General features: G+C 36.9%; 55 protein-coding genes and 1 tRNA gene (1 of these 56 running past the window's edge). 39 read left to right on the top strand and 17 right to left on the bottom strand.

Features of this window, described 5'->3' with window-relative positions; all coding sequences use genetic code 11:
• Together ACE3RB_RS01220 and ACE3RB_RS01215 are read left to right on the top strand one after the other, a co-directional pair.
• A protein-coding gene (locus ACE3RB_RS01220; protein ID WP_374462513.1) for an aldehyde dehydrogenase family protein crosses the window boundary here: on the top strand, positions 1-1,254 show its 3' portion. It extends 108 nt beyond the left edge of the window; the window shows 1,254 of its 1,362 coding nt (coding positions 109-1,362); its start codon lies off the left edge, out of view; the stop codon is at positions 1,252-1,254.
• A 222-nt stretch (positions 1,255-1,476) separates the two neighbouring features.
• The gene (locus tag ACE3RB_RS01215; RefSeq protein WP_374462512.1) at positions 1,477-2,463 is read left to right on the top strand and encodes an alpha/beta hydrolase; all 987 of its coding nucleotides are present in this window, start codon (positions 1,477-1,479) and stop codon (positions 2,461-2,463) included.
• Positions 2,464-2,619: 156 nt separating this feature from the next.
• Here ACE3RB_RS01215 and ACE3RB_RS01210 read toward each other — a convergent pair whose 3' ends face one another.
• The 5 genes from ACE3RB_RS01210 to ACE3RB_RS01190 form a co-directional block, all read right to left on the bottom strand.
• Positions 2,620-2,793, bottom strand: coding sequence for a hypothetical protein (locus tag ACE3RB_RS01210; RefSeq protein WP_374462511.1), 174 nt, complete (start codon positions 2,791-2,793; stop codon positions 2,620-2,622).
• Positions 2,794-3,206: 413 nt separating this feature from the next.
• Positions 3,207-3,545 carry a hypothetical protein gene (locus ACE3RB_RS01205; protein ID WP_374462510.1) on the bottom strand — a complete coding sequence of 113 codons (339 nt, stop codon included), beginning with the start codon at positions 3,543-3,545 and terminating at the stop codon, positions 3,207-3,209.
• Positions 3,546-3,834: 289 nt separating this feature from the next.
• The gene (locus ACE3RB_RS01200; protein ID WP_374462509.1) at positions 3,835-4,506 is read right to left on the bottom strand and encodes a hypothetical protein; all 672 of its coding nucleotides are present in this window, start codon (positions 4,504-4,506) and stop codon (positions 3,835-3,837) included.
• 2 nt (positions 4,507-4,508) lie between these two features.
• On the bottom strand, positions 4,509-4,877 hold the full coding sequence (locus tag ACE3RB_RS01195) for a hypothetical protein (protein ID WP_374462508.1): 369 nt from the start codon (positions 4,875-4,877) through the stop codon (positions 4,509-4,511).
• On the bottom strand, positions 4,867-5,187 hold the full coding sequence (locus ACE3RB_RS01190; protein WP_374462507.1) for a hypothetical protein: 321 nt from the start codon (positions 5,185-5,187) through the stop codon (positions 4,867-4,869). Before ACE3RB_RS01190 ends, ACE3RB_RS01195 begins: the two co-directional genes overlap by 11 nt.
• Before the next feature lie 262 nt (positions 5,188-5,449).
• Here ACE3RB_RS01190 and ACE3RB_RS01185 point away from each other — a divergent pair, with 262 nt between their 5' ends.
• The 4 genes from ACE3RB_RS01185 to ACE3RB_RS01170 all read left to right on the top strand — a co-directional run bounded on the left by ACE3RB_RS01185 (position 5,450) and on the right by ACE3RB_RS01170 (position 6,981).
• Positions 5,450-5,590 carry a hypothetical protein gene (locus ACE3RB_RS01185; RefSeq protein WP_374462506.1) on the top strand — a complete coding sequence of 47 codons (141 nt, stop codon included), beginning with the start codon at positions 5,450-5,452 and terminating at the stop codon, positions 5,588-5,590.
• Between the two features lie 135 nt (positions 5,591-5,725).
• Positions 5,726-6,193, top strand: a complete 468-nt coding sequence (locus ACE3RB_RS01180) for a MaoC family dehydratase (protein ID WP_374462505.1) — start codon at positions 5,726-5,728, stop codon at positions 6,191-6,193.
• A 136-nt stretch (positions 6,194-6,329) separates the two neighbouring features.
• Positions 6,330-6,403: transfer RNA gene (locus ACE3RB_RS01175), tRNA-Ala, on the top strand.
• Positions 6,404-6,795: 392 nt separating this feature from the next.
• Positions 6,796-6,981 (top strand): hypothetical protein, encoded by a 186-nt coding sequence (locus ACE3RB_RS01170; RefSeq protein ID WP_213279291.1) that lies wholly within the window; start codon positions 6,796-6,798, stop codon positions 6,979-6,981.
• 94 nt (positions 6,982-7,075) lie between these two features.
• On the opposite strand, the gene ACE3RB_RS01165 is transcribed toward ACE3RB_RS01170, so the two are convergent.
• On the bottom strand, positions 7,076-7,825 hold the full coding sequence (locus ACE3RB_RS01165; RefSeq protein ID WP_374462504.1) for an NUDIX domain-containing protein: 750 nt from the start codon (positions 7,823-7,825) through the stop codon (positions 7,076-7,078).
• Between the two features lie 398 nt (positions 7,826-8,223).
• Here ACE3RB_RS01165 and ACE3RB_RS01160 point away from each other — a divergent pair, with 398 nt between their 5' ends.
• The 7 genes from ACE3RB_RS01160 (at position 8,224) to ACE3RB_RS01130 (ending at position 19,246) form a co-directional block, all read left to right on the top strand.
• On the top strand, positions 8,224-10,449 hold the full coding sequence (locus ACE3RB_RS01160; protein WP_374462503.1) for a TonB-dependent receptor: 2,226 nt from the start codon (positions 8,224-8,226) through the stop codon (positions 10,447-10,449).
• A gap of 10 nt (positions 10,450-10,459) precedes the next feature.
• Positions 10,460-12,751 (top strand): glycoside hydrolase family 3 protein, encoded by a 2,292-nt coding sequence (locus ACE3RB_RS01155; RefSeq protein WP_374462502.1) that lies wholly within the window; start codon positions 10,460-10,462, stop codon positions 12,749-12,751.
• 240 nt (positions 12,752-12,991) lie between these two features.
• On the top strand, positions 12,992-14,158 hold the full coding sequence (locus ACE3RB_RS01150) for an esterase (protein WP_374462500.1): 1,167 nt from the start codon (positions 12,992-12,994) through the stop codon (positions 14,156-14,158).
• An 11-nt stretch (positions 14,159-14,169) separates the two neighbouring features.
• Entirely contained in the window at positions 14,170-15,048 is an 879-nt protein-coding gene (locus ACE3RB_RS01145) for an alpha/beta hydrolase (RefSeq protein ID WP_374462499.1), read from the top strand.
• A gap of 129 nt (positions 15,049-15,177) precedes the next feature.
• Entirely contained in the window at positions 15,178-16,020 is an 843-nt protein-coding gene (locus ACE3RB_RS01140) for a glycoside hydrolase family 3 protein (RefSeq protein ID WP_374462497.1), read from the top strand.
• Between the two features lie 13 nt (positions 16,021-16,033).
• On the top strand, positions 16,034-17,632 hold the full coding sequence (locus ACE3RB_RS01135) for a glycoside hydrolase family 3 C-terminal domain-containing protein (protein ID WP_374462496.1): 1,599 nt from the start codon (positions 16,034-16,036) through the stop codon (positions 17,630-17,632).
• Between the two features lie 294 nt (positions 17,633-17,926).
• Positions 17,927-19,246, top strand: a complete 1,320-nt coding sequence (locus ACE3RB_RS01130) for an aspartate kinase (protein ID WP_374462495.1) — start codon at positions 17,927-17,929, stop codon at positions 19,244-19,246.
• A gap of 104 nt (positions 19,247-19,350) precedes the next feature.
• Here the strand turns inward: ACE3RB_RS01130 and ACE3RB_RS01125 are convergent, their stop codons facing one another.
• The gene (locus tag ACE3RB_RS01125; RefSeq protein WP_374462494.1) at positions 19,351-20,172 is read right to left on the bottom strand and encodes an alpha/beta fold hydrolase; all 822 of its coding nucleotides are present in this window, start codon (positions 20,170-20,172) and stop codon (positions 19,351-19,353) included.
• A gap of 683 nt (positions 20,173-20,855) precedes the next feature.
• Between ACE3RB_RS01125 and arr the strand changes: the two genes are divergently transcribed.
• Complete coding sequence (gene arr, locus ACE3RB_RS01120; RefSeq protein ID WP_374462638.1) at positions 20,856-21,269, top strand: NAD(+)--rifampin ADP-ribosyltransferase; 414 nt, start codon at positions 20,856-20,858, stop codon at positions 21,267-21,269.
• On the opposite strand, the gene ACE3RB_RS01115 is transcribed toward arr, so the two are convergent.
• Complete coding sequence (locus ACE3RB_RS01115; protein ID WP_374462493.1) at positions 21,262-22,644, bottom strand: S41 family peptidase; 1,383 nt, start codon at positions 22,642-22,644, stop codon at positions 21,262-21,264. The two genes, arr and ACE3RB_RS01115, sit on opposite strands and share 8 nt — an antisense overlap.
• A gap of 276 nt (positions 22,645-22,920) precedes the next feature.
• Here ACE3RB_RS01115 and ACE3RB_RS01110 point away from each other — a divergent pair, with 276 nt between their 5' ends.
• From ACE3RB_RS01110 to ACE3RB_RS01100, 3 genes are all read left to right on the top strand, one after another.
• Positions 22,921-25,938 carry a sensor histidine kinase gene (locus ACE3RB_RS01110; protein ID WP_374462492.1) on the top strand — a complete coding sequence of 1,006 codons (3,018 nt, stop codon included), beginning with the start codon at positions 22,921-22,923 and terminating at the stop codon, positions 25,936-25,938.
• On the top strand, positions 25,935-26,549 hold the full coding sequence (locus tag ACE3RB_RS01105; protein ID WP_374462491.1) for a response regulator: 615 nt from the start codon (positions 25,935-25,937) through the stop codon (positions 26,547-26,549). The genes ACE3RB_RS01110 and ACE3RB_RS01105 overlap by 4 nt, the downstream gene beginning before the upstream one ends.
• A gap of 195 nt (positions 26,550-26,744) precedes the next feature.
• Positions 26,745-28,298 (top strand): hypothetical protein, encoded by a 1,554-nt coding sequence (locus ACE3RB_RS01100; protein WP_374462490.1) that lies wholly within the window; start codon positions 26,745-26,747, stop codon positions 28,296-28,298.
• Between the two features lie 104 nt (positions 28,299-28,402).
• On the opposite strand, the gene ACE3RB_RS01095 is transcribed toward ACE3RB_RS01100, so the two are convergent.
• The gene (locus tag ACE3RB_RS01095) at positions 28,403-29,377 is read right to left on the bottom strand and encodes a helix-turn-helix domain-containing protein (RefSeq protein ID WP_374462489.1); all 975 of its coding nucleotides are present in this window, start codon (positions 29,375-29,377) and stop codon (positions 28,403-28,405) included.
• A 163-nt stretch (positions 29,378-29,540) separates the two neighbouring features.
• Between ACE3RB_RS01095 and ACE3RB_RS01090 the strand changes: the two genes are divergently transcribed.
• Positions 29,541-30,728 carry an FAD-dependent oxidoreductase gene (locus tag ACE3RB_RS01090; RefSeq protein WP_374462488.1) on the top strand — a complete coding sequence of 396 codons (1,188 nt, stop codon included), beginning with the start codon at positions 29,541-29,543 and terminating at the stop codon, positions 30,726-30,728.
• Between the two features lie 243 nt (positions 30,729-30,971).
• Here ACE3RB_RS01090 and ACE3RB_RS01085 read toward each other — a convergent pair whose 3' ends face one another.
• Positions 30,972-31,655, bottom strand: a complete 684-nt coding sequence (locus ACE3RB_RS01085) for a hypothetical protein (protein ID WP_374462487.1) — start codon at positions 31,653-31,655, stop codon at positions 30,972-30,974.
• A gap of 384 nt (positions 31,656-32,039) precedes the next feature.
• Here ACE3RB_RS01085 and ACE3RB_RS01080 point away from each other — a divergent pair, with 384 nt between their 5' ends.
• A complete protein-coding gene (locus tag ACE3RB_RS01080) occupies positions 32,040-32,408 on the top strand; it encodes a hypothetical protein (RefSeq protein ID WP_374462486.1) in 369 nt (122 codons plus the stop codon).
• A gap of 37 nt (positions 32,409-32,445) precedes the next feature.
• On the opposite strand, the gene ACE3RB_RS01075 is transcribed toward ACE3RB_RS01080, so the two are convergent.
• Positions 32,446-33,084 (bottom strand): hypothetical protein, encoded by a 639-nt coding sequence (locus ACE3RB_RS01075; RefSeq protein ID WP_374462485.1) that lies wholly within the window; start codon positions 33,082-33,084, stop codon positions 32,446-32,448.
• A 152-nt stretch (positions 33,085-33,236) separates the two neighbouring features.
• Between ACE3RB_RS01075 and ACE3RB_RS01070 the strand changes: the two genes are divergently transcribed.
• The 16 genes from ACE3RB_RS01070 (at position 33,237) to ACE3RB_RS00995 (ending at position 48,168) form a co-directional block, all read left to right on the top strand.
• Positions 33,237-33,809: a C40 family peptidase gene (locus ACE3RB_RS01070; RefSeq protein WP_374462484.1), complete on the top strand. Its 573-nt coding sequence runs from the start codon at positions 33,237-33,239 to the stop codon at positions 33,807-33,809.
• A gap of 208 nt (positions 33,810-34,017) precedes the next feature.
• Positions 34,018-34,629: an isoprenylcysteine carboxylmethyltransferase family protein gene (locus tag ACE3RB_RS01065; protein ID WP_374462483.1), complete on the top strand. Its 612-nt coding sequence runs from the start codon at positions 34,018-34,020 to the stop codon at positions 34,627-34,629.
• A 70-nt stretch (positions 34,630-34,699) separates the two neighbouring features.
• A complete protein-coding gene (locus ACE3RB_RS01060; protein WP_002979694.1) occupies positions 34,700-35,512 on the top strand; it encodes a 2,3,4,5-tetrahydropyridine-2,6-dicarboxylate N-succinyltransferase in 813 nt (270 codons plus the stop codon).
• 29 nt (positions 35,513-35,541) lie between these two features.
• Positions 35,542-36,711 carry a glycosyltransferase family 87 protein gene (locus ACE3RB_RS01055; RefSeq protein WP_374462482.1) on the top strand — a complete coding sequence of 390 codons (1,170 nt, stop codon included), beginning with the start codon at positions 35,542-35,544 and terminating at the stop codon, positions 36,709-36,711.
• A 5-nt stretch (positions 36,712-36,716) separates the two neighbouring features.
• A complete protein-coding gene (locus ACE3RB_RS01050; protein WP_374462481.1) occupies positions 36,717-37,646 on the top strand; it encodes a glycosyltransferase family 2 protein in 930 nt (309 codons plus the stop codon).
• Between the two features lies 1 nt (position 37,647).
• Entirely contained in the window at positions 37,648-38,424 is a 777-nt protein-coding gene (locus tag ACE3RB_RS01045; RefSeq protein ID WP_374462480.1) for a polysaccharide deacetylase family protein, read from the top strand.
• The gene (locus ACE3RB_RS01040; protein WP_374462479.1) at positions 38,421-39,518 is read left to right on the top strand and encodes a glycosyltransferase family 4 protein; all 1,098 of its coding nucleotides are present in this window, start codon (positions 38,421-38,423) and stop codon (positions 39,516-39,518) included. The genes ACE3RB_RS01045 and ACE3RB_RS01040 overlap by 4 nt, the downstream gene beginning before the upstream one ends.
• 247 nt (positions 39,519-39,765) lie before the next feature.
• On the top strand, positions 39,766-40,623 hold the full coding sequence (hisG, locus tag ACE3RB_RS01035; RefSeq protein ID WP_374462478.1) for an ATP phosphoribosyltransferase: 858 nt from the start codon (positions 39,766-39,768) through the stop codon (positions 40,621-40,623).
• Between the two features lie 160 nt (positions 40,624-40,783).
• Positions 40,784-42,058, top strand: a complete 1,275-nt coding sequence (hisD, locus tag ACE3RB_RS01030; RefSeq protein WP_374462477.1) for a histidinol dehydrogenase — start codon at positions 40,784-40,786, stop codon at positions 42,056-42,058.
• A gap of 89 nt (positions 42,059-42,147) precedes the next feature.
• Complete coding sequence (gene hisC / locus ACE3RB_RS01025) at positions 42,148-43,173, top strand: histidinol-phosphate transaminase (RefSeq protein WP_374462476.1); 1,026 nt, start codon at positions 42,148-42,150, stop codon at positions 43,171-43,173.
• Positions 43,174-43,341: 168 nt separating this feature from the next.
• A complete protein-coding gene (hisB, locus tag ACE3RB_RS01020; protein WP_374462475.1) occupies positions 43,342-44,436 on the top strand; it encodes a bifunctional histidinol-phosphatase/imidazoleglycerol-phosphate dehydratase HisB in 1,095 nt (364 codons plus the stop codon).
• A gap of 2 nt (positions 44,437-44,438) precedes the next feature.
• Positions 44,439-45,017 (top strand): imidazole glycerol phosphate synthase subunit HisH, encoded by a 579-nt coding sequence (hisH, locus tag ACE3RB_RS01015; protein WP_374462474.1) that lies wholly within the window; start codon positions 44,439-44,441, stop codon positions 45,015-45,017.
• A gap of 2 nt (positions 45,018-45,019) precedes the next feature.
• Positions 45,020-45,742, top strand: coding sequence for a 1-(5-phosphoribosyl)-5-[(5-phosphoribosylamino)methylideneamino]imidazole-4-carboxamide isomerase (hisA, locus tag ACE3RB_RS01010; RefSeq protein ID WP_374462637.1), 723 nt, complete (start codon positions 45,020-45,022; stop codon positions 45,740-45,742).
• Entirely contained in the window at positions 45,735-46,487 is a 753-nt protein-coding gene (hisF, locus tag ACE3RB_RS01005; protein ID WP_374462472.1) for an imidazole glycerol phosphate synthase subunit HisF, read from the top strand. Before hisA ends, hisF begins: the two co-directional genes overlap by 8 nt.
• On the top strand, positions 46,484-47,071 hold the full coding sequence (gene hisIE, locus ACE3RB_RS01000) for a bifunctional phosphoribosyl-AMP cyclohydrolase/phosphoribosyl-ATP diphosphatase HisIE (RefSeq protein ID WP_374462471.1): 588 nt from the start codon (positions 46,484-46,486) through the stop codon (positions 47,069-47,071). Before hisF ends, hisIE begins: the two co-directional genes overlap by 4 nt.
• A 44-nt stretch (positions 47,072-47,115) precedes the next feature.
• On the top strand, positions 47,116-48,168 hold the full coding sequence (locus ACE3RB_RS00995; RefSeq protein ID WP_374462470.1) for an RNA ligase family protein: 1,053 nt from the start codon (positions 47,116-47,118) through the stop codon (positions 48,166-48,168).
• Positions 48,169-48,220: 52 nt separating this feature from the next.
• Here the strand turns inward: ACE3RB_RS00995 and ACE3RB_RS00990 are convergent, their stop codons facing one another.
• From ACE3RB_RS00990 to rpmI, 4 genes are all read right to left on the bottom strand, one after another.
• Positions 48,221-49,390: a M28 family peptidase gene (locus ACE3RB_RS00990; protein ID WP_374462469.1), complete on the bottom strand. Its 1,170-nt coding sequence runs from the start codon at positions 49,388-49,390 to the stop codon at positions 48,221-48,223.
• 297 nt (positions 49,391-49,687) lie between these two features.
• Positions 49,688-50,869 carry a M28 family peptidase gene (locus ACE3RB_RS00985; RefSeq protein WP_374462468.1) on the bottom strand — a complete coding sequence of 394 codons (1,182 nt, stop codon included), beginning with the start codon at positions 50,867-50,869 and terminating at the stop codon, positions 49,688-49,690.
• 367 nt (positions 50,870-51,236) lie between these two features.
• The gene (rplT, locus tag ACE3RB_RS00980) at positions 51,237-51,581 is read right to left on the bottom strand and encodes a 50S ribosomal protein L20 (RefSeq protein ID WP_034694451.1); all 345 of its coding nucleotides are present in this window, start codon (positions 51,579-51,581) and stop codon (positions 51,237-51,239) included.
• A 119-nt stretch (positions 51,582-51,700) separates the two neighbouring features.
• Positions 51,701-51,898: a 50S ribosomal protein L35 gene (rpmI, locus tag ACE3RB_RS00975; protein WP_002979658.1), complete on the bottom strand. Its 198-nt coding sequence runs from the start codon at positions 51,896-51,898 to the stop codon at positions 51,701-51,703.
• A gap of 286 nt (positions 51,899-52,184) precedes the next feature.
• On the opposite strand from rpmI, the gene ACE3RB_RS00970 reads away from it, so the two are divergent.
• From ACE3RB_RS00970 to ACE3RB_RS00960, 3 genes are all read left to right on the top strand, one after another.
• Positions 52,185-52,427: a hypothetical protein gene (locus ACE3RB_RS00970; RefSeq protein WP_374462467.1), complete on the top strand. Its 243-nt coding sequence runs from the start codon at positions 52,185-52,187 to the stop codon at positions 52,425-52,427.
• A gap of 412 nt (positions 52,428-52,839) precedes the next feature.
• Positions 52,840-55,047, top strand: a complete 2,208-nt coding sequence (locus ACE3RB_RS00965) for a histidine kinase (protein WP_374462466.1) — start codon at positions 52,840-52,842, stop codon at positions 55,045-55,047.
• Positions 55,048-55,049: 2 nt separating this feature from the next.
• On the top strand, positions 55,050-55,679 hold the full coding sequence (locus ACE3RB_RS00960) for a response regulator (RefSeq protein ID WP_374462465.1): 630 nt from the start codon (positions 55,050-55,052) through the stop codon (positions 55,677-55,679).
• 81 nt (positions 55,680-55,760) lie between these two features.
• Here ACE3RB_RS00960 and ACE3RB_RS00955 read toward each other — a convergent pair whose 3' ends face one another.
• A complete protein-coding gene (locus ACE3RB_RS00955; RefSeq protein ID WP_343687118.1) occupies positions 55,761-56,327 on the bottom strand; it encodes a hypothetical protein in 567 nt (188 codons plus the stop codon).
• A 365-nt stretch (positions 56,328-56,692) separates the two neighbouring features.
• Between ACE3RB_RS00955 and ACE3RB_RS00950 the strand changes: the two genes are divergently transcribed.
• Positions 56,693-57,256: a hypothetical protein gene (locus ACE3RB_RS00950; protein ID WP_374462464.1), complete on the top strand. Its 564-nt coding sequence runs from the start codon at positions 56,693-56,695 to the stop codon at positions 57,254-57,256.
• A gap of 125 nt (positions 57,257-57,381) precedes the next feature.
• Here ACE3RB_RS00950 and infC read toward each other — a convergent pair.
• Positions 57,382-57,671 (bottom strand): translation initiation factor IF-3 (gene infC / locus ACE3RB_RS00945; RefSeq protein ID WP_374462463.1); only part of this gene is annotated, 290 nt, incomplete at its 5' end.

Raw genomic sequence — 57,671 nt, 5'->3', positions numbered from 1 at the left:
AAAAAGAATGAGAATAGTATGTATGACGCTATTTATAAAGATTTTCGCAAAGGAAAATTCGATACCTTTTTAACGGAATTGAATCTCATCTACAACGAAATCGACTTTTTCCTGAAAAATCTTGATAAGCTCAGCAAGTCTAAAAAAGTAAAAACACCACTGAATCTACAACCTGGAAACAGTCATATTTATTATGACGCCTTGGGGGTAACGCTGGTCATTGGGGCATGGAATTATCCTTTGCAACTCACATTGCTGCCCATGGTTACAGCTATTGCGGCAGGAAATACCTGCGTACTGAAACCCAGTGAGCTGCCGGAAAATACAATGCACCTGTTATCAGATTTAATCAACAATAATTTTCCGTCCGATTATCTATTCGTTGCTGAAGGCGGTGTTCCCGAAACCACTGAGCTGCTTCAACTTCGCTGGGATAAGATTTTCTTTACCGGAAGCCCGAAAGTGGGGAAAATAGTATATGAAGCAGCGGCTAAAAACCTCGTTCCTGTTGTGCTGGAGCTGGGTGGGAAATCTCCTGCCATTGTTACTAAAACAGCCGATTTGGAAGTTGCAGCAAAGCGTTTGGTTTGGGGAAAGTTTTTAAACGGCGGACAGACCTGCATTGCCCCCGATTATCTGTTGGTGGAAGAACCGGTAAAGCCGAAATTATTACAGCTGATAAAAGAAAAGCTGGAAGAGTTCAACTATTCAGATGGTGCGGAGCATTTCACCAGCATTATCAACAAAAGAAATTTCGACCGTGTTTCTTCGCTGATTGATAAGGATAAAATTTTCTATGGCGGCAGAACCAATGAAGAAACTTTATATATTGAACCTACGATCTTGGATAATGTCAATTGGGATGATGCCGTAATGCAGGAGGAAATTTTCGGACCTGTTTTTCCGGTCATTGGCTATACCGATTATGATGAGATTTTGGAAAAGATCATTGCAGGAGAAAAACCTATAGCGGCCTATCTGTTTACAAAAAATGAAGAAGAGAAAGAGAAGCTTCTTCATCTGGTTTCTTTCGGTGGTGGTGTCATTAACGATACTTTGATGCATATTACCAACCATTACCTTCCTTTTGGCGGTATTGGAAACTCCGGTATCGGAAGTTATCACGGCGAATATGGCTTCCTTGCGTTTTCTCATCAAAAATCGGTTATAGATAAAGCCACCTGGGGAGAACCGGATCTGAAATACCCTCCTTATACTGACAAAAAAATGCACTGGATAAAGAAGATGATGTAACAGAGATCCGGTTACAATTTTCCTTGATTGGGTTACTTATGCGCATCCATTTATTGGTAACTTTAAATAATTGAAAAAGGTTAGATTGATCGGGAACATGATCACGGGGCAAACCTATTCAGTTCAAAAGAAATGGCAAAAGCTGTTGTTAAAGGGCTTAATAAATGATAGAATTTTCAGACTTATATAAATCAAATATAGTTAATCATTAAAATTTTAATTATGGCATCAAACGTAAAAGCGGAAAACGATCCGCAGATCCTTTCCGGGATCAGAGAATTTCTAAATGCATTGAATAACAGTGGAGGAAGTCCCCTGGAAACCTTAACACCCGAGGAAGCAAGACAGGTATTAGTGGATGCACAAAAATCAGTAGAGGTGGATTACTCCGGCATTATTGAGACAGAAAGAGAAATTACACAGGATGGTATTACTGTAAATATTCATATTATCAAACCTGCAAACGCAACCTCAGAAAAGCTTCCGGTATTTATCTTTACCCACGGTGGAGGCTGGGTACTGGGTGATTATCCTACGCACAGAAGACTGGTTAGAGATCTGGTTGTGAATAGTGGAGCTGCCGCAGTTTTTACGGACTATACGCCATCTCCGGAAGCGCAATACCCGGTAGCCATCAATCAGATCTATGCTGCGGCCAAATGGGTATCTGAGAATGGTGCGGAAATTGGTGTGGACGGCAAAAATATGGCGGCTGCCGGAAACAGTGTAGGCGGGAATATGACAGCAGTACTTTGTCATATGGCCAAGGATAAAGGTGGGCCCGAGATCAAATTCCAATTATTATTGTGGCCGGTAGCGGACGCTGATTTTACACGTGAATCCTGGCAAAAATATGGTGAGGGAAGATTCCTGACCGCACCATTAATGAAATGGATGTGGGACAATTATCTGCCGGATCTGGAAAAAAGAAAAGAGTATTATGCAACACCTCTCAGTGCTTCTATAGATCAGTTAAAAGGATTGCCACCTGCATTGGTACAGTTGGCCGAGAATGATATTCTTTATGATGAAGGATTAGCATATGCCAGAAAATTAGATGAAGCAGGTGTGCCAACCACTATCCAGACTTATAACGGATTTATCCATGATTATGGATTATTAAACCCTCTGGATCATATAGAAGCGATAAAGTTTTCTTCTGAACAGGGTGCATTGGCACTTAAAAAAGCGTTGTTCGGAAAGGCTTAGTTTTTCAACTTTTTCCCGGATATTATTTTCTAGACTTATATTTCGAAGGCGAATGAATAATTACATTCGCCTTTTTAAATAGAACAGTTCTTTTTCTTTGAACCTTAATATTAGCTATAGCTGCATAAAGTCAGATAATAGCCGGGATAAGAATATTTAAGTTGAGTCTGAGGCAGGTTTATGATCTAAAATGTCAGAGATTTTTATGAGACCGGTAACAATATTGAGTGCTGATTTTTTATTTTTTGCTTTAAAATCAGGAGTTACTCCAATCCAGCTATTATCTTTTGCACCTATATTATAGTAGAGTTTACTGGAAATTGTTAACATAAAACAATTTTATAGGCTTGTTATATTTTTACTCTGCCTGAGAAATACTGCGCTTTTATGAGATACCAGGCAAAGTGTTTTTTGGAGGAAAACAAAACCAAAATAATGTTTCAATTGATTTTGCAAAAAAATATCTTGATCTAAAAAAGAAGTTCAGCGCTGAAAAATTTGATCTGTTAATCCTTGATATTGAAATGGAAGACAGCATCGATAAATCAATGGTCAACAACTAAAAGAAACCCAGACTAATTTAAAAGCAAAAAATACTTTTAGATTTAAGGCTAATAATAACTTTGTTTGGTTCATGTTATATTACCGGATGTATAAGCTTGAACTGTAGACAGGTCATATCATATTCATGATGGCTTGCTTTCTGTTTATTTTGGAAAACTTCTGTAAGAAACAATTTCTCATTAAAATTTTTCGCAGAGCATCGTGTAGAAGTATTCATTCACTCCCATATTTCTTGCTAAAAACGTTACTCTGTAAAGGTTTGTATCACCTGGATAGGTCATGTAAAATTCATCTAAAGCGTTATTTGAATAAGCTGGATCCAGAGTGAACCATGTATTCGCTGCAGTATAGGCCGCAGTAAGATTTGATGTAATGCTGTTAGGAAGGATAAAGCTATTAACGTTGCTGTTAATTTTTTGAATTTTAGTGTAATAGATTATAGCATCGGCAGCGGTAACCAATCTCATTTGCGGCAGGGGACCATTGTCAAATCTGAATTGCATCTTGCCACAATCCATGACATTGCCTATAACAGGAGAATTTGAAAAATAAACAATTTTTTTATTTTCTATAGCAAGATCTTTTACCGTATTTAATAAGCTTGATTTATCCCAGGAGTCCAGATCTCCATTGGAATTAGCAACAATTATTTTATTATAATTAGGATCGGTGCTTTTATCTGTTAATGTCCTTATTCTTACATCACCATTAACATCTAATGCTCTGGTGGGTGATGTGGTTCCGATACCAACTTAAGCTCTTATGGAAATTGATATTAAAGCAAAAAGTATAGTGATAGTTTTCATATTATAGAGTTTGAATATAGAATTTTTCGCAGATAAGACCATATGTGAAATTTGTGCTCGTATTACTGATACGGGATAGGGTAAGCCTGTACAAATTATTTTGTTTTGGCGGAACAATGGTGTAAATTCTGACCGTATAATTAGGCCCTGTAGTAAATACGGTCGGATCTAATGACTGATAAGTTGAATAATTCGAATCTGTAAATGCAATTGTTCTATTAACAAAACCATATGTGTTATTTATCCATCTTTTAATTCCATAGCCTAAGTTAAAGCTTGTAATGTTTCCATTTGTTACAAAAGTGGTGAGGGAGTTAAATTTGATTTCAGCAGTATCCAGATTATTGATCCGAAAAGTAATATCTCCACAACTACACTCTTTAGTCTCATCCGGCAAAGAACTATTATAGACCACCCGTTTTACTTCGACATTGTTTGTTTCTGATTGTGCAATAGCAGATATATTGATATAGTCTATATTACCTGTTGCATTATTTCCGGTTACAATTCTGTCATATGACGCATTATTAGTTACGTCATTTGTTGAGCTTATCCTAACATCGCCGTTGATATCCAGCTTTCTTGTAGGCGTATTAGTATCTATGCCAACTTTTTGGTCCTGGGCTAATACAAAACCATTAAGACCAATTACTAAAAAAAATATAATTTTCATCTTTAAAATTTTTCACAAGAAGCAACAAAATCCCAACTATCTGTTCCGGTATTCTGCTTTACCTTATAAATAGTCAACCTATAAAAATCTGTATCATTCGGGTATTGAAAATGCATAATATTCTGTTCATAATCTGCTAAATTAGCACTGGCAAATTCTTGGTTGATGTTCCAGTTGGAGGTGGTGAATAAAAAGGGAACAGTAGAAGGATCGGTTGCTGTTTTTCCCTGATAAAACTGAAAACCATTGGCATTAAAATTCTGTTCCATACTCATATAAATATTAACATCTGCTCCCGGATTTTCAGCTAACCTGAAATTGATCCGCGATTGATTTGTACTTTCAAAAACAAATAAAAACTTACCTACCACATTTTAATGTTCTGGTAGGATCTCCATTTTCAGAAGGCATGTTATAAACCAAACTATAGCTTTCTTTGTTGGATGTTCCTGGATCCAATGGAGGCTGCATGCTGGATTTTTTAAGGTAATCTATGTTTCCATTCGCATCCGTAGCCAATATCTGATCATATGGTGCAGATTCTGATTTATTAGTGAGAAGACCTACGCGCATATTACCTACCACATGCAGTTTGCGTGTTGGGGTATTGGTGTTAATTCCAACTTGTGCAGGTGCTACAAATGATATTATCAGCAGAAAATAGAGAAATTTATAAGTCATGGGGCGTATTTTAAGGGATTAATAAATCTTATATTAATATAGTGAATTTATGTATAATTTTTAAAAAATATAATATATTTTTAATTTATTAATATTATTAATCTACAATTAATATTAAGACTAAAATGATCCACTGGAATCAAAAAGCTCTATTAATAATTAAACCAGTTTAGTCTATGACTGTGATTCCATAGATTGAATTTACTTTATAACGGTGTATCTTACCATGATTTCATTTAGGATACATAAAAAAACAAGTACAATGAGTGTTTGTAGAAAAATAGTTGTAATGAAAGGAACAAAAATGCCTGGTGTTACTATTGATCTTTATCAAACTGAAGGAGGGGAGTTTAATTTTGAAGTCCTTGAAGATACTAATAATTACTTTTTTCATAATACATAATAAGTTTTATACTATCTAAGCCAGATCCTCTTACATTATTATCTATTAGTATGAAAATTTAAACAGGTACCACACCGTAACAGATTTTGGCCAGATGTTTGAACATGATTTTCAGTATTATAAACAAACATTTCTATGGTCATTATCAATAGTTTTGAAGAGTATAAAGCATTTGAAGAAAAGCTAATCGGTGTATCGGACTGGCATACAATTGATCAGGAGCAGATTAATAAATTTGCTGATGCAACTTTGGATCATCAATGGATTCATATTGACCAGGAGAAGGCAAAAAAAGACTGTCCCTTTAAGTCAACAATTGCCCACGGATATCTGACTCTGTCACTTATACCCTATTTATGGAAGCAGATAGCGGATGTCAGAAATGTAAAAATGGAGATTAATTATGGCATCGAAAATTTCAGATTCGGGCAGCCTGTTCTTGTAAACAACCGTGTACAGCTGCAAGCCTATGCAAAATCTATCTGTAACCTGAGGGGAACTGTAAAAGTGATTGTTGAGGCAAAATTAATTATCGAAGGTGAGGCAAAACCTGCGTATGTGGGGGATGTTTTATTTCTTTATCATTTTAATAATTCTTATTAATCAAGAGACCAGTCAGCGAGAAATAGACCCTTTTTTATTATTTATCATCATTTATCTCATATTTTTACTCAATAAAAAGTTATAAATATTTGCAGATTTCAATTAAATACTTACTTTTGTACCGCTTAAATAATTCGGGGGATTGGCGCAGTTGGCTAGCGCGTTTGACTGGCAGTCAAAAGGTCACGGGTTCGAATCCCGTATTCTCCACAGAGCGTAAAAGGTAAAATTTTCAAAAACGCTTAAAAATCTTTTAAAGAGCTGTAATTTAATTAATTACAGCTCTTTTGCATTTTTTGCGATTATCGCAATTTTTTTATAATTGCTCTAAATTAAGTTGGCAAAATCTTTATCGTTATTTTTTTATTCATAACCTATAGCACAATGAAGTGATATTTTTCACTAAACGGCTTGGTTTTTGCAATTTTTTACAAGTAAAGTGTTAATTAATACATTCAGAGAGACAAAACTATAGCAAAAAGGATATTTCAAATCCGTATTGGAAAGGAATCAATTTAAAAAAGACATTAGATCAGTTTTCTGATGGAATGATATAAAACAAATTTTAAAACTAAATTTTTAACAATAAAAAAATTACTGCTATGAACGTTAAACGAACATTTGGAACCATACTGACTATCCTGGGAATTGCTGGGTTAATTTATACCGGATATGAACTCATCAATAAAAGTTCTGCCTATACAACATTAGGCGTTATAGGTGTTCTCGGACTTATATTCTTCTTTTCCGGGATAGGGCTTGTCAAAAATACCAAAGACGAAGCATAAGCTGATTTAAAAACACGAAATAGGATTGCAAGCCAGGAAAACTTTTGGTGATGATTTTATATTGTGTTATAATATTCACATAACTTTCTCACCGTTACCAGCTGTTCACTCCATTTTCAAGTGCCTTTTCGTAATTTTCCTGATTAAAGGAATAGACATCCTGTGCTTTATGTGCACCTCCTTTTCTTTGTTCATCTAGCTTGGTTAGAATTCCCAGGTTTTTTATTTTCCTGTAGAAATTACCCCTGTTCAGACTTCTGCCTAATATCGTTTCATACAATCGCTGCAATTCTGTCATCGTAAACTTTTCAGGCAGCAAATTATAGCCGATTGGTTTGTAGGTGATTCGTTCCCTGAGTGTCAGCAGAGCTTTTAAAATAATCTGTTTATGGTCCATAGTGATCTGGTAATGATCAAGATTATTAACGTCGAGCCATTCAAATTCTTCACTCAGTTCGTCTGCTTTTGGAGAAACATCATGATAGTTTACCAATGCATAATAACCGATGGAAATAAACCTTTGTTTATGCCACAGGCTGTCATCATAATCACTGAAAACTTCCTCACTCCGGCCATTCTTCCCAAAAACGGAAAACTCTTCCAGAAATATATCCGTTACACCGGCCCGTTCGCTTAGAATTCTTACTGCAGCATCATCAATATTTTCTTCTTTTTTAAGGTAGCCGCCCGGTAGAAACCATTGCTTGTTAAATTTCATCTTTATAGCCAGGACCTTAAGCTCGTTTTCACTGAATCCGAAGATGACAGTATCGATAGAAATATGGGGAAGGTATAACTGATAGGCTTCTGCTGATTTTTCTAAGATCTGTTTATGAGGGTTCATATTTATTTAATTGTTCGTGCAGAACAAAGTTAAGGTGATATTAAGGAAGGTGCAAACATTCAGGCTTTTTAGCATTGCTTTTTGGTAACATATAGTTTACAATTCCGGGCAAATAAATGATCTTTTTATCATTTTATTTAAAATTAGTCGAATTTAATTAATTGTAAATCAAATGTTTATGATTGTGTTAATATTTTTTTAACATTCATTTGGCTGTATCAAAAAAAGAATGTAATATTTAGTCGCTTCATTATGAAGCAACTAAAAAACAATAAGGAATATCAAAAATTATACGGATAAAATCCTGTTCGCTATTTGTTTAATTTAAAATTAGTTACCCATCTGAAATTCAACATTTCATTACACAATCCAAACAAAAAACAGATTAATTGATAATTATGAAAAACTCAAGACTCCGAATTTCCACCCTGCTGCTTATGTTTTCTTGTGGAGCAGTATTTGGACAGCAAACCGACAGCTTAACTTTAAAGAAAAAAGCGATAACTTCCTCCAAAGAGGACAATAACAGGAATGTGATGCTCAATGCTGCCAATAATACCAGCCCCCGCGATGTCAATATTGGTCTTCCTTCTACCGTTGGAGGAATTACAATTCTCGAAAATGACCTTCCGGTTGTTTATTTTTTCTGGCCCGAACTGCCCAATAAAACATGGAGGCAAAGTGTGGGACTGGAAAAAACAGGACTTTTAAAAATGGACCAGTTGGCCAATACGATGGGAGATCTTGGTTTTGCAGTCAATTCATATTCGCAGACAGGAACTAAAGACCTTAAGATCAAAGGTAAATTTACAACGAGTAATTTTGGCTGGTTACAGGCCGATGCCAATGTTTCAGGGCCTATTTCCAAAAATGGCTGGACGTATACAGCAGGAGCTTTTGCCAACTATGATCCGAGCACCTATAAATTAGGATTTGCAAGAAATGCTGATGAAACAAAAATTTTCAGGGCAGGGGTCACTAAGTATTTTAACGACAACAAAGGACAGATTACTGCGCTTTACAAATATGCAGATTCATATAGCATAACCAATTATGCTGTTTTCCAATATGGGGAAAACGGAAAAGTAACAGAGCTTGATAATTTCAAAATTGGCAGAGATTCCTATGTAGTAAGAGACGGACAGATGAAGGTCAAAGATATTCTTACAGGAAATTATTATTGGGCTTCCATGAGTGGAAATGATAACAGGTCGAAGTCTCATAACATTGATATTTTTGGTAACTATCTTTTGAACAATGGATGGAATTTCAAATTCTCAACAAGAGCACATTTTTCAAAAGTGAAAATGTCCAATATGATTCCTTTAAGTATTTTCAATGCAGATTCTTCAGCAGGATATACTTTGGCTTCCAACGGCCAGGCTTATTCTGGGCAGGTAGGAACTATTCTGGGAATGTATACACCGGAAACCCCGATTACCAGTGTTGCAGGACGTTTTTCTTTGAACAAGCAGGTAGGAAATCATAATTTGACATTTGGAGCATTGGAGCAATATTATCACGTCAACAAATACACCTCCAACCGAACTTTTTTCTTCCAGACGGTTGAGCCTCAGCCTCAACGGTTGATTGGTTCGAATACTGATTCTGACGGCTTCTACAACTACAATGCAGGCGGGGAATACCATAGCGGAACAGAGAATAAATTCTCACTGTATGGTATTGATGAATGGAAAGTTACCGACAACTTTAATCTGAGTTATGGTTTACATTTGAGAAATCACATCATTGACGGAGAGTATTCTTTGGCTCCAAGGACTATTGGCTTTAGCTTTACAGATCCGGGCCAGTTTAATCACATCAGTCAGAGTTTCTTCCAGATTGCAGGAAGTTTGAACGCAACTTATAATATTACCAAGAACTTCGGGGTTTTAGCCAACTTCCTGTACACAGAAGAAAACAGAAGATTGGAAAGTTATTCCCAGGCTTTTGAACCCAATACCAATAAAATTAAAAGCCCATTGGGAGCATTTGGAGTTTTCTGGAATACCAACTGGATTCAGCTGATTTCTCAGGCTACTTATCTGAAGAAAAATAACAACCTTAACCGATATAATCTGGTAAATCCTGCAAATAGTTCTCAGGCGCAAACCACAACCGTTTATTATGATATTCAGACACTGGGCTGGACTACGGATTTTGTATTAAAACCATTCAAAGGATTCAATTTACATTATCTGGTTACTTTTCAGAATCCTGTATATAAGAAATTTAATTTCAATGCTTTCGGGAAAAATTATGATTATAATGACAACAATGTATTAGGGGTTGCTAAAGTTTTAATGGAAATCGATCCAAGTTATTCTATTGACAAGTGGAGGTTCTGGGCGAGTTTCAGATATTTCTCCAAACAATATGCGAATCTTACCAATGCACTATACTTTGCACCAAGATGGGAAACCTTCGGGGGAGTAAGCTATACTGTAAACAAAAACATCAACATCGGTGCGACAGTGATCAACTTCCTGAACCAAAGAGGAGCCAGTGGAACCATCAATGGTGCCGAATTGATTACAGATGCAAGTCCATATTACGGAAAACTGTTGACAGGAACGTACATTATGCCATTGACAGGTCAATTATCAGTAAACTTCAATTTCTAAAATATAAACAATGAGAAGGACGGTTTTAAATATTGCTGCATTATTTTTTGGAGTAACAGCATTTTCACAGAATATTCAGATGGTCAAGAATCCCAAAGGTCCTGTTTTAGGATATTCTGCAGATTCAGGGGTGAAAATTCTTACGATTGGAGGAAATAAATTCAAAGATTTAAACAGAAACGGAAAGCTTGATAAATACGAAGACTGGAGACTTCCCGTTGACGAAAGAGCAAAAGATTTAGCTTCAAAAATGACGGTCGAACAGATTGCAGGGCTAATGCTTTACAGCGGCCATCAGTCTGTTCCTGCGCCTGCAGACGATTTCCGGGCAGGTAAATATAACGGAAAGCTGTATAAAGAAAGCGGGGCAAAAGCCTCAGATTTAACGGACCAGCAAAAGAAATTCTTAAAAGAAGATAACCTGCGTCATGTTTTGGTAACAACTGTTGAGTCTCCCGAAATTGCAGCACAATGGAGCAACAATATCCAGGCTTATATCGAAGGCTTAGGATTAGGAATTCCAGCCAATAACAGTACAGACCCGAGACATTCTGCAACCGTAACGGCTGAGTTTAATGAAGGAGCAGGCGGACAGATTTCACTTTGGCCGGATGGCCTGGCAATGGGCGCAACTTTCGATCCGGAACTGGTTAGGAAATTTGGGAACATCGCAGCTCAGGAATACAGAGCATTAGGAATTTCAACTGCTTTATCGCCTCAAATTGACCTGGGGACAGAGCCTCGCTGGTACAGAATCGCTTACGTTTTTTCTGAAAGTCCGGAACTGACTGCAGATTTAGGAAGAGGTTATATTGACGGTTTCCAGACAACCATCGGAAGTAAAAACGGATGGGGTAACAAAAGTGTAAATGCTATGGTAAAACACTGGCCGGGAGGCGGACCTGAAGAAGGCGGCCGTGATGGACACTGGGCAATGGGAAAATTCGCGGTGTATCCGGGGAATAACTTCCAGAACCACGTAAAACCTTTTACAGAAGGTGCTTTCAAATTAAACGGAGGAACCAAAGAAGCTTCAGCAGTGATGCCTTATTATACGATCAGCTTTAATCAGGATACGAAAAACGGAGAAAATGTCGGAAACGGCTATAGTAAATACCTGATCACAGACTTACTTCGTGGAAAATACAAATACGATGGTGTGGTGTGTACCGATTGGCTGATTACTGCTGATGAACCGAAAACTCCGGGAGGATTTGCAGGAAAACCCTGGGGTGCTGAGAAATTATCCATTGCCGAACGGCACTACAAAGTGCTGGAAGCCGGCGTTGACCAATTCGGAGGAAATAATGATAAAGGACCTGTTCTGGAAGCGTATCAGATGGGAGTGAAAGAACATGGTGAAAAAGCTTATCGTGCAAAATTTGAGCAGTCTGCAGTTCGTTTATTAAGGAATTTCTTCAGAACAGGATTATTTGAAAATCCATACGTGAACATTGAAGAAACCAAAAAAATAGTTGGTAATCCTGAGTTTATGAAAGCAGGGTACGAAGCTCAGGTAAAATCCATTGTAATGTTAAAAAATAAATCCAATATTCTTCCTATCAAAGAAAGAAAAACGGTTTACATTCCGAAGAGATATTCTCCGGCAACTTTTAACTGGTGGGGAATTTACACGGCTCCTTCTCTGGATTACCCTGTTGACCTAGAAAAAATCAAAAAACATTATAACGTAACCGAAGATCCTGCTAAAGCTGATTTCGCATTGGTTTTTGTGAAAAGTCCGCACAGTGAAGAAGGTGGTTACAGCGATATTGATGCTGCAGAAGGTGGAAACGGATATCTTCCGATTTCTCTTCAATACAAAACCTATACAGCAACTGAAGCCCGTGAGAAAAGTATTGCAGCAGGTGACCCGGTTGTAGCCCCGAATGTACACGACAGGACATTCAGAAATAAAACTTCAACCGCTACCAACTTTACAGATCTGCTGACCATTGAAAACACGTACAAGGCAATGAACGGAAAACCCGTAATAGTTTCTGTAACGGCTTCAAAACCGATGGTTTTCAACGAATTTGAAAAGCATGCTGATGCTATTCTGATGAACTTTAATGTTTCCAATCAGGCAGTTGTAGATATCATAACCGGAAAATACGAACCATCAGGATTACTTCCGCTTCAGATGCCTGCGAATATGGCAACTGTTGAAAAGCAGAAAGAAGACGTTCCCTACGATATGGAAACCCATAAAGATTCCGAAGGTCACAACTATGATTTCGGATACGGAATGAACTGGTCCGGTGTGATTAAAGATGCGAGAACAGAGAAATATAAAAAGTAATTGATGATTCCGGGTCTGTATTTTACAGGCTCAGAATTTTATTTTGAATTAAAAACTGATTAACTTTTTAACCACAAAAGTCACAAAGCTTCAATTCTGAAATAATAATTCTAAAAGCTTACAAGATTGAAAATCAAAGACTTTCAAAACGTAAGTGAGCTTTAAAAAAATTAGCATTGAACTTAAAATAACTAAAGTGTTAAAAACTTTTGTGCCTTTTGTGGTAAAAAACAATTTAATATGAAAATCAAATTCACAATCTATTCATTAATGCTGGGTTCATTAATGTTTGCCCAGGAAAACCTTGATTTCAGCGGAAAGAAAGAAATAGTTTCACCGGAGATCAAAGGTAAAAGCGTGACATTCCGCCTTCGTGCACCGGAGGCGAAAACAGTAAAACTTCAGGGAAACTGGGTGCCGGGTCAAGGCTGGGAACCGGGAACGGTAGAATTAAAAAAAGGCGCAGATGGAATCTGGTCATTCTCTGAAAATGATCTGGCTCCTGATATCTATACCTATTCTTTTATTGTGGATGGGGTAAAAGCCAATGACCCGAACAATTCTTATCAGGTCCGTGATGTTTCATCGGTAATGAGTATGATTTTGATAGATGGAAAGCAATCTGAAAATTATAAAGTTCAGAACGTCCCGCACGGAACAGTTTCCAAAAGATGGTACCAATCAAACGGGTTGAAAGAAGACAGAAGATTAACGGTTTACACCCCTCCGGGATATGAAAATTCGAAAGAAAAATTCCCTGTTTTATACCTTTTACACGGAATGGGTGGTGACGAAGAAGCATGGATGACCTTGGGAAGAGCCTCACAGATCCTGGATAATCTGATTGCTCAGGGAAAAGCAAAACCTATGATTGTTGTAATGCCAAACGGTCATACAAGCAATTCCGCAGCGCCGGGTGAATCTTCCAAAGGTTTTTATAAAATCGATATGAGGACACCGGATATTTTCAGTGGTGATATGGAAACTTATTTCAAGGAAATCATGGAATTTACAGAGCATAATTACCGGGTAAAATCAGCCGCAGGAAACAGAGCTATCGCCGGACTTTCCATGGGAGGATTCCATTCATTGTATATTTCTGCCAATCTGCCGAAAACGTTTGATTATGTAGGGTTATTTTCTCCGGCAATTCTTCCGCCTGATGAAAAGGAAAGTCCTGTTTATCAGAATTTAGATCAAAAACTGAAAGCCCAGCAAGCCAATTCGTACAAATTGTATTGGATTGCCATCGGAAAAACAGATTTTCTTTATAAAAATGTGACTGAATACCGTGAAAAACTCAATAAGATGAACTTCAAATACCAATACGTAGAATCCGAAGGCGGTCATACGTGGAGCAATTGGAGAACTTATCTGAATGATTTTCTTCCCCAGTTATTTAAATAAACAAATTGAAAATGAAAAGAATATGCATAACCGCATTATTTATCTCAGGAATATACAATGCATATGCACAGAAATCTATTCCTTTATATCAGGGAAAGGCACCGGGAACAGAAAACTGGAAGCAGAAAGAAGCACAGCAATTCAGCGAGCTGTTCAAAACAGAAGTGGTTTTCAATGTGTCCCAGCCTTCGATACTGGTTTTTGAGGCAGATAAAACCAAAGCCAACGGAACAGTGGTTGTTATAGCTCCCGGCGGTGGTTTTCAAAGCTTATCCATCAACCGCGAAGGAGTTGACCTGGCAAAAAAACTTGCAGAAAACGGAATTACAGCAGTCGTTTTAAAATACAGATTGCTGGAAACGAAATCCAATGACCCTGCCAAAGAAATGATGGAGAATATCAAAGACAGAAATGCTTTTGATGCCAAAACAGCTCCTATCAAAGTGATGGCCGGTGAGGATATCAGAACTGCCATCTCATATATCAGAACACATGCGAAAGAACTGAAGATCAATCCTGAAAAATTAGGCGTGGTTGGATTTTCTGCCGGTGCCAGTGTAATTTTAGAGAGTGTTCTCCATAGTAAAGATGCTTCAACGTTACCAAACTTTGCCGCCTCCATTTATGGCGGACCAAGCCAGGAAATCCTAAATACCGATGTTCCTAAAGCTGCTCTTCCAATGTTTATCTGTGCCGCAAGTGATGATCAGCTGAAACTGGCACCAAAATCAGTTTTATTGTATAACAAATGGCTGGAAGCAGGGCAGCCCGCTGAACTCCATATCTATGAAAAAGGAGGTCATGGATTTGGTATGGGAAAACAGAATTTACCCGTCGACAAATGGTCTGATGTGTATCTCGACTGGCTGAGATTCCATAACTTTTTGTAGTGATCTCATCAATAATACTTTATATAGTTTCTTTCATGGCACTTTCAGTTTCAGGACAGAATAGTGCTGTGATTTTGAAAAGAGTGTATTGAGCAAATTTAAAACTGTAATAAAAATAAAATCTGAATTATGAATAAGAATATCTCAACACTGATCGGACTTTTTTCCGGCACCAGATACCCGTTATTGCTTCTGGCTTTAGTGGGGATGTCGCCCCTTACAAAGGCTCAAAATAATCCAACAGTTACCGTTGGCGGAAAAACATTCAAAGACCTCAACAAAAATGGTAAACTGGACGTCTGGGAAGATACAAGACTTCCGGTTGATCAAAGAATTGATGCTATCATCAGCCAAATGACCAATAAAGAAAAGGTTGATCTGCTGATTGGTACAGGAATGCCCGGAATTGAAGTTTTAACCGGACCTGTAGGTGATTCAAAGCAGGGGCTTGTTCCCGGAGCTGCAGGCGGAACAGCTAACCTGGACAGATTCGGAATTCCGGCCACTGTTGTTGCGGATGGGCCTGCAGGTTTAAGAATTGCACCAATCAGAAAAAATGATTCCAAAACGTACTATGCAACGGCATTCCCTGTAGGAACCGCTTTAGCTTCAACCTGGAACAAAACGCTATTGGAAGAAGTAGGAAAAGCAATGGGGAATGAAGTGAAAGAATACGGTGTTGATGTTTTGCTGGCGCCTGCCTTGAATATTCAAAGAAATCCATTAAATGGGAGGAATTTTGAGTATTATTCAGAAGATCCCTTAATTTCAGGGAAAACTGCTGCGGCAATTGTCAATGGAGTCCAGTCTCAGGGAGTAGGAACTTCTGTCAAACATTTTGCTGCGAATAATGAGGAGACCAATCGTTTAACAATCAATGCACATGTATCAGAAAGAGCATTGAGAGAATTATATCTGAGGAATTTTGAAATCACTGTGAAAGAATCTCAGCCCTGGACTGTAATCTTATAATAAAGTGAATGGGGTGTATACTTCAGATTCAAGAGATTTACTGACCCAGGTTTTAAGAAATGAATGGGGATTCAAGGGTATTGTAATGACCGATTGGTTCGGTGGATTTCCCGGATTTGAATCCATCAGAACAGGAGGAATTTCTGATGTTGTCAAACAGATGAATGCAGGGAATGACCTTTTGATGCCTGGAATTCCGGCACAGAAAAAAGTGTTGCTGGAAGCTTTGGATTCAGGAAGATTATCACAAGAAGTGGCGGGTCTCAACGTAAAAAGAATTTTGAAATATATTTTCAGTACACCAACATTTGCACATTATAAATACAGTGACAAACCAGATCTGAACGCGCATGCTGCAGTAACCAGAAGCGCAGCAGCAGAAGGAATGGTTTTGCTTAAAAATGAAAACAATGCTTTGCCTTTTGCTGACAAGCAGAAAGAAGTCTCATTGTTCGGAGTGACTTCCTATGCGTGGATTACAGGAGGTACCGGAAGCGGGAGTGTCAACAACAAACACACGGTTTCTCTTTTAGAGGGATTGAATGCTGCAGGGTATAAATTAGACAAGGAGCTGGTAGAATTGTACAAACCGCATGCTGAAAAAGAAGCTGCCGCAGAAAAGGAAAGAAGAAAAGCCCGGGGAATTTTAGCTTTGCCGGAGAGGCTTCCTGAAATGAAAATGGATGATGCCTTCATTGCTAAAAAAGCGGAAACTTCTGAAATTGCTTTTGTAACATTGGGAAGAAATTCCGGTGAAGGAGGGGATAGAGTAGTGAACAATGACTTTAATCTGGCCACGGAAGAAATAGAAATGCTTGATAAAATTTCCAAAGCTTTCCACGCAAAAGGAAAAAAAGTAGTGGTCATACTGAACATTGGTGGTGTCATTGAGACAGCTTCATGGAAAGACAAGGTAGATGCTGTTTTATTGGCCTGGCAGCCCGGCCAGGAAGGAGGGCATTCTGTGGCAGATGTGATTTCCGGAAAAGTAAATCCTTCCGGAAAACTGACGATGACGTTTCCTGTAAATTATGCAGATCATGCATCAGCAAAGAATTTTCCGGGTGAGCCATCAGATAATCCTGCAGATGTGACTTATAAGGAAGGTATTTATGTGGGATACCGTTATTTTAATACTTTTGGAATAAAACCTTCGTTTGAATTCGGGTATGGAAAGTCGTATACTGATTTTGAGTATTCAGATATTAAAACCAGCTCAAAGATATTTAATAATTCAGTAGAGGTAAGTGTCAATATTAAAAATACAGGAAAGGTACCAGGAAAAGAAATTGTTGAATTATATCTTTCCGCACCTGGAAAGACCATTGACAAACCACAATCTGAATTAAAAGCTTATGCAAAAACAAAAGAATTAAAACCCGGTGAGTCTCAGACTGTTATTTTAACTTTAAACAAGAAAGATTTAGCTTCGTTTGAAACGGGGAAATCAGCCTGGATTGCTGAAGCCGGAACCTATAAAATCCTGGTAGGAGCTTCCTCACTGGATATCAGACAGAAGATTGAAATTGATGTATCGAAAGAATTATTAGTTGAAAAAGTACAGCACATTCTTCCTGCTGACAAACAATTTGAAGATTTAAAGCCGCAGTAATAATAAAATAAAAAGGTAAATCCAATACTTAAGTTGCTTATTAACAGCTTGATAGAATGGGATATCTGACGTCATAAAGAAATTATTTGGAATTAATCTTTTATTTGTAAAAATTTGTATATTTGCCCAGCAAAAAAAGAAATAATGATATTATCTAACTTAAAAAAGGGAAAGAAACAGTACTTACGTCGAACGTCGTGAGTCATTTTCCTATGGTTAGAAATTAAATAAATCAGGAGCTTGTCATCACGACAGGCTCTTTTTTTTTGAAAAATATTTAACAATTAATAAATTATGAAAGTACTAAAATTTGGAGGGACTTCAGTAGGAAGCCCGGAAAGGATTGAACAGTTATTACCCATTATCAGATCCCAGGCAGCGGATAAACACCTGGTTGTTTTATCAGCAGTGTCCGGTACAACAAATGATCTGGTAAAGTTATCAGAACTGTATGATAAGAAGGATATTGAGGGAGCCTACAAACATATTGATGTACTATATGAAAAATATAAAAACTTTGTAAATAAATTATTTAAAACAGAAGAAGGGATTCAGGAAGCTTCAGCTTTTATTGACAAAATTTTTGATCTGTTTTATCAATTCAAAAATAAAAACTTCACTTCCAGTGCAGAGCGTGTTATACTGGCGCAGGGTGAGATTATTTCAACAACTTTATTTCATTTACATTTAAAGGAAAAAGAAATCTCTTCTGTTCTGTTATCGGCATTAGATTTTATGCTGATTGATGAAGATAAGGAACCCGATATTGATTACATCAGAAAACATGCTGGTCTTGAAATAGCAAAATATCAGGAAGAAACCCTATTTATAACCCAGGGATATATTTGCAGAAATGCCCAGGGAGAAATTGATAATCTGCAAAGGGGAGGATCAGATTATACAGCTTCATTACTGGGAGCAGCATTGCAGGTAGAGGAAATTCAGATCTGGACAGATATTGACGGATTCCACAATAATGATCCGAGATATGTTCAGAACACAAAGTCCATTGCCAGACTTAGCTTTGATGAAGCTGCCGAATTATCTTACTTTGGAGCCAAAATTCTACATCCTCAAAGTGTTTTCCCTGCAAGAAAATATAATGTTCCTGTAAGATTGCTGGATACGATGAATCCAAGTGCGGCCGGAACATTGATTTCAGGAGAAATTTCCAATCAGAATCAGATTGTAGCAATTGCAGCCAAAGATGGGATCACCGCAATCCGCATTCAGTCTTCCCGTATGCTGATGGCGTATGGCTTTTTAAGAAAAGTTTTTGAGGTTTTTGAACGTTATAAAACTCCGATAGATATGATTACCACTTCTGAAGTAGCTGTTTCTCTTACCATCGACCAGACAGATCAGCTGTCTGAAATCGTAAAAGAACTTGAGTTCTTCTCAGCTGTTGAAATTGACAATGAGCAGTCTATCATCTGTATTGTCGGAGATTTCAGAAAAGAAAATCACGGATATGCAACCATTGTCTCTGAAGCGGTAAAGCATATTCCGATCCGTATGATTTCTTATGGAGGAAGTGAAAATAATATTTCATTACTGGTTCCGTCTGTTTATAAGATAGAAGCCCTAAGATCTCTGCATAACAGATTGTTTTAGAAAAATAGATAAAAGAATAAAAGCCGCTTTAAAAGCGGCTTTTATTGTTAATATGTAGATGAAAAAAGGTGGACTGAATTGCCCACCTTTTTATGTATAGTTTGTTAAGACTGGATAAACTCCAAAAGGTCTTTATTAATCGTTTCATGCTCTGTAGTCGGCATACCATGAGGGAAACCAGGATAAACAATCAGTTTGCCGTTCTTCAGCAATTTGGCTGATTTTATCGCAGAATTTTCGATAGGGACAATCTGGTCATCATCTCCGTGCATTACCAGAACAGGAATATCAACTGCTTTCAGATCTTCTGTGAAATCCGTTTCAGAGAATGCTTTGATGCCGTCATAATGGGCAACAATTCCTCCCATCACACCTTGTCTCCACCAGTTTCTCTGAACTCCGTCCTTAATGTCAGCACCTTCTCTGTTATAACCATAAAAAGGGAAAGTCAGATCATAATAAAACTGGTTTCTGTTGTTCATCGTCTGTTCCCTGATATTATCAAAAACTTCCATAGGAACTCCGTCAGGATTCGATTCACTTTTTACCATAACCGGCGGAACAGCACTGATCAATACTGCTTTTTTTGCTCTTCCGTTAGCATATTTATGCACATAGCGGATCACTTCACCACCGCCTGTAGAATGTCCTATATGAATAACATCTTTCAAATCAAGAAACTCAACAAGTTCTGCAGCATCAGAAGCATATTGTTCAATTGTATGATTATAAATGTTCTGGCTTGAGCGGCCGTGGCCTCTTCTGTCATGGGTAATAACCCTGTAACCTCTCTGTAAGAAAAAGATCACCTGTGCATCCCAGTCATCGGATGATAGTGGCCACCCGTGATGGAACATCAGTACAGGTCCTTCTCCCTGGTCTTTATAAAAAATTTCAGTTCCGTCTTTTAATGTTAATGTACTCATAGCTTTAAATTTTTAATGTTGATGATTAACTTATTTTGTAATTATGTGTTGTCTTAATTCTTTAGCAAATGTAATAAGGCTAAGTTAGATGGAAATTAAACTAGATTAATTTCGTTCACTTGAAAGTAAAAAGTTATAGAAATTAATTTATTTATTGCCTGATGTTAACTAAATATAATGAAAAAAACAGGCATTCACGAAAAGGGCTGATAGAGGCTTTTTTTAATTAAACAAAAGTATTTCTTTATAAATAAGAGGGTTAAAGTTCTTTTTGAGTATGCTTTCCGTTTCACTGTATTTGTATAAATTTGTCAGATCTACAGAAATAATTGTAAAACTTTAAAAAATAAAGCATGGAATTCTCACCTTTTAATAATGTGGTTAAACTATGTCTGCAAGGCATGGCCATGGAAGAAAACGGAATGCCGGAAGAGGCAGAAAGACTGTTTTTGCAGGCCTGGAATGAAGCAACAGATGATCACGAAAAATTTCTGGCCGCACATTATGTTGCCCGTCATCAAAAGACAACTGCAGATGAGTTAAAATGGCTGGAAACATCATTGGATTTTACTTTAAAAATAAATGATGATACCGTTAAAAGTGCGCTGCCTGCTCTTTATCAGAAAATTGCTCAATGTTACAGAAAATTAGGAGATACGGAAATCTCAGAAAAGAATGTTGAACTGTCATTGCAGTTAAAAAACCATCCGTCTGATAAGGGTCCTTTTTACCATGGGACAAAAGCAGATTTAAAGGTTGGAGATTTACTGACAGCAGGAGGAAACTCCAATTACCAGTCTGATCTTAAAATGAATCATATTTACTTTACAGCTTTGGTTAACGGAGCAGGACTTGCTGCTGCATTAGCAAAAGGAGAAGCTAAAGAACGTGTCTATATTGTAGAGCCAACAGGAAATTTTGAAAACGACCCGAATGTGACCGATAAAAAATTCCCCGGAAATCCTACCCGTTCTTACCGCTCCGAAATGCCCTTGAAAATTATCGGGGAAGTTACAGAATGGACCAGGCCGGCACCTGAAGATCTTCAACGGTTCCGTGAAAAACTGGAAAACAGCAATGGGGAGATTATCAATTAGTCTCCTTATTTGTTTTCACTGTTTTTAATATATATTCCAGAGATTTATCAGTACCATTAATTTTATCCTGCAATGTCGGAATGATGAGGACATCAGGAACTACAGGAACGTAACTGCCTGTATTGCAGTCAGCGCCAAAGCTCATGGATGAAGTACTGCGCATTTGAATCTTGCTGTTGGGAAGCGTAAACATAAAGGCTTCATCAAAATCATTCGTATATTCACCCGTTGGCTCACCTACAAGCTCTGCCAGCTTATATTGCTTCATCCCGTCTGCCACAAGATTGGCACTTGAAAAGGTAAAAGGACCGGTTAGCACATATACTTTTCCTTTGAAAACAGGATCATTTTTAAATTTATTAAAATCTGGCTTACAGTTGCCTGTTTCCCATACGGTTCCGTTCTCCATTTTCAGATATTCACTTCCGGTATTATGGTCTGCAACGAGTTTATCTTTATAAATCTGGCTTATCTTCCAGCGTTTGCTGCCTTGTAAGGAATATTTCTGATCTGTAATATAGCTCAGCAAAAGGTCTCCGAGAATAGAATTTCCGCCACTGTTATTTCGGAGATCAATGGCTAAATTTTTAATATTCTCTTTTCTTATTGTGGCAAATGTCTCACTGAGGAACTTATCAAAATCATCCATATTTCCGGACATACTTCTGAAATCCAGATAAGCCAGTTTATTATTGATAATTTTGAAATCATAAGGTTTTGCAATTCCCGGCATTGATAAAGCCAGGAAATCTCTGAACTTCATTCCTTCATTAATGGTAAATTCTTTAATGTCTCCTTCAGGCGACTTATACCTTACAGAGAAAGGGGCAGTTATATTTTCCAGGTACAGAAAATAGCTGAATAATTTCAGGGAAATAACATCTCTGAACTGGCTGGTTCCGCCGATATTCTTTTTCATGTTCTGAAACAAAGAATCAAGATCTTTCCCATTAATACTGAGAATTGTTGATCCTGCAGGTATTTGTCCTGTATTCACAGATGAATATAATTTTTCATGGTCTGAAATGAGTAAGAGCGGAAAGAAAATAGGCCTGGAAAAATCCTCTTTCATGAAAGACTGGGAAATGCCCGGATTGGAATGAGCATCCTGCAAAAGGGCACTTACCTGGTACATCACCAAAGTCATTTCCTTTAATGACAGCTGCTCCGGCAGCTTATTTTTAATCTTATCCACTTCCGTATTATATTGCTTTTGAGATATGAACAGGAAAGGGCTGTAATGAGAATCCAAAACCGTTTTACTGTAATAGTCAATATCATCTTTGGCCTGCTGCCTGTTTACTGTATTTTGGGAAAAGCATAATGATATTGATAAAAATGATACAATAAATGAAATTGATTTTTTTGTAATCATAATAAAGATTAAAAATTTTATTTTCAAAAATACTAATTAATGAAACATGTTGGAGATGTGTGTGTTAGAATATCCTGAAATCCGGTTGTTTTTTTAAAATATAATAAGCAGTCAGGAATAGGAATCATTATGTCTCCGGAGATAAAATCAGAATAATAGTTCCATAAACCGTAGCTGGTATAAAATTATAGTTATATTTATAGGAATGATGTATGATTTAACAATAAAGTGTTTTAAATAAATTATCTTTACACTATTGGTAAAAAATGATTGGTTTTGTGTAGAAATATTCTTGCAGTTGGTTTTCTGTTTTCTTTTCTTTTGTTTTATTCTCAGCAATACACGGAGCAGCTTTTCAATACGGATAACGGGCTGCCTCAGAATAGTGTAAAAGATATTATAAAAGATAAATATGGTTTTATCTGGCTGACTACAGAAAATGGTATTGTGAGATATGACGGACTTAATTTTTTTGTCCATAAAAACTTTCCAATGAATAGTCAGCGGTTTACCTATTTTTACGGTGATCCTGCTAAGGACAGCATTTTTACGCCGGGAGACTACGGAAAAACAGTGTTGATACACCAAAAGTTTCCAAAAGTAATTAACCATATAAAAAGGTCTCCAACAATTATTGTCAGAGACAATATCAATTATCATTTGTGTATTTCAAACTACAGCTACAGCCCTTCCCCGGGAGTCTATTTTTTTATGAATTTCAGGAAAGGAAGGTATTTGATAACACAAAATTCCTTTATTTATGAAGATTTTCATTCAAAAAAACAGGTTGCACTTGATGTGAAGCCACTTTATAAAAATGATCCAAATGCCTTTACGATAGGAGAGTCCCTGTTTTATATTGACCGGAGTGCTAAAAAAGTAAAAAAAATAGAAGAAGGGAGAATTACCGGCTCCTATGATCTGCCCGTTATTGCGGATGTCAGAAGTAAAGTTTTCTGGAACAGAACCAATGGACAGGGTTTTGTCCTGAATAATGATATCCTTTATAGATGCATTTCCAATAACGGAGCACTCACACTCTCAAAACTGGTTCGGCTGGAACATATAAGCGAAAGCAATCTGATGAGCATTTACTATGATGAAAAATATAAAAAACTTTATCTTGGAAGCAGTACAGACGGACTCAAAATAGTGAGTTTAACAGACTTTACCTCTTCAAAAAAAAGCATTCCGAAATCATCAGCCGTTTTTTATGCGATTCAGCCTTACAATGATTCATGCGTAATTAATCCGGCAGGGGAAATTTATAACCGCAGCGGATTGGTTAAAAGCAAAAACTTCGAAAAAAATATATCCTATTTTTTAAATTTTGATAAGCACGGAAATATTGTAACCCGAAGAGAACAAACTCTTTTCCTTTACAGTAAACAGTCCGATTTTACACATTTCCAGAGCATTTCCAGCGGAGAAGACACTGTGAAAGATTTTTTCTTTGCCAATGGTAAGTATTATGTGCTGGCTGTGAAACAAAAAAAGGGGAACACAGAATTTACAGGTACGCTAAGCATTTATGAATACTTGCCTTTTAAATCGTTAAAGAAAAAATATCTGTTTGCCAACGAGCCTACCAAAATGACGTTGACAAAATCAGGAGATATTCTGGTCGGGACAATAAAAGCATTGTACAAAATATCTGTCAGCCATAATAAAATCTACAGTTTAAACGGGAAAAATGAATTGTCGGTTCGGGATATCGTGCATACTGCAGATGGAAATGTATGGGTAACCACGCTTGGAAAAGGTTTTTATCTTTTAAAAAATAACCGCCTTATAAAACTGCCCGGTGATACCGAAGGCAATCTTTTGTCACCGCATACGCTGCTGGAAGACCATAATGGTTATTTCTGGATTCCCACGAATAATGGATTGTATAAAATAAGAGAAAGCATGCTTTTGAAATATATACAGAACAGGAATTTTAAATTGAACTACTACAGATATTCAAAAGAAGCCGGCTTTAGTACCAATGAATTTAATGGTGGAAGCAATATAAATGGCAACAAATTGAAAAACGGCGATTTTGTTTTACCTTCATTGAGCGGACTTGTATTTTTTAATCCTTTGAAAGTTAAAAGTTACTATCCGGCAGCAATGTATATAGAAAGGGTTCTGGTTGATGATAAAGAGAGATTATTTACCAATATCCTGAACCTGAGTCAGGAAAACAGGAGGGTTGAATTGTTTATTGATGTCCCTTACTATGCGAACCCCGATAATATTGTCATTGAAGCAAAACTGGATCATGACAGGACTAATAAATGGCTGTCTATAGGAAAAGACCGTAAGTTCATACTCAATAACCTTGGCCACGGTACCCATTTTCTTATTGTCAGAATGCTTGTTTCTGATAAGCAGGAATATATTTTCAGGAAAATTAAAATTATCATTCCTCCTTTTTTTTATCAAACGTTATGGTTTAAGATACTTGTCATTTTTCTGTTAATTCTTTTGCTTTATTTATCCGTAAGATGGCGGACAAGTTTTCATAAAAAGAAAAACCGTGAACTTGAAGCAGTAATCAGGGCAAGAACCAAAACGTTGTCAGAAACTGTAGAAAACCTGGAAGTCACTCAGGCAAAACTGGGAAAAGAAATCGAACAGCAGAAAAAGCTCATCGGAACAATTACCCATGATATTACTACGCCTTTGAAATTTATTGCCTTAACCAGCAAAGAAGCCTTAGATTATCAGGAAATAAACTTACAGCGTACAGAAAGAATTCTTAATTCAATCTATAAATCATCCAACCAATTATACAATTTCACAAAAACACTGAAAGAATATGCTGATATATATAATGAATACAGGACTGATGAAACAGCATTGTATTCTTTCTATGATCTGGTGCAGGAAAAGAAAATTCTTTTTGATGAGATTGCAGCCAATCATAACACAACAATTATTAATAATATAGATAAAGGATTAATGATACAGATCAGTAAAAATATTCTGGCTGCTATTATTCATAATTTAATGGATAATTCCGTAAAATATACAAGAAACGGAACTATTACTATTACCGGATCAGATGAGCCGGAAGCTGTTATGCTGGAGATTACGGATACAGGAGTAGGGATGGATGAACATAAAATTGAATATTATACCAAGCTTCAGGAGAATATTGAAAATGAGAAACTGCTGTTGCAAAAATATGGTATGGGACTTCATCTGATTCTGCAGTTGCTCCAAATGCTGGAAAGTAAAATTATAATCAGAAGAAACGAGATAAAGGGTACTTCTTTCCAATTAATTATAAAAAAATCGAAGAAATGATGAAAAAGATCCTCATAGCAGATGATCATGATATTGTATTAACGGGAACCGCTATCATTTTAGAATCACGCATTCCTGATGTTCTTATAGATACAGCTTCAGATTATCCTGAAGCCCTCGATAAAATTTCCAGGTACAAATTTGATCTGCTTATTCTGGATATCAATATGCCTGAAAGCAGAAATAAAAAAATGATCTCAGAAATCAAACTGCTTGATCCCGCCTTGAAGATCCTTGTTTTTTCGGCCTATGAAGAGGAGATTGCTATACAATATATAAAGGAAGGAGCAGATGGGTATATTAATAAACTCAGTAAAGTAGATACGATTTCTGAAGCTGTGGCGAAAATGTTTTCAGAAGGGAATTATTATCCGAATGGTTTTGTCAATAAACTTTTGCAGCCTTCCGCATTAGATGCTATAAAAAGTTTATCAGAAAGAGAATATGAGATTTTTATGCTGATGGTAAAAGGAAATGGTAATCTGGAAATTTTAAATGAGATGGACATTCAGATGTCCACCATCAGCACTTATAAAAAAAGAATTCATAAAAAACTGAAAACAAGTAATCTGGCAGATCTTATTAAACTGTATGAAGCTTATATGTCATAATACTGATTTTAAGCAATAAAACTTACTTTTTAAATGTAGAAAATTTTCTACAAATTGCTTAGTTTTTTTCTACGCATGGTGATGTTTTCTGTAGAATTTATTCTGATACTTTTACATTATGTTAAACAACCGGGTTTATTAATGTAAATAAAGTAATAATAAATGTTTAAAATTTCTAAAAAATTAATCTTTGCAATGATAGCCTTAAGTCCGGCTATTTCTTTTGCCCAGGCAGGAAATGTTGGGGTCAATACTGTGAATCCAGGTTCAACCATGGACATTAACGGATCATTGGCTGCAAGTTATAAAGCGGTTACTACAGCCACTTATAATTTAGCATTATCAGATTTCCATGTTTCATATAATGGGAGTTCGGATGCTGTATTCGGTCTGCCGCCTTCCATCAGTGGGGTCGGAAACTTCAGAGGGAGGATTTACAGAATTAAAAACAATACAAACTTTAAGATCACTGTGAATGCCGTGGCTCCGGAAACCATTAACGGAAATGCCAGTATTTCGGTACCAGCCAATCAGAGTGTGGAGCTGGTGAGCACTGGACTTACCGGAACGAATTCTACATGGGAACTTCTTTCAACAGGAACATCTGCTACAGGGGACTATATTATAGTGAAGCCAAATGCCGCTCAATCGGTAACTACAGGATCAGATGTGACATTTGGATCTGTCATTGCTTCCAACAATATTACTTATAGCGCAGGTGTTTTCAATCTGAAAGCAGGTAAGACATATGTGCTCCGTTGTCAGCTTCACGCTACAGATTTTTCGCTGGCAGGAGGATTCTTCGTTAATGAGTGGGTAGATGCTTCCAATAATTCTGTTCTTCCTTCCAGTACAACAGGAGTTGTGGATGCTATAAATAATTATCCGGCAACATCTATTGGCGGCCAGCCGGAAGCCTATGCTATTTATAAACCAACAGTTGATACCTCTGTAAAAGTAAGACTTGGAGGTGCCGGGACTGCACAGCTGAACCCAACGATAGGATTTATGACCATTACCGAGCTTGCAGGAGGTAATGGAAATGGAGGTACAACCATCATTAATAATAATATCACGGCAAGTAACGGTCTTACTTTATCCGGTACAGATGTAAAATTAGGAGGGACACTTTCACAGCCGACAGCCATTGCTACGGCAGGAAACAATTTAAGTATAAACGGTACAGGAAAAGTTCTTGTGGGAACCAATACAGTACCGGCGGGAGCAGCCAGTGCAAAAATTGTTATTGATAACGGAACTACCAATGGTGCTCTTCAGATCAAAGATGGTACCCAGCAGCTGGGGTATGTACTGACCAGTGATGCTAACGGACTGGCTACATGGTCTTCCACTGTTACCACAGCATTTGCCAATAACTGGACATCTTACAGCGGAACGTTGGTTAATCCTTTTACCGGAAATTCAGGCGGAGATAATTTAGTGACAGGAATTTCCGTGAATATTCCTGCCAAAGGATGGTATTTTTTCCGTTCAGGAATTACAATAACTTCTACCTGTAATGATTACTGGTTTTACATTCCTGGGATAGGGGAAGTATGGAAAGCATATTGTGGAACTGCCAGTCCTGATCCTATTAATTTTGTACCGAGAGACCAAACCAGAGTATTATATTTTGCAGCTCCCGGAGTTTATCCTATAGTTGCTCATAAAACCAATCTTGTAGTTCCGACTGGATTTAATGGAGGAAATCCTACTTTTTATCTGGATTTTGTAAAGTTCCAAAACTAAGGCGTAAGTCTGAACAGACTAAAAAGATTCTAAAAACATACTATGAAAACTAAGCTGTAAAGTTAATTCTTTACAGTTTTTTGTTTACTTTATTTCCGATGGGCTTAATATCTTGCCTGATTCGGGGAAATACCAAACTTTTTCTTGAAAGCATTGCTGAAATGCTGCAGGGAACAGTACCCCAGCTCCAGTGCTATTTCTGTTGCCTGCTTTTTACCTTTTATCAGATCATTTTTTGCCATTTCTAAACGTAAATCCGACAGATAAGAAAAAGCGGTCTGATTAAAAATTTCTTTAAATCCCCGCTTCAGTTTATATTCGTTGATGCCTGCTATCTTTGCCAGTTCCGGCAGGGTTGGGGGAGTACCTATATTTTTTACTAGATAATCACGGGCAAAAACAATGCGCTCTTTATCGTAATCATGCTTTATATACTCCGGCTTGTGATTTTCAACAGTATTAAACGATTCTGCCTGTAAAACAAGGAGTTCAATGGTCTTTGATAAAAGGAATAACCGTTTTGATCCGCTCGAAAATTCACAATTTAAAATTGAATTGATGCAGGTACGTAATGGTAAGCTGATATTTAAATTTGAAGCTGAAAAAGCAACCGGGGTTCCCGAAACTATTTTATCTGCAAATTGCTTTAGAGATTCATTTCCGTCTTTTGATATCGCAAGAAACGCTTCTTTTGAAAATTGAATCATAAATGATTTCATCTGCGGCTCATCCCATTTCATTTTACCTTCAGCACCGGTACCGTAAAATAAATTGTGCTGATTCCCATTCAGTTCAAAAGAACTGTTCATTCCATGTTGCTGTATTGAAGTTTTTCCCTGCAGGTTAAAATGCATGGTGACCAGTTCCATATCTCCCTTCCAGTCAAGTTCTGTGGATTTCTCAAGCTCTGTTTCAGAATACAGCATTCTGATACCGTCAAAGAGCCATTGTTTGGTAGTTATCTGCCCAAAAGGAATATCTGTTTTAAAGACATTTTCTTTAAAACCACAGGAATTGAAATCATTTTCATCAAAGCCTGCTGTAAATACTCTTTCGCTGTTTTTCAATTCAAATCCCATTACTCCCTGATTTGCTAGTTTAACTCCTTTTTTTACAAGTTTCTTTTTTCCTGGTGCGATAATTTTGCCACACGGGATTATCAGAATTAAAGATAGAAAAAATTCAACAGAGAATATCTGCCAGGAGAAAATATACATATCCTTTGATGCAATATAGAAAACAATGAATAAAAAAGTAATTATAATATGTGCAGGTGTTGCCGGCCCGATACTGGCTTTACAATTGAAAAAAGTAGGTTTCCAGCCTGAAATATTTGAATCCAGATCCGCAAATGATATCAATGAGGGAGTCTTTTTAGGCATTACCCCTAACGGATTAAGTGTATTGAAAGAATTTATAGATCTTGAAAAGCTTAAAGAGGATTACACGCCGGGTTCAATAAAATTTTTCAATGCCAGGGGAAAACAGATAGCCGAACTGGATACTGCTTATCAAAAACAGCAGTATGGAGCAGAGGCACTGCAGATAAAAAGAGCAAATCTCAATACCTATGTCCGGGCAGCAGCAGCTGAAGCCGGCATAAAAACTGAATACAAAAAGAAATTTGTCCGGTATAATGAATCAGATGATCAGGTAACAGCTTACTTTGCAGATGGCACCTCTGTTACCGGTGATATGTTAATTGGCTGCGATGGAATGTTTTCTGAGGTAAGGAATCAGCTGTTTCCGGAAAAATCTGTTATCAGATATACAAAGCTCATTTCTACCGGCGGATATGCCAAAATTGCAGAGCTCTCAGAACCTCTTGATTCAATAAGGATGACATTTGGAGAAAGAGGCTTCTTTGCTTACTCGGTTTCAGATAATGGAGAGGTCTGGTGGTTTAATAATTATTTCAGGGATCATGAGCCAAAGCCACAGGAAATAGAAAAGATACTGAAAGCTGAAATCAAAGACCATCTTGCGGATATTCATAAGGATGATGACCCTTTATTTTCCAGAATCATCAGGAACAGCTACGAAATTATTGCTTACCCGGTGTATGATCTCCCCAGGCTTTCTAAGTGGTATAAAGGGAAAGTTTGTCTGATTGGAGATGCGGCACACGGTATTTCTCCACATATAGGACAGGGAGCATCGTTAGCACTGGAAGATACTGTAGTTATCGCTGAACAGTTAAAATTAAATAAAGAATGTGAGACTGCCTTTCAGGCCTTTCAATCTGAACGGCAGTCCAGAGTCGAAAGAATAATAAAAAATGCAAGAAAAGTTGGTCATACTAAAACAAAAACAAATCCAATAGCTGCCTGGTTCCGGGATCTTTTTATCGGATATTTTATCAGCAGGCAAATTCAGCAGCTTGACTGGATATACGGCTGGACCTATACGTCAGAAGATAAAGGTAATTAGCTGGTGTAACTATTTTCATAAGCAGAAAACATTTTATACTTATTAAATCTCATTATGACTGTACTCATAAAGAGCCGAGGAATGTTTTCTTAGATTTGAATATAAGTTTTTCATTCATCCAATAGTTTTTAGCCTCTTTAGGAGGCTTTTTATATAATGGTTATTATTTTTGAAGAAGAGTTCGTATCAAAAACAGCCACAGTTTTGTACTGTGGCTGTCTTTTTGAAATCAAATATCGACTATTATAAAGATCTGGAGCGGGCAATATTGATAAGGTACACAAGGTGAGCGTACATGCTCCGCTTTACAGACTCTACTTTTATATCTCCGGTGGTCTGCTTAATGGTTGTTACCAGATCAGTGTTGCATTGGCCGCCAAAACTGCCGCTGCCTAAATAGTTTACAGTATTGGCTGCCGGATAAGATATTCTTGGATAATCCGGGGCCGTCTGGTTGGCAACAGCAGTTGTACTGCTATACCCCTTATTGTCAATATATCGGGCAGTCCAGGTTCCCAGGAACTGTCCGTTGCCAGTATTAATTGTTTGTCCTATTACAATTTGTGTATCTACAGGATTGGTAAACCCTGAGCAGGATGTATAATGGTTTATTGAAACCGTGCAGGAAGAAGCATTGTCTATGGGCTGGAAGCACTTTCCTTCATAAATGGTCAGCCTTTGCTCAGCAGAAGACATGGAGGTGTTTAACAGGGCTTTCGGAGCAAAAATTTCTTCAGGAGAAATAAGGAACAAAACTCCTTCCGCATCCGCTGCAACAATTTTTTTTTCCGCATTTGAAAGTCCTCTGACTCTTACCAGACCATTAACATCCAATGTTTGAGTCGGAGCGGATGTGTTAATCCCAACCTGTGCTAATGAACTACCATAAATCACAAGAGCCGCCAAAAAGAACGTTTTTGTTTTCATGTTATTTTTTGAAAAGGTTAAATTTTTCACTAATGTAAGAAATATCCTTAAAAACTGAAGTATAATTTGCCTAAAAATCTGATATAAAGTAATTGTAAACAGATATTGAATGTATTATGATCAAACCTGATGTTATATTTTAGAATAACTCAAAATATTTACACCCTGTAATTGTTTGAAAAATATTTGTATTTTAGCCGAAATATGTTGTTTTTTAATAAACATATTGGACACTAATTAAAATTCAGATAATTTGAAGGAAAAAAATTAGTAGATTTGCACGGAACAAAAAATAATAAATATTAAGCAAGATTTTCTGTGACTGAATTTTTAGAAGGAAAGTCATAAGAATAACAGGATTTAGGTTATAAAACTACTGAAACTATGAAGAAACTTTTTTTACTTTTATTAACGGCATTTTTATTTATCGGTTGCAGCTCTGATGATGATTCTATTTTTGATTATGTAGGAACATGGTCCGGTTCTTATGAAGGAAGCGATAAAGGAGTCTGGAACTTTGTGGTAGATGAAAGTGGTAAAGTGGTAGGGACAATGCATTCCGATGTTAATAATGAAAACTATAACATTTCCGGGAATTTAAGTGAAACAGGAGATCTGAACGCAACGGTAGGACTTCCTTCGAAAGGAGAATTCAATGGAACACTATCTACAGATAAAAAAGGAAACGGAAACTGGTCAAACTCACTTCCGACACCTCCAAAATCGGGAACATGGAAAGGTGAAAAGAAATAAAAAAAGAAAGTCTGCAGTAGATTCTGCAGACTTTTTTTTAAACAAATCCCATATGGGTAATTTCATTATTTTTATTCTTCAGGACTACAAAATAGAGTAGAACTTCTTCCCCGGAAAAATGCTGCTTAAAAGTTTTTTCCTCTTGCCGGTTCCAGCTGATTATTTCTTCATTACTTTCCGTACTGTAATTTTCAGAATCTACTTTTAAAGTCAATATGACCCCTTCATCTGCGGTACAGTCCGCATTCTTGTAAATAACATGATCCTGAATTCTGACACAATCTGAAACATTAGGAAGCACACCAAACTGAAACTCCTTCAAAAGTATTTTCCCTTCTTCAGTTTTTAAACCATTTGTAACTGTTCTTTTTCCTCTTTCAGAAACCTTGTCAAAATCTTTAAGCGCTGTCATTACTTTTGCAAACTTCTGGTAGAGGAGGGGATCACAGGCTTCTTTGATATATTTTTCCAAACTGTTCCGGATGAGCTTTCCGATTTTGGAACAATGCCCGAATTCCGAACTGTTTTGCCTCACCTTTTCATAGGTCGGGCTCTTTTTAAAAGCATTTTTATTAAAACCGCTTTTCTTCCGAACTACATTTTTTCCGTTCAGGTTATAAAATACCAGGTCGCCAACAGCTCCTGTGATCTTGATCAGACTTTCATATGTTGCCATATCTTTAAAATAGACTCAAATATACCAATAAATAAATGAAAACAAAATTTTAACATATATTTATCATATAGTTGTAGTATAGTTATAGCATAATTTAAATATAAAATGTATATTTGTGTAAAATTTGTTAAACAAGTATAAATCAGAAGGATATGGGATTGGTATTATTTGAAACAAAAATGAAAATAAAACAGTGGCCTGTTTTACTGATTGCGTCTGTTTTTGCGGTTTCCTGCGGATCCTCGAAAAGTGTTTCTGCCAGTAAGAAATCGAATACAAAAACGGTTGCAAAATCTGAAAATCTCAGAAAACTTGATTCAAAATTTAATGGCAGTGTTTCCAGATCAGTCAATGATATTCTGAAAGATGCTGAAAAATACATAGGAACACCTTATAAATTTGGTGGAAATTCATCATCCGGATTTGACTGTTCCGGGTTTACGGTAAAAGTATTTGAAGAAAATGATTTCAGCCTTCCGAGAAGATCTTCTGATCAGGCTGAAGCCGGAAAGAATATTGATATTAAAGATGTAAAACCCGGTGATCTGTTGTTTTTTGCCACAGCAGGAGGCAGCAGGGTTTCTCACGTTGGGATTGTTCACGATATAGGTCCTGACGGGGAAGTCAAATTCATCCATGCTTCCACTTCAAAAGGGGTAATTATCTCATCTCTGAACGAAAAATACTGGAATAAGGCCTATCTTCATGCACAGAGAGTTTTATAAGTGTAGATATTTAATATCAGGAAAAATAATTCAATAGAAACGGGCTAAGGCCCGTTTAACGATATTCTTAAACCACCCCGTCAAAATTCACTGAATTTTTGCCACCCCTCCGGAGGAGGGGAATTCTGTTGCTTAAACTGAAGCTCCTTGTCATTGCAATAGCATTGCATCCCAAAACTCATGAAATTTGTCCAAAACTATTATCATTATGACAGATTTCATCAGATTCTTTATTCCCTTTTACTTTATTTTTTTCTTTGCTATTTCCTTTGTAGGGATAAGTTATAAAGTTGCAAAACGGATCAGCAAGAATCCCAACGTTCTTCCTAAAGACGATTCCGCATATGGCCTTGTGGGATTCTACTTTAAGCTGATTTTGTCGGCTCTGTTTATCTATACCATACTCTTGTTACTTTTTCCGGAGGACATTTTTTCAGCTTTTAAAATCAATATTCCGGAACCTCATACAGTCAGGTATTTAGGACTTTTTATTATGATTGCTGCTTTAATTTGGGTGATTACAGCCCAGATAGAAATGAAAGATTCATGGCGAATAGGAATCGATAGTACAATGAAAACAGAACTGATTACTCAAGGTTTATTCAGATTTTCAAGAAATCCCATTTTTTTTGGAATGACGATGAGTCTGTTTGGATTCTTTCTTGTTTTGCCTACTGTTATTACTTTTTCTTTTCTTCTGATAGGACATATTCTGATGCAGATCCAGATACGCCTTGAAGAAGAGTATCTGCTAAAGGAACATGGACCAATTTATCTGTTGTATAAAAAGAGAGTGAAGCGTATGTTGGGTTTTTATTAAAGCATCATGTTTAAAACAGTTTTGCTGAACTTTTTTGTATCTTTGGCCGGTATAATTTTAAATAAGAAACATGTCGTTACAACAAACTATTGAAAATATCTGGGACAACAGAGATTTATTGCAGAATGAAGACAGCCAGAAGGCAATTAGAGAGGTTATTTCTTTGGTTGATAAAGGTGAACTTCGTACAGCAGAGCCTACTGAAAACGGATGGCAGGTAAATGAATGGGTGAAAAAAGCCGTGGTGATGTATTTTCCGATCCAGAAAATGGAAACTATTGAAGTAGGTCCGTTTGAATTTCATGACAAGATGCCTTTAAAGAGAAATTATGCTGAAAAAGGAGTAAGAGTTGTACCGCATGCAGTAGCCAGAGAAGGAGCTTATATTGCTCCCGGAGTGATTATGATGCCTTCTTATGTAAACATTGGTGCTTATGTAGATTCAGGAACAATGGTAGATACATGGGCAACTGTAGGGAGCTGTGCACAGATCGGTAAAAACGTTCACCTTAGCGGTGGTGTTGGAATCGGTGGAGTATTGGAGCCCTTACAGGCGGCACCTGTAATCATTGAAGATGACTGCTTTATCGGTTCAAGATGTATCGTTGTGGAAGGAGTTCACGTAGAAAAAGAGGCAGTATTGGGTGCAAACGTAGTATTAACCGCTTCTACAAAAATTATCGACGTTACAGGAGATACGCCTGTTGAAATCAAAGGAAGAGTTCCTGCACGTTCAGTAGTAATTCCGGGAAGCTATACAAAACAGTATCCGGCTGGAGAATATCAGGTTCCGTGTGCTTTGATCATCGGTCAGAGAAAAGAATCTACCGACAAGAAAACATCTCTGAATGATGCATTGAGAGATAATAATGTAGCTGTTTAAGATTAATTTTTTAAGCTAATACCGCAATCTTGAAAGAAAAATTTCTTAAAATACTATTAAACCCTAAATATATATTTGGGGTTTATCTTATTATATCGGTTGTTACCGCAATTTCCAAATATCTGAGAGGAGATTATGCGATCAATAATTATCTGATTTTTAAAAACGTATTCTTTAATACCATTCATCAGAAAAATTTATTTATCCATTACCCTGATCTTTATTTTGATCTGAACCATTATGGCGTATTTTTCAGTGCATTGATTGCACCGTTTGCCATGATGCCGGATTGGCTGGGGATCTCACTCTGGAACATTGCCAATACTTTTATCTTTATTTACGGTATTTACAAACTGCCGTTTTCAGACAGTAAAAAAGCAATTTTCGGACTGCTTTGCCTTCAGGAATACATTACTGCCGCTTTAAGTCTACAGTTTAATGTAGCGTTGACAGGTCTTTTGCTGTTGTCTGCAGTATACATTTACGAAAGAAAAGAAGTAAAATCTGTAACCGCTATTTTAATCGGAGTATTTGTGAAAATCTATGGAATTGTCGGATTGACGCAGTTTTTCTTTATTAAAAACAAAACAAAATTTATTCTTTCAGGAGTAGCCATTGCAGTATTATTTTTTGTGCTTCCAATGGCCTATTCAAGTCCGCGTTTTGTGATTCAGTGCTACTCAGACTGGTTTCAGTCTATTGTAGAAAAAAATAATGAGAATCAGGTGTTGGGAAATATGCAGGATATTTCTTTAATGGGATTTGTGAGAAGAATCTTAGGGGATGCCTCTATTTCCAATCTTGTGTTTTTAGCAGGCGGATTACCGCTTTTTGCTTTGCCTTATATCAGAATTAAGCAGTATAAGCATTATGCTTTCCAATTGATGATCTTAGCTTCAACATTACTGTTTTTAGTACTGTTCAGCTCCAGTTCAGAATCTCCGACATACATTATTGCTGTGGTAGGAGTGCTGATCTGGTTTTTCCTTCAGAAAGAGAGAACACCACTTATCATAGGATTGCTTGTTTTTGTCATTATTTTTACATGTTTTTCAACTTCGGATCTTTTCCCGAAATTTGTAAAAGAGAATTATATCATCAAATATTCATTAAAAGCCGTACCTTGTATTGTGATCTGGTTGAGAGTAACTTATGAACTTCTGACTAAAGATTTTGAGAAAAATTACAGCTTGAATTAATACATATGAAGAAAATTTCAATTGTAATTCCTGCCTATAACGAAGAAGGAAATGTAGCGATGATCCATCAGAAAATCAAAGAAGTTTTTGATGGCTTAAGCAATTATGACTTTGAAATCATATTTGTGAATGATGGCAGCAGAGACAATACACAACAGAAATTAGAAGAACTTTCCAACCGGTATGAAGAAGTAAAATTCATTGAGTTTTCCCGTAACTTCGGCCACCAGCCGGCTGTAAAAGCCGGAATGGACAATGCCCACGGAAATGCGGTCATTTCAATGGACGGAGATCTTCAGCACCCGCCGGAGCTTATTCCGGAACTGATTAAAAAATGGGAGGAAGGCTATGATGTAGTTTTTACTTTCAGGACTTATCCTAAAGAAATATCCTTCTTTAAAAGAAAAACATCAGACTTGTTTTACAAGCTTTTATCAAGCCTTTCAGATGTTAACTTAACGAAAGGTGGCGGCTCAGATTTCAGACTGCTGGATGCAGGTGCCGTTGAAGTCATGAGAAACTTTAATGAAGACGACCTGTTCCTTAGAGGATTAACGAGCTGGATGGGTTTCAAACAAACAGGAATCGACTTTACCGCGGCAGAAAGACTCTCCGGAAAAAGCAGTTACAACCTTAAAAAGATGTTTACTTTTGCCTTTACGGGAATCACAGCCTTCAGTGTGAAGCCTCTTTATCTGGCAGCTTATCTGGGGTTTTTATTCTCAGCACTTTCAGTAATCGGATATGGAGCCTACGTGATTCATTCATTTATTGCCAAAACAGAGATTTCCGGTTGGGCGTCATTGATTATGACCATTGTTTTCTTTGGAGGACTTCAGCTCATCATCTTAGGAATCATGGGGATTTATTTAGGTAAAATATTCAAACAGGTGAAAGACAGACCTAATTATATTATTAAAAACAAAAATTTTTAGAATGGTTTTATTGAGTTTTGACATCGAAGAATTTGATATGCCATTAGAATATAAGGGTGAAATTCCCTTTGAAAAGCAGATTTCAATTTCACAGACAGGATTAGAGAGAATACTCGATATCCTTAAAAAACATAATGCAAAAGCTACCTTCTTTTCTACCGTGGTTTTTGCAGAAAACAGCAGACACCTTATTGAAAGGCTATTGAACGAAGGTCATGAACTGGCTTCCCACACCTGGTTTCATTCAGAATTTGAAGACAAACACCTGAAAGAATCAAGAGAAAGGCTGGAAGAATTATTTTCTACAAAGGTGACCGGATTAAGAATGCCGAGAATGATGCCCGTAGACGAAAAAGAAGTGGAAAAAGCAGGATATGCATACAACTCATCCATTAATCCTACATTTTTACCGGGAAGATATAATAATTTGAAAGTATCCAGAATCTATTTCAAAGAAGGAAATGTAACGCAGATTCCGGCTTCGGTTTCTCCTAATTTCAGAATTCCTCTGTTTTGGTTAAGCTTCCACAATTTTCCTCTGTCTTTCTATAAAAAACTGTCTTCAGATACCTTGAAAAAAGACCATTATCTTAATATTTATTTCCATCCGTGGGAGTTTGCAGAAATCAAAGATGAAGCTTTTAAACTTCCCGGATTTACCATAAAAAACTCGGGGCAGGATATGGTAGAAAGATTTGATTCGTTTGTAGGCTGGCTGAAACAGAAAGGGCATACATTCGGTACATTTCAGGAATTTCAAAAACAGATTCAACGATGAAGATTGCCTTTGATGCTAAACGGTTTTTCCACAATACATCAGGTCTCGGAAATTATTCGAGAGATCTTGTAAGGATCCTTTCTGAGTATGAACCGGATAATGAATATCTGTTGCTCAACAAAAACAAATCGGAGAAAGGAAAGGAAATTCTGGACCGTCCTAATGTTCACTTTATTGAAACCTCAAAAGGAAACTTTTCACGCCAGCTTAAAATGGGAAAGGATGCCCAGAAGCAAGGCGCTGATATTTTCCATGGATTATCCGGCGAACTTCCCTTAAAATGGGATCAGAAGCCTATTAAAAAGGTCGTGACGATTCACGATCTGATTTTTGTAAGATATCCGCAGTATTATTCTTTTTTTGACAGAAAAATCCATTTCTGGAAATTTAAAAAAGCGGCTGATACGGCTGATAAAATCATTGCTATTTCAGAGCAGACCAAAAGAGATATTATTCAGTTTCTGAAAGTTCCTGAAACTAAGATTGAAGTCATTTATCAGGGATGTCATCACGCTTTTAAAGAACAGCAGTCTCCGGAGCTGATGCAGGCTGTAAAAGAAAAGTTTAAGCTTCCCGAAAGATTTGTACTCAATGTTGGAACTATCGAAGAACGCAAAAACCTTCTGAATGTTGTAAAAGCGATCAACGGGGCTGAAATTCCTTTGGTGGTAGTGGGAAGAAAGACCAAATACTATCAGAAAATAGAAAGTTTCCTGAAAAAGAACAAAATGGAAAAGCAGGTGCTGTTTCTTGAAGGTGTTTCCATGGATGAGCTGGCTGCAATCTATAAACTTGCCGATATTTTTGTTTATCCAAGCTTCTTTGAAGGCTTTGGAATCCCTGTCATTGAGGCGCTATTCTCCAAAACGGTTGTCGTTACCAGCAATACCAGCTGCCTGCCGGAAGCAGGAGGAAAAGACTCTGTGTACATCAATCCGGATAACGATCTCGATATTCGCGCTAAAATCAAATTTCTCTGGGAAAATGAATCAGAGAGAAAACGCCGTGAGGAAAAGGGTTTCGAGTTTGTTCAGAAGTTTAATGATAAACCCATTGCAAAGGAACTGATGAATTTTTATCAAAAAATTATCTGAAAAAACTTTGCATATTAAAAAATAATCCTACATTTGCATCATAATTCAATACAACGAAACCAACATTTTTAGCTTTACATCATTATCATCATCATCTCTGCTAGACGGAATTGATTGATATAAGTATATGCTAAAATCAAAAATAATTAAAACCGTCTGAGTAAATAGGCGGTTTTTTTGTTTCCTGAATTCTCCTCAGAAATTTCAACAGATCAGTTTTTATTTGCTCGGACCCAAAAAAGGCCAAATGAGTAAATTAAAAATTGCAATCCAAAAAAGCGGCCGGCTTTACGAAGAATCTTTACAGCTTCTCAAAGACTGCGGAATCTTTGTCAATAATGGTAAAGACCAGCTTAAAGTTTCAGTAGATAACTTTCCGATGGAAATCATGTACCTCCGGAACTCAGACATCCCGCAATACCTAGAAGACGGAGTGGTGGATGTCGCTATTGTAGGTGAAAATCTTCTGATTGAGAAAGGCAAAAATATCAGAACAATCCAGAAGCTTGGGTTTTCAAAATGCCGTGTGTCACTGGCCGTACCCAAAGAAGTGGAAACTGATGAGCTCTCTTATTTTCAGGGTAAAAAAATTGCCACTTCATATCCCAATACACTCAAAAACTTTTTAGAAAAAGAGGGAATCTCTTCAGATATTCACGTTATTTCGGGTTCCGTGGAAATCGCTCCCAATATTGGACTTGCAGATGGAATATGTGATATTGTCAGCTCAGGAAGTACTTTATTTAAAAATGGATTAAGGGAAACGGTTACTTTACTGAAATCAGAAGCTGTTCTGGCTCAAACACCTCAATTATCAGCAGAAAAAGAAACAATTCTTGAAAAATTTGTATTCAGAATCAAAGCCGTTTTAAAAGCAAAAAATTCAAAATACATTCTGATGAATGTTCCCAACGAAAAAATTCAGAAAGTATCGCAAGTTCTTCCGGTATTGAAAAGCCCTACGGTAATTCCGCTCGCAGAAGAAGGTTGGAGCAGCATTCATTCTGTGATTGATGAAGAGCGTTTCTGGGAAGTGATTGACGAACTGAAAGACAACGGAGCACAGGATATTTTAATCATTCCGATTGATAAAATGGTTATTTAAAAATATAAACCATTAAGACAATGAAGATATTAAGAATAGTTAAGCTTCATCAAAAGATGAAAGAATAAGCCCGCTTAATAAATAGCTTCAGCTATGAGCTTAATGAAACTTAACAACTTAAAAGAATCTTAATGGTTTAAAAAAGTTAAAAAATAGTACAATGAAAATATACAGATATCCCACAAAAGACAGTTGGAAAGACCTGGTAAAACGCCCTGTTTTGGAGCAGAAAGAAATTTCAGGACTTATCACAGGCATTTTTGCTGAAGTTGAAAAAAACGGAGATAAAGCTTTAAGAGAATTCAATAAAAAATTTGATAAAGCAGACACTCAAAGCATTTCTGTGACCGAAGAAGAAATTGAAAACGCAGAAAAACAGATTAGTAATGAACTGAAACAGGCTATCCGACAGGCTAAAGAAAATATTTCAACATTTCACGCTTCTCAAAAACAGGAAATTCAGAAAGTTGAAACAGTGAAAGGGGGTGTCTGCTGGCGTGAAAACCGGGCGGTAGAAAGAGTTGGAATTTATATTCCGGGAGGAACTGCTCCTTTGTTCTCTACTGTATTAATGCTCGCGGTTCCTGCAAATCTTGCAGGTTGTAAAGAGATTGTTCTTTGCACACCACCGGATAAAAGCGGAAATATCAATCCGGCAATTTTGTATGCAGCCAATCTTTGCGGGGTTTCAGAAATCTTTAAAACAGGTGGAGCACAAGCCGTTGCAGCAATGGCTGTGGGAACAGAAAGTATTCCGGCTGTCAATAAAATTTTCGGTCCCGGAAATCAGTTTGTGGTAGCGGCTAAAGAATACACCCAACGGTATGGAATTGCCATTGATATGCCTGCCGGCCCGAGTGAGGTTCTTGTGATCGCAGATGAGCAGGCTGTGCCCGGATTTTGTGCGGCAGATCTTCTTTCACAGGCAGAACACGGCAGTGACAGTCAGGTGGTTTTCATTACGACAGATTTTAAAGTGTTGGAAGAAACGGTAGAAGCTGTTGATCAGCAGATCAAAGACTTGCCAAGAAATGAATTTGCAGCACAGGCTTTGGAAAACAGCTCTTTTATTTTAGTGGATTCTCTTGAAGAAGCTTTGGAATTCAGCAATCTTTACGCTCCCGAACACCTTATTCTGGCTATCGCCGATTTTGAAAAATATATTCCGTTGATTGAGAATGCGGGTTCGGTTTTTCTTGGAAATTATTCCTGCGAGAGTGCGGGAGACTATGCCAGCGGAACGAATCACACGCTTCCTACCAATGGCTATGCGAAGAATTACAGCGGAGTATCACTGGATAGCTTTGTGAAGAAGATAACATTCCAGCATCTTTCAAAAGAAGGTCTTCAGAATTTAGGAAAAACCATAGAGCTTATGGCTGAAGCTGAAGGCCTGTTTGCCCACAAAAATGCAGTATCAATAAGATTAAAATGATAAATGTTGAAAACGCAAAACCATAAAACCATTTAAAAAATAAAAATCCTAGACTTAATGGTTAAAGATAGATTTAGATAAACAATACAATGAAAAATAACAGTATCAAAACTCTGGTAAGAGAAAATATATTACAATTACAGCCTTACATCAGTTTCAGAGATCAAAATGAATTCAGTTCCCCGGTCATGCTGGATGCGAATGAAAGTCCTTTCGGAGAATGCAACCGTTACCCGGATTCTACCCAGAAAAAGCTTAAAAACAGACTTGCGGAGCTTAAAAAGGTTTTGCCTTCACAGATCGCCATAGGAAACGGAAGCGACGAGCTGATAGACCTTATCATCAAAATTTTCTGTGAGCCTAAAAAAGATGCCATTCTGATGATGAATCCGTCTTTTGCGATGTATGGCTTCTATGCAGCCATCAATGAAAATAAAGTGATGAAACTGGATCTGGATGAAAACTTTGAAATCGTAAAAGATAATTTCTTAAAGGTAGTGAAAGATTCTTCACTGAAAGTTTTCTTTTTATGCTCTCCTAATAATCCTACCGGAAACAGCGTTGATGATATTGAATTTTACCTTCAGAATTTCAACGGAATTGTAGTGGTAGATGAAGCATACATTGAATTTTCAGGAAAAAAATCAAGTCTGGAGCTGCTGGAGAAATATTCTAACCTGGTTGTGCTGCAAACCTTTTCCAAAGCATGGGGAAGTGCCGGAGCAAGGGTAGGAATGGCTTACGCATCAGAAGAAATCATTAATCTTATCAATACTGTAAAAGCACCTTATAATGTGAATGTTCTGAGCCAGGAGCTTATTCTGAAAACATTGGAGGAAGAAAACAGACTTCAGGAAAACGTGAGCCGTATTTTGGAAGAGAGAACGTGGCTGAAGCAGCAGTTTGAAGGAATTGCATGCATTTCAAAGGTCTTTCCAACGGATGCCAATTTCTTTCTGATTAAAATGGAAAATGTTGATGCAGTGTATACAGGAATGCTTGAAGAAGAGATTTTAACCAGCAGAAGAGATCCTTCGATTCCCGGATGTATCAGAATCAATGTGGGAAGCCGTGAAGAAAATGAAAAATTAATTAACCTTTTAAAAGGAATATAATCTAGCTTGCTAAAATATAAGCCATTAAGAGAAATAAAGATCATAAGAAAAGTTAAGAATCATCAGGATGAATAAAATACAAGTTAAATTAATAGCTTCAGCTATGTTCTTAATACTTCTTCACCACTTAAAAAAGCTTAATGGTTAAAAATAATTTATAAAAAACATATGAAAAAAGTACTCTTTATAGACCGCGACGGAACATTAATTATTGAACCTCCTACGGATTTTCAGGTAGATTCTCTGGAAAAGCTTGAGTTTTATCCGGGTGTTTTCCAAAACCTTGCAAAAATCGCCAATGAACTGGATTACGAATTGGTGATGGTGACCAATCAGGATGGATTGGGAACAGAGAGTTTCCCCGAAGAGGATTTTATAAAACCACAGGAAAAAATGCTGCAGGCATTTGAAAACGAAGGGATAACTTTCAGTGATATTTTAATTGATAAAAGCTTTGAATCCGAAAATCTTCCTACCAGAAAACCAGGTATCGGAATGCTGGGAAAATATATTTACGGCAATTACGACCTTGAAAATTCCTATGTAATCGGTGATCGAAGTACTGATGTTCAACTTGCTAAAAATCTTGGCACTAAAGCTATTTATCTTAATCAAAACTTAAATAATGAAGCTGAGCTGTCCGCTTCAAAATGGTCAGAGATCTATCAGTTCTTAAAATCAGGAATGAGGAAGGCTAAAGTATCCAGAAAAACCAATGAAACCGATATAGAAATTGAGGTCAATCTTGATGGAAACGGAAAGTCAGATATTTCAACCGGACTTCACTTTTTTGATCACATGCTGGATCAGATTGCCAGACACGGAAATATGGACCTTACCATCAAAGTAAAAGGGGACCTTGCTGTAGATGAGCACCACACGATAGAAGATACCGGAATTGTTCTCGGTGAGGCCATTTTAAAGGCATTAGGAAAGAAAAAAGGAATTGAACGGTATGGTTTTCTGCTTCCGATGGACGACTGCCTTTCTCAGGTGGCTATTGATTTCGGAGGAAGATCATGGCTGGTTTGGGATGCAGAATTTAAAAGAGAAAAAATAGGAGATGTACCTACGGAAATGTTTTTTCACTTCTTCAAATCATTTACAGATGCTTCAAAATCGAATCTGAATATCAAAGCAGAAGGTGATAATGAACACCACAAAATTGAATCCATTTTTAAAGCCTTTGCAAAAGCTGTTAAAATGGCAATGAATCAGTCAGATGCAAATTACAGTTTACCTTCTACAAAAGGAAGTTTATAAATATGATCGCCATAATAAAATACAACGGAGGAAACGTAAATTCCGTCCAGAATGCCCTCAACAGACTGAATGTTGACTCTATAATAACGGATGATCCTGAAAAGATACTGAAAGCTGATAAAGTTATCTTTCCCGGAGTAGGAGAAGCTTCATCAACTATGAAACTGCTTAAAGAAAAAGAGCTTGATCTTCTGATTCCAAGCCTTAAGCAGCCGGTTTTGGGAATCTGCCTGGGGATGCAGCTGATGTGCGGGAAAAATGAAGAAGGAGATACGGAAGGAATGGGAATTTTTGATATCAATGTCAGAAAATTTCCGTCAAAGGATATTGTCCCGCATATGGGCTGGAATACCGTTTCCGGGCAGACCTCGCCATTGTTTTCAGGAATTGAAGAAAGTAGTGATGTTTATTTCGTTCACAGCTATTATTGTGAGCTTTCTGACTTTACAACTTCTGTCTGTGATTACATCCTGCCATTCAGTGCTTCTTTGCAGAAAGACAATTTCTATGCAGTACAGTTTCACCCTGAAAAATCGGGAACAGTAGGAAATCAGATCGTTAAAAACTTTATAAATTTATAATGATGAAAATAATTCCGGCTATTGATATTATCGACGGGAAATGTGTCCGTTTATCAAAAGGAGATTACAATACAAAGAAAATATACAATGAAGATCCTGTAGAAGTGGCAAAAGAGTTTGAAAGCTTTGGGATTCAATACCTTCATTTGGTGGATCTTGACGGAGCGAAATCAAAGCATATCGTTAATCAGAAAGTTCTGGAAAATATTGCCGGATCTACCTCATTGCATATTGACTTTGGAGGTGGTTTAAAAACCCAGGAAGACATTGAAACAGCTTTTAATTCCGGGGCAAAACAGATTACTTTAGGAAGTATCGCAGTTCAGGATCCTGAATTCTGTTTCGGAATGATTGAAAAGTATGGTCCAGAGAAAATTATCCTGGGTGCAGACTGCGAAAACAGAAAAATTAAAACTTCCGGCTGGCTGGAAGAAAGTGATAATGACATCATTGATTTTATCCTTCAGTATCAGGAAAAAGGGATACAAACCGCTATTTGTACTGATATTGCAAAGGATGGGATGCTGGAAGGTCCTTCAACAGCGTTGTATATTGAGATTCTATATAAAACATCAGTTCAGCTGGTAGCAAGCGGTGGGATTTCAGGTATCACAGATGTCTATAAAATGAAAGATATCGGATGTGCCGGAACAATTATCGGGAAAGCAATTTATGAAGGAAAAATAAGCTTACCACAACTTCAAAATTTTATTGAAAATGCTTAAGAAAAGAATTATTCCATGTCTGGATATAAAAGACGGATCTACCGTGAAGGGAGTCAATTTTGAGGACCTTAAAAATGCTGGTGATCCTGTAGAACTTGCTAAGAAATACGAGCAGGAAGGTGCTGATGAACTTGTTTTCCTGGATATTACGGCTACTATTGAAGATAGAAAAACCTTTGTACAGCTGGTAAAAGACATCGCAAAAGAACTCAGTATTCCTTTCACTGTAGGAGGCGGAATTTCGTCTGTGGAAGATGTAAGAAAGCTTTTGGAAGCAGGAGCGGACAAAATCAGTATCAATTCCTCAGCAGTAAAAAATCCAGGTCTTATTTCTGATCTGGCTAAAGAATTCGGAAGCCAGTGCGTTGTGGTGGCCATTGATACGAGGCAGGTAGGAGATAAGGATCTGGTCCATATCAAAGGAGGAAGAGAAGCAACAGAACTTAATACTGTAGAATGGGCTCAGGAAGCGGAACGTTTAGGGGCAGGAGAAATTCTGCTGACTTCCATGGATGGTGACGGGACTAAAAACGGCTTTGATCTTCGAATCACAAGGCTGGTTTCAGATAGTATTACTATTCCTGTTATTGCTTCCGGAGGTGCTGGTGCTGTAAATGATTTTATTAAAGTGTTTGATGAAACAAAAGCTACGGGAGCATTGGCAGCCAGTATATTCCATTTTAATGAAATAGGGATTCAGGAATTGAAACAACAGTTAAAAATGCAAAAAATTGAAGTACGATGAAAATAGATTTTAACAAAGATAACGGCCTTGTGCCGGTGATTATTCAGGACAGCAGAACATTGCAGGTACTGATGCTTGGCTACATGAATGAAGAAGCTTTTGAGAAAACAAAAAAAGAGGGCATTGTTACCTTTTTCAGCCGTTCCAAAAACAGACTCTGGACAAAAGGTGAGGAATCAGGTAATTTTTTAACGGTGAAAAGTATTGATATAGATTGTGATCAGGACACCATTTTGATTAAAGCAGTTCCAAAGAATGTGGTTTGTCACACCGGAAGTTTCAGCTGTTTCGGAGAAAAGAATGCCAAAGGATTTCTGTATGAGCTGGAAGAGAAAATAGCTCAGAGAATAGATTCCAAAGCTGAAGATTCTTATACTTATTCGCTCTATCAGAGAGGAATCAATAAAATGGCTCAAAAAGTAGGAGAGGAAGCTGTAGAACTGGTGATTGAAGCAAAAGATAATAATGATGACCTCTTTAAAAATGAAGCTGCAGATCTGCTGTATCATTTTTTGATTTTATTGAAAGCAAAAGGGTTTTCTATGGAGGAGATTGAAGAGATTCTTCAGAAGAGAGACAAGTAGAGCCGTAAGAAAGTATATGGTTTCTCTCAACTAAAATAATATATTTGGCAATTAATATGAGCAATACAGCCTTAACTGAATTTTCCGGATACGAAAAAATGCCTGATTCATTGAAGAAACTCGGGCTCAATGAAAGTGAATTGTCAAAAATGGATAAGCTGAAATGGGTGGTTACTGAGAAAATCCATGGTGCCAATTTCAGTTTTACCTATGAAAATAGTATGCTCAGATATGCCAAAAGAAGAGAATACCTTGACTGGAAAGATGATTTCTTTGGATTTCAGCTTGTTGTCAATGCCTTGGAGGACAGTATGCTGGCTTTATTTGAGCATTTGAATACGACGGTGCCTGGCGTCAGGTATATTGTATACGGGGAATTATTCGGAGGGCATTATCCGCATCCGGAGGTCTCTGCTGTTGAAAATATACAAGCTATACAGACAGGGGTTTATTATACGCCTGACATCCTTTTCTATGCTTTTGATATTGCTGTTGTTGATGAATCAGGATTGAAAAATTATATGGATTATGAAACTGCAGCTTCTTATTTTGAACAATTCGGTATATCCTATGTAAAACCGTTATTCATAGGAAAATTCAATGAAGCTTTGAATTTTAATACCAGAATAAATTCTCCGGTTCCAAAAGAGCTTGGATTTCCTGATCTGGAACATAACCTGATTGAAGGTGTTGTTATTAAGCCCTATAATTTAAAAGATAAGGAACTACTGTCTAACCGCCCGGTTATCAAGCTGAAAAACCCTGAATTTGACGAAGAAGAAAAGTTTCACAAAGCAGAAAAATGGTCATTTGTCCCGGATATCTCTTCAAAAGCAGAAAGCCTTTCTTTTATTACAGAAGAATTAAGAACTTATGTGACACAAAACCGGTTTGAAAGTGTAACTTCTAAAGTCGGGGCACTTGATAAAAGCAATCCGGATCGTCTTAATGAAATTCAGCATGAATTTTTACAGGATGTTCTTACAGATTTTAATGAAAATCATGGGAATCTGCTTGAAGATCTGATTTCTGAAGATCAGGCATGGATCACAGAACGGATAAAGTCTGAAATACAAAAAATAATGGCTTTACAATAACAAAAACAGCAGGAATATCCCGCTGTTTTGTTATTATGGTACTATTGATCTTCTATCTTTCGATCATGATATTCTTAACTAGAGTTTCTTCACCAACTTTTAAAACTCCGACATACACTCCATTCTGAAGGCTGGAAACATCAATCTTTTTTTCATTATTTACTTTCAGCATAGATCTTCCCATAGAATTACTGATCTCAAAACTGAAGTTCGCTGCTTTAGAATCCGGTAATTCAATATTGAGTACGTTATGGGCCGGATTAGGATAGATTTTTGCCGTTTCCAGCGTATTTTTAGAAACCGGTTTACTCATTGTTGTTGAAGCGCTTGCAAAATGCTGCAAGGCTCCCACGGTAGCCTTTCCGATATTGTACACATAAACAGGATCCATATTGGTAAAAGTATCCTTTGAGCTGTGAGGATAGCTGCTTCTTATTCTCTCAAAAAAACCGGTGATTACTTCTCCTTTCTGCTCAAAAGGAATATAATCGGTATCTTCAGCCGGGTCTACAGCGGTCTGAAGAGGAGAGTAGAGTGCCGTACAGTTTCTCAGTTGCTGGGTAACAGCTGCAGAAGCCGCATTATTGCTGGAAAGACCTCCCTGATCTTCATCACAGTATACTGTATTATTGTTATTTCCTTTTACACCACCAACCTGATCGAGGTTAAAGACCAGTTTTATATCTAATTTACGCACACCTCCTTGGTATACTACATTGTTTACATAATGAGTACTTCCTCTCAACCCCTGTTCCTCACCGGAAAAGTGAATGAATTTAATGGAATATTCCGTCGGAACATTTTGCAGGATTCTTGCGGCTTCAAGGATAATAGATGTTCCGCTGCCGTTATCATTAACCCCCGGACCATAAATAGTATCGAAATGTCCGCAGATAATGACATACTTATTAGGATAAAGCGTTCCCGTTTTGGTGATGATCAGGTTTTTTGAACTTGTACTTCCGAAGGTAAAAGGGCTTTCTACAATCTGGCTGGCAGTATAGCCGTAAGAAAGATACTTGTTTTTGATCCAGGTCAGGGTGTTCGCATTAGCTACAGAACCTGTGGTTTTTACTCCTAAATTACTGAATTCCTGAAGATCTGCAGTGATGTTAGCCTGGGTTACCATATCCGCTCTGTCTTTATAAGCCTGGATAAAACTCTGTGCTGCGATACTCTGCATCATCAGTGCAGTGCATAAAAGTGTTGTTAATTTTTTCATATTATGATATTATTTTTGGTACCACGAATGTAGTAAATAAATCACAATAAAGTGTTTAATGTATCAAAATGACATGAATTTTATTATGAATGTCATACTAATATTGACAGTATATTGTAAATACTTTAACGGTAATATTGGTAAAAATAAAAACCTCTGAATGGCTTCAAAGGTTTCTGTTAATAGTTTATAGCCATGCTGCTATCTTTCAATCATCACTTTTCTTACGACCTTTTGATCACCTGTTTTTAAGATACCTCTTGAATGCAGGCCTGATTCAAAATTTCCGTCCTGATATTATTTATTAATGATTATTTTTTTTGTTGTATTTCCTTTATCAGTCTTAATGGTAAAAGTATATACTCCGCTTTTTAATCCTGAGGTATTAATTTTTTCCTGGTTTTCAAGGTTTAAAACAAGGTTCCCTGCCATATCATTCACTTCAACTTTGAATTGCTTTACTTTTTGCTCAAATTCAACAGTTACCAGATCTTTAGCAGGATTTGGATAAAGCCTGATAATTTCGCCTGATTTTTGTAAAGAGGCGTCATTTGTGCTGAGCAGGTTATTGCTCGTAGAAGCAACGGCAAAATGCTGTAAAGCCCCCACGGCTGCTTTCCCTACATTAAGAACATACACCGGATCCAGATTGGCAAAAGTATCATTTACAGTATGCTGATTATTACTTTCGATAGTCTCATAAAACCCTGTAATAGTATACCCCTTAGCCTCGAAAGGCATATAATCTGAGCTGTAAGCATAAGAAAGATTGGTCTGAAGAGGGGAATAAAGACTTGTACACGTCATAAGCTCCTGTGTTGCAACATCCGATGCTGCATTGTTGGCGGACATTCCTCCTGTGTCCCTTTCACAGTTGATGGTATTGTTGTTATTTCCAAGCAATCCACCTACCTGATCAATATTTAAAACAAGCTTTATATCCAGAACTTTCGTGCCTGACTGATAAGCAACATTATTTACGTAATGGCTGCTCCCAACAAGTCCTTGTTCTTCTCCGGAAAAATGGATGAATTTGATAGAATACTCAGTAGGAACATTTTTCAGAATCCTTGCCGCTTCAAGAATAATGGAAGTTCCGCTTCCGTTATCACTTACTCCCGGTCCTGTAATTGTATCATAATGTCCACAGATAATGATGTATTGGTTGGGATATAAAGTTCCGGTTTTCGTAATGATCAGGTTTTTTGAAGTATTACTGCCATAAGTGAAAGTATCCTCAGAAAGATCATTCGCGGTATATCCATAGGAGGTATATTTGTTTTTAAGCCAGTTCAGAGCATTGGTATTGGCTGCTGTACCTGTTTTTTTAACTCCAAATCCTGCAAATTCCTGAAGATTGGTGTTAATATTGGTTTGAGTCACCATATCCGCCCTGTCTTTATAAGCCTGGATAAAACTCTGAGCACTTGTATTTTGCAGTGCAATGGCAGTGAGCAAAAAAGCTGCAACTTTTTTCATTTTTATACTTTCTTTAGGATTGCTAATATAGTAATAAATGATTATTTATGGTTAGTAGTCAGGTAGCTTAATCTGTATTTTCTTGTTTTTTTGATAATGATATATCTTTTTATACAATTTATCATTATGTTAGGTTGAATTTAACTTAATGAGTCGTTTCTGTGTAAGTTTTTCTTATGGTTTGATTGTTTTGAATTAAAAATTTTGCAATTTTATGTTTGATCCAATAAATATTACTATTGCTATATCAAATTATCCTTAAAATTTACACTGTTGAAACCAGCTAAACTTTAAACTGAAGCAAAAGTATACCAAAAAAAATCCCGGGAAATCCCGGAACTATATTGATAACAAAATCTATTCTACATTATTTTACTTGATCTACAACAGCTTTGAAAGCTTCAGGGTGATTCATTGCTAAATCTGCTAAAACTTTTCTGTTAAGTTCGATGTTGTTCTTTTTAAGAGCTCCCATAAATTGAGAGTAAGACATTCCGTGCTCTCTGGTTCCCGCGTTGATACGAGTGATCCAAAGTGCTCTGAAATTTCTCTTTTTCTCTTTTCTACCACGGTAAGCATATTGCATTGCTTTTTCTACCGCGTTTTTAGCTACAGTCCAAACGTTCTTTCTTCTACCGAAAAAACCTTTAGCTTGCTTAAAAATTTTCTTTCTGCGAGCTCTTGAAGCTACGGCATTTACTGATCTTGGCATAATTTAAATTGTTTTTTTGAAAAGGGCGACAATCTGTTTCATTGTACTTGGCTGCACCGTTTCAGGGTTAAAATGTTGAATTTGTTTAATTCTTATAAACCGGATTAGATTTATAAAAACTACTTGATTGCTAATTGACGTTGAACGCTTTTTTCATCCACTTTAGCTACGTAAGAAGTAGTAGTAAGATTTCTCTTCTGCTTAGTTTCTTTCTTCGTTAAGATGTGGCTTTTGTAAGCATTTTTTCTTTTGATCTTACCAGATCCGGTAAGAGCAAAACGTTTCTTAGCACCTGATTTCGTTTTTAATTTTGGCATTGTTCTGCTTTTTTATTGTTTTTGTTATCAATATCTGTTTTGGCTACTCCTAAAGACATTAGGAATAATAGTGTGCAAAATTACGAAAAAAAAGTCATCCATGAAAGAAAATTTTAATGCATATCAACAGAAACAACATATTCAATTTGAAAACTCCCATACTATTTAATATATTAATATAGCTGATAATCGGGATTGTCACATCCTGTAATTCTCTCTAATATTGAAAATTGATATGATAAATAAGTTTCGGAGCTTTTATTCTAACCTATAAATTTAATTACTTATGCTTTCATCCGCAGATTTACACCTTGAAAGAGCATTATTCCTTGCTGTGCTAATCATATTCTTCGGAGCAGGGTTACTGTGTACACTCATTGGTTTTATTATTAATTTTTTACAGAAGAAAAATAAAAAGGCTTCATACTATATCCTTTTATTTGTTATTTCCGGACTTATCGGAGTCGTTCTGGCTGTTTCTTTTTGCTACATGATGTTATTCGAACAAGGTGGAACCTATATGCCATAAAGAATTTCATGGAGCCTAACCCAAACGGAACAGACTAAAAACCACTGTTATCAGGGATATTTTCATACAGCCTCTATTGTTATCTTTGATCCAAAAATTTGCCAAGGATAAAACGCTTAAAATTCATGATTTTATGATCATTACTGATAGCCGTTTTCTCAGATAAATATGAATGTATAACTTTTATAGCTTTCTTTTTCATACCCGATTGAATGATAAATTCTTATTTCGAACGGACACAACAAAAAAGTATGGGTAAAAACAACAGCCAGGTAAAATTGGGAGGAAAAGAAGCTGTAAAAGTAATTGTTGCTCTTGCTTTTCGGTTCAGGAAAACAGACTAGAATCGATTAGCAGGTATTTACTTATATTTACAGTCTTTACTATATTACAAATCCATAAAGATAAAGATTTGATACGCAGGTTATTATTTATATTTACTTTAGTTGTCAGTCCGTTTTTTATTCATGCACAGGACGTTTTAAGCAAATTAGAAAAGGAATACAGCCATGCGTCAAATATACCGGAGCAGCTTAATCTTGCTCCCAAATACGCAAGTGCCTTATTTTTTCATGATCTCAAATCCAAATCTTATCAGGTTTTAGAGACCAATATTTCCATCGCGAGAAAACAATCTGATGGAAAATATGCCACAATTTTATACGCTGTGCAGGCCATGAATTACCGGCTGGATAATAAAGCAGCGGAATCCCTGAAAAGCCTTGATATGGCAAGGGTATATAGTTTAAAAACGGGTAGTACCGAGACTAAAGGCTATTACTATTATGCAAAAGGCTGGATTCTGGAACGTAATAATAAAACAACAGATGCTGTTGCTGCCTATTTAAAAGCTATTGATTATTTCGAAAACTCACCAACGACCTCTACATTGTATGCAAGATTTGGCAATACAGCTAAAGAGTTGTCCGCTATTTATGCCAATCTTAATGAATACCAGCTGGAGGAGAAATACAGCAAGCAGTTTTTGCTCCTGGCATCCAAACAAAATGATCCTAATCTTATTTTCGATGCCTATATGCGGATGGGTTATGTATATGAACAAAAATATACCCAATATCCGTCCAATACGGAGTTCAGAAATAAAACAGAACAGTATTATCTGCAGGCCATTACTACATTCAACAAGAATAAAAATATGATGCTCAACAGGAGCAATCTGTCATATGCTGCAATCAATTTAGCCAATTTATATACCGGTTTTGACAGCAATAAGGCAATGCAGTATGCTCAGCTGGCCAATCGTGTGAGTCTGGAAACAGGTGATGCCATTCACATTGCTTCCTCATTCGGAATATTGGCTGAACTGGCCATACAGGATAAAAATTATGACTTAGCAAAGTCCTACTTTCTGAAAGCTTCTGCGGAAATCGGAAAAAGCCCGGTCAGAGATCAGAGGATTGAACTGGCTGTTCTTGAATCTTTATCCAGAATTAGCGAAGAACAGGGGAATTACAAGGAAGCCCTGACTTATTATAAAAGCTATGTTGATCAATACAAAAGCGTTTACGATCAGGAAAAACTGGATATTACCAAAAGACTGGAATCTCAGTTTGACAAAGAAAGGCAAGAACAGAAGTATATTAAACTTCAGCTGGAAAGTGATAAAAAAGCACAGGAAATCAAGTTGATTAACATAGTCCGGGCACAGCGTGAACAGGTGTACAACAACTTAAAACTGGTGGAGGAAAACCAGCGTGAACGACTAAAGTTTTCAGAACTTGAATCAGAGAAAAAAGAACAGCAGCTTCGTTTGGCAAAGTTAGAGACCCAACAGAAGAATAATGATATCAACAGTTACAAAAAGCTGCTCGCTTTTAAAGAAAAGATCAATACCTATTATGTCTTCTTTATCATCTTTTTCATTGTTCTGATATTCTTGCTGCTTTATGCCTATAAACAGCGTGCCAGGGCCATTAAAAGGAGAGAGGAACTGCATGCTTTGGCTATGGAGCAGGAGAAACAAAACTCAAAAATTTCTACGCTTACAGCTTTGCTTGAAGGACAGGAACAGGAGCGTGGCCGACTAGCCCGTGATCTTCATGACGGACTGGGCGGACTGCTTTCTGGGACTAAACATCAGCTGTCTTATTTAAATCCTCAACAGTCCGAAAATTTACAGGAAGGAATTTCAAAATCACTTGAACAGATTGATGGCGCTGTAGAAGAATTAAGACGTGTCGCACATAATTTAATGCCTGATTTACTGATGAAATACGGTTTGGAGGTTGCTATTGAAGAGTTTGCTTCCCGTATATCCAACAACGTACTGGATATCCATACCGAATTTATCAGTTACAGTAATTCGTTGTCCCAGGAAAAACAGCTGATCGTTTACAGAATCATTCAGGAACTGGTAAACAATGCCATAAAACATGCCGATACTTCTGAAATCATTATTCAGATAAGCGAAGAACAAAACCAGCTGAACGTTACAGTAGAGGACAATGGTAAAGGCTTTGACCTCGCAGCCCTGGACGTGAGGAAAACAGCAGGTTTTCACAATATAGAATTAAGGGTCCAGTTTTTAAAAGGAACGATGAATATCACTTCCGAATTGAATATTGGTACCAGTATAGAAATTCAAATCCCTATTCATTAAACATGATAAAAGTAGCCATAACAGACGATCATCCACTTCTTTTGGAAGGATTGAAGAATATTTTAGGAAACAGCAGCACAATAGATGTGGTAGACTGCTTCAAAAATGTTTCGGAAATGAATGAAGGCCTTGCAAAACAGGCTGTAGATATTTTATTGCTGGACATCAATCTTGCTGATACCAACAGCATTGAGCTTATTAAGCCTCTAAAGAAGAAGTACAGGAATCTCCGGATTATAATCCTAAGCGTACACAATGAACTTCCTGTAATCAACAGTACTTTAGCTGAAGGTGCTTTGGGATATATTCAAAAAAATGCATCTGTTTCCGAGATTCTGGAAGGCATTACTGCAGTATATGAAGGAGAACAGTTTTTATGTTCACAAACCCAATCTGTTCTGAAGAAAAAATCAGCTGACGGATTAAACCAGATTCCGAAACTGACCCGCAGAGAGAAGGAAATCCTGGCGGAGGCTGCCAAAGGACTTACTACGAATCAAATGGCAGAAAAATTATTTATAAGTCCCCATACCGTAGAAAGCCACAGGAAAAATCTTATTGAAAAATTTCAGACATCCAATCTTAGTTCAGCCATCAGGTTAGCTATAGAATACGGGTTGATTATTGAATAAAATAGGTATCGTAAAAAAGGCTGTTTTCATCATGAAAGCAGCCTTTTTCTTATATAATCAAATAATTTTGGTGTGTATTTATTAATCTCTGAATTTCAACGCAGCCTGAAACAGGTTTTTCTTATCTGTTAAATCATACTCATCATTATATACAGGCTGATACATCAGCATGAAAACGCTGCCGTTAAAATCTTTCAAATTGATGGGCTGATCTACCATAATATCATAAAACCTTGTAATAGTACGTGTAGCAGTCCATTGCTTGGCATTACCTTTAGGGTTTTTGTCAAACCTGTGATCTTTCGCATCTGTATAGTACCAATACGAAGGCGCAGAATCCATCAGGAACATTTCTTTGTCCTTGTTGTATAATTCCTCTGCCATACCCGTATTCTGAAACCATTCAACTTCAGTATTTAAAACGCCAAGAGCTCCGGCATAAATATCCTTATTCGTAGTAGCACCTACTAAAAAGCCCTCCAGGTTCGTTGATGTAATTTCAAAAAGGAAAGGTGATTTTTTCAGTTCATAAACATCATTTACCGGCTCAATAACTTTTCCATCCTGTTTGATAATGACTTTTAATGATTGTGCAAAAGCCATAAAACTTAACAAACAAAAGAGGATGGTCAAACTTAATTTTTTCATTGTATCTCTTTAAATAATTGCTGCAAAGATATTAGACTTTATATCCATATGCACTGGCTGGTTTCAGGGGTTTTTGAATTGCCGTCTCCTGATTTTTATGTTTTCACAATGTCGATTTTTAATCTTATATCCGGAAATAAACGGCAATATCTGATAAACATAATGATCTGCGTAATTTTTGAAATCTGTGGGAAATAAATTAATAAACGAAGACATTCTTTGTAGTGAGTGTATCTGCATTCAGACGATATACGGCAAAACCGCCTGAAATAGGGGAGAAATGGCTGAAAATAGGGATATATTGAATAGAGAATTTTGGAGAATTTTACAAAAAGATAAACCAGATACTGTAAATTATTTTATAAATGAAAAACATAATAACCAGCCTCTCAGTTTTGATCATGCTGTTAGATTCCTGTTCACCTTCTGCAGATAAAAAAATGAACAAAACAGATTCTGCAAGAGCAAACGTAAAACAGATTTCTGCTCCTGTTCAGGTAAAAAAAATTATACAAGAATCAGATATTCCGGCTGATTTTTCATCATTGGTTCCTATTGATGTATTGAATATCAGGAGCACCGATGTGTATGAAAAATATGGTGTAGAGTTCTCCGGAAACTGTTATACGTGTGACCTGGCAAGTCTGTCTATCACAAAGAAGACCATCAAATGGACAAATGTCTGTGATGAAAAGGATACTTTTGAAATTCACGATTTTTCGTTCTCTGACGGAGCAGGAAATAAAGCGGTCTTTACAACTCCGGAAAGAACATATATTGTAACCCAAATTGATAAGGCTCCGGTCTACGAACTGGTTATAGAAGGCCAGAAGCTGGAATTAAAAAACAAAAGAGTCTCTAAATATTTCACTACTAAAAAGGCTTTACCTCTTTTTAAAGAGCATGATTGCGGAGATTTTGAAGGATAAATATCTTTTAAATAATTAACCGTTGATTCAGGCAGCAGAGTAGTCCTGATCAACGGTCTTTTTCTTTAAAAGCAATAAAAAAACCTCAAATTGCTTTGAGGTTTGTATGTAAAATAATGACTTAATTATTTTGCCGGTTTCTTAGGACTCATCATCATAATCATTCTTTTTCCTTCAAGTTTAGGCAGCTGGTCTACTTTTCCCACATGCTCCAGTTCCTGGGCAAGCTTTAAAAGCAGGATCTCTCCCTGATCCTTAAAGATAATCGAACGTCCTTTAAAAAATACGTAGGTTTTTAATTTAGAACCTTCTTCAAGGAATTTTTCAGCATGCTTCTTTTTGAATTCGTAATCATGGTCATCAGTCTGAGGTCCGAAACGGATCTCTTTTACTACCACTTTTACCTGCTTAGCTT

This window comes from Chryseobacterium sp., from assembly GCF_041914225.1.
In the GTDB taxonomy this organism is placed as follows: Bacteria; Bacteroidota; Bacteroidia; order Flavobacteriales; family Weeksellaceae; genus Chryseobacterium.
The sequence above is the reverse complement of the archived record's forward strand: the minus strand, read 5'-3'. Positions and strand labels throughout refer to the sequence as shown.

Coding starts and splice junctions, on each gene's coding strand:
- ACE3RB_RS01130 (WP_374462495.1), top strand. CDS start 17,927: ATGAAAGTACTAAAATTTGGAGGGACTTCAGTAGGAAGCCCGGAAAGG.
- ACE3RB_RS01180 (WP_374462505.1), top strand. CDS start 5,726: ATGGTCATTATCAATAGTTTTGAAGAGTATAAAGCATTTGAAGAAAAG.
- ACE3RB_RS01040 (WP_374462479.1), top strand. CDS start 38,421: ATGAAGATTGCCTTTGATGCTAAACGGTTTTTCCACAATACATCAGGT.
- hisH (WP_374462474.1), top strand. CDS start 44,439: ATGATCGCCATAATAAAATACAACGGAGGAAACGTAAATTCCGTCCAG.
- ACE3RB_RS01145 (WP_374462499.1), top strand. CDS start 14,170: ATGAAAAGAATATGCATAACCGCATTATTTATCTCAGGAATATACAAT.
- ACE3RB_RS01200 (WP_374462509.1), bottom strand. CDS start 4,506: ATGAAAATTATATTTTTTTTAGTAATTGGTCTTAATGGTTTTGTATTA.
- ACE3RB_RS01170 (WP_213279291.1), top strand. CDS start 6,796: ATGAACGTTAAACGAACATTTGGAACCATACTGACTATCCTGGGAATT.
- ACE3RB_RS00960 (WP_374462465.1), top strand. CDS start 55,050: ATGATAAAAGTAGCCATAACAGACGATCATCCACTTCTTTTGGAAGGA.
- ACE3RB_RS01045 (WP_374462480.1), top strand. CDS start 37,648: ATGGTTTTATTGAGTTTTGACATCGAAGAATTTGATATGCCATTAGAA.
- ACE3RB_RS01125 (WP_374462494.1), bottom strand. CDS start 20,172: ATGAGTACATTAACATTAAAAGACGGAACTGAAATTTTTTATAAAGAC.
- ACE3RB_RS01155 (WP_374462502.1), top strand. CDS start 10,460: ATGAGAAGGACGGTTTTAAATATTGCTGCATTATTTTTTGGAGTAACA.
- ACE3RB_RS00950 (WP_374462464.1), top strand. CDS start 56,693: ATGAAAAACATAATAACCAGCCTCTCAGTTTTGATCATGCTGTTAGAT.
- ACE3RB_RS01100 (WP_374462490.1), top strand. CDS start 26,745: ATGATAGCCTTAAGTCCGGCTATTTCTTTTGCCCAGGCAGGAAATGTT.
- ACE3RB_RS01060 (WP_002979694.1), top strand. CDS start 34,700: ATGTCGTTACAACAAACTATTGAAAATATCTGGGACAACAGAGATTTA.
- ACE3RB_RS01085 (WP_374462487.1), bottom strand. CDS start 31,655: ATGAAAACAAAAACGTTCTTTTTGGCGGCTCTTGTGATTTATGGTAGT.
- hisB (WP_374462475.1), top strand. CDS start 43,342: ATGAAAAAAGTACTCTTTATAGACCGCGACGGAACATTAATTATTGAA.
- ACE3RB_RS01105 (WP_374462491.1), top strand. CDS start 25,935: ATGATGAAAAAGATCCTCATAGCAGATGATCATGATATTGTATTAACG.
- ACE3RB_RS01070 (WP_374462484.1), top strand. CDS start 33,237: ATGGGATTGGTATTATTTGAAACAAAAATGAAAATAAAACAGTGGCCT.
- ACE3RB_RS01160 (WP_374462503.1), top strand. CDS start 8,224: ATGAAAAACTCAAGACTCCGAATTTCCACCCTGCTGCTTATGTTTTCT.
- ACE3RB_RS01095 (WP_374462489.1), bottom strand. CDS start 29,377: ATGGGATTTGAATTGAAAAACAGCGAAAGAGTATTTACAGCAGGCTTT.
- hisC (WP_374462476.1), top strand. CDS start 42,148: ATGAAAAATAACAGTATCAAAACTCTGGTAAGAGAAAATATATTACAA.
- ACE3RB_RS00985 (WP_374462468.1), bottom strand. CDS start 50,869: ATGAAAAAAGTTGCAGCTTTTTTGCTCACTGCCATTGCACTGCAAAAT.
- ACE3RB_RS01140 (WP_374462497.1), top strand. CDS start 15,178: ATGAATAAGAATATCTCAACACTGATCGGACTTTTTTCCGGCACCAGA.
- ACE3RB_RS01185 (WP_374462506.1), top strand. CDS start 5,450: ATGAGTGTTTGTAGAAAAATAGTTGTAATGAAAGGAACAAAAATGCCT.
- hisD (WP_374462477.1), top strand. CDS start 40,784: ATGAAAATATACAGATATCCCACAAAAGACAGTTGGAAAGACCTGGTA.
- rpmI (WP_002979658.1), bottom strand. CDS start 51,898: ATGCCAAAATTAAAAACGAAATCAGGTGCTAAGAAACGTTTTGCTCTT.
- rplT (WP_034694451.1), bottom strand. CDS start 51,581: ATGCCAAGATCAGTAAATGCCGTAGCTTCAAGAGCTCGCAGAAAGAAA.
- ACE3RB_RS01190 (WP_374462507.1), bottom strand. CDS start 5,187: ATGACTTATAAATTTCTCTATTTTCTGCTGATAATATCATTTGTAGCA.
- hisF (WP_374462472.1), top strand. CDS start 45,735: ATGCTTAAGAAAAGAATTATTCCATGTCTGGATATAAAAGACGGATCT.
- ACE3RB_RS00970 (WP_374462467.1), top strand. CDS start 52,185: ATGCTTTCATCCGCAGATTTACACCTTGAAAGAGCATTATTCCTTGCT.
- ACE3RB_RS01205 (WP_374462510.1), bottom strand. CDS start 3,545: ATGGATTGTGGCAAGATGCAATTCAGATTTGACAATGGTCCCCTGCCG.
- hisIE (WP_374462471.1), top strand. CDS start 46,484: ATGAAAATAGATTTTAACAAAGATAACGGCCTTGTGCCGGTGATTATT.
- ACE3RB_RS01080 (WP_374462486.1), top strand. CDS start 32,040: ATGAAGAAACTTTTTTTACTTTTATTAACGGCATTTTTATTTATCGGT.
- hisA (WP_374462637.1), top strand. CDS start 45,020: ATGAAAATAATTCCGGCTATTGATATTATCGACGGGAAATGTGTCCGT.
- ACE3RB_RS01115 (WP_374462493.1), bottom strand. CDS start 22,644: ATGATTACAAAAAAATCAATTTCATTTATTGTATCATTTTTATCAATA.
- ACE3RB_RS01065 (WP_374462483.1), top strand. CDS start 34,018: ATGACAGATTTCATCAGATTCTTTATTCCCTTTTACTTTATTTTTTTC.
- hisG (WP_374462478.1), top strand. CDS start 39,766: ATGAGTAAATTAAAAATTGCAATCCAAAAAAGCGGCCGGCTTTACGAA.
- ACE3RB_RS00955 (WP_343687118.1), bottom strand. CDS start 56,327: ATGAAAAAATTAAGTTTGACCATCCTCTTTTGTTTGTTAAGTTTTATG.
- ACE3RB_RS01210 (WP_374462511.1), bottom strand. CDS start 2,793: ATGTTAACAATTTCCAGTAAACTCTACTATAATATAGGTGCAAAAGAT.
- ACE3RB_RS01165 (WP_374462504.1), bottom strand. CDS start 7,825: ATGAACCCTCATAAACAGATCTTAGAAAAATCAGCAGAAGCCTATCAG.
- ACE3RB_RS00990 (WP_374462469.1), bottom strand. CDS start 49,390: ATGAAAAAATTAACAACACTTTTATGCACTGCACTGATGATGCAGAGT.
- ACE3RB_RS01075 (WP_374462485.1), bottom strand. CDS start 33,084: ATGGCAACATATGAAAGTCTGATCAAGATCACAGGAGCTGTTGGCGAC.
- ACE3RB_RS01215 (WP_374462512.1), top strand. CDS start 1,477: ATGGCATCAAACGTAAAAGCGGAAAACGATCCGCAGATCCTTTCCGGG.
- ACE3RB_RS01090 (WP_374462488.1), top strand. CDS start 29,541: ATGAATAAAAAAGTAATTATAATATGTGCAGGTGTTGCCGGCCCGATA.
- ACE3RB_RS01050 (WP_374462481.1), top strand. CDS start 36,717: ATGAAGAAAATTTCAATTGTAATTCCTGCCTATAACGAAGAAGGAAAT.
- ACE3RB_RS01150 (WP_374462500.1), top strand. CDS start 12,992: ATGAAAATCAAATTCACAATCTATTCATTAATGCTGGGTTCATTAATG.